Below are 57,671 nucleotides of genomic sequence, written 5' to 3' on the forward strand. Positions count from 1 at the left end.
GTGTGCGATGGATGTAAACTACTTAAGCAAGGTTCTCAGAGCCCTTGAATAACGGGGATGTTCATGCGATTTCCGTGCAATGCGTTACAACCCACGTTGGCGAATGTGGTTTTGTCACGCCAAAAAATCACCTGCTCATTCTTAGAGTTCGGCGTGTCTAGATACGAGCGAAGCAAGAATCAGCAGTATCGGACCTGTGATGCAATGGAATCCGTAAAGGGAATCAGTCGGATGCGTTATAGATTTACCTCAAACTTATTTAATAACACAGTTGGCTATCATGAATAATGCATATTTATTTGTATTTATTTTGTCGTTCGTTCTACTTTTTGTTATGCGCAAGGTTGCTAAGCGCGTAGGTCTAGTAGATAAACCCAATGCAAGAAAGCTTCACCAAGGAGTAGTACCCCTTGTAGGAGGCATCTCCATTTTCTCGACTATACTGGTCGGGTTCCTTCTGTTCCTACCAATGAATGACAACCTATCACTCTACTTATCTTGTTCGGCTGTGCTTATAGTGCTCGGCGCATTAGATGACTACTACGATGTAAGTTTCAAAATTCGTCTTATTATCCAAGCCGGAATATCTCTTGCGATGATTTACATCGGAGGCCACAGCTTACACGATTTAGGCTACTTAATGGGGAGCGAAACCATTGCCCTTAATGAAGTCACTGGCGCAGTGATCACCGTTATTGCAGTAATAGGCGCCATTAACGCATTTAATATGGTTGATGGTATAGACGGCTTGCTGGGCGGGTTAGCCTCGGTCACCTTTACAGCATTAGGTATTGTGTTTGCCTACAACGGAAACGAATACTTAGCCACGATCTGTTTATTGATCGTGACTGCGATGCTTCCTTACATCTTCCTGAACTTAGGTTTCCCACTTGGTCGTCGCTTTAAGATCTTCATGGGCGATGCAGGCAGTATGTTTATCGGCTTTACCGTGGTCTGGATGCTAATTCGTGGCACGCAAGAACCAGGAGCGGTAGCCTTCAAGCCTGTCACTGCTCTGTGGTTGATAGCTTTACCCTTGATGGACATGGCAACCATTATGATCCGTCGTATTCGTAAAGGTCAGTCACCATTCCAACCAGACAGAGAACATCTACACCATATTTGTCAGCGTATTGGGCTTTCTCCAGGTGCAACGTTAATTTTCATCTGTTCGATGGCATCAATTTGTGCCGCTATCGGTTTGTGGGCTGACTTTACTGGCATTAGTGAATCGATTATGTTTGTCGCTTTCCTGATTCTTTTTGTGTGCTACTTTGGGGTAATTAGCCATATTTGGCGTATTTCGTCCTGGTTCAATAAGCTATTTCATACTTTAGGGCTTCAGTTTACGTCCAAGTAGAAGATAAATTTAAGCCTATTGGGGCGGTTTCTGTAAAAGTAGTAAAACCAAGGTTTTATAAGGGATTGTTCGCAATGGACTGTCTCAAAATGAATAAAAAGTGTCTCAATACTAATAAGAAAGGCTATACAGGGTGAGATCGTGAACGTTTTTTGAACAAAATCACGACCGATTTGACGATCACAATTAGCTGTGATCATATACTCCCTTTTTAGGGATAACATCATGCACATTGACCACTTCAAAGAACATTTTCAAACGATTATCGACCAACGCCAAGGTGCAAAGGTCACTTATTGCCTGTTTGAAGTCCTTTTTGGCTCGCTATGTGCGGTGATTGCAGGTGCCAGGGCAAGATCATGAAAACCCCTTATGGAATAAGGGATGACGTGAAGTCATATTTTAACTAATTAGATACTGAAGTCACAATAATCTCAATACATCCAAGATCGATTTGATGATCAGATTTAGGTGTGATCATATACTGTTTTTTAACAGCAGATATTTAGCCTAATGAGCGGATTAAGCCTTTTGGACCATATTTCAGTTATTCGAGACCCTCGCCAAGCCTGGAAAATAGAGCACACGCTAACCGACATTATCTTCTTAACAATTGCAGCAGTGATTGCTGGTGCTGAAGGTTGGGAAGATATTGAAGATTTTGGTGAAGATAACTTGGAATGGCTTAGACAGTATGGTGATTTCAAACAAGGCATACCAGTACACGATACCATTGCCCGAGTTATCAATCTTATTTCCGCCAAGCAACTGCAACGATGCTTTACTGCGTGGATGAAAGACTGTCATGAGGTGACTGAGGGTGAAGTGATTGCTATCGACGGCAAAACTCTCAGAGGCACATACAACAAAGACAAGCGTTGTGGTGCAATCCATATGGTTAGTGCGTTTAGTGCTGCAAATCAAGTTGTGTTAGGGCAGGTTAAAACAGCAGATAAAAGCAATGAAATCAAAGCGATCCCCGAACTGCTTGAAATGCTTTCCTTACGAGGTTGCTTAGTGACGATTGATGCTATGGGATGCCAGAAGGATATAGCTGAAAAGATAGTCGGCCAAGATGCAGATTACCTCTTAGCGGTAAAAGGTAATCAAAAACGATTGGAGCAAGCGATTAGCCAAGTCTTTAATTCTAGTATGCTCAATAGTTTTGAAGGTGATAAATACGTCACTCAAGAGAAAGGACATGGTCGTACAGAAACGCGTTTGAGTATGGTTGTTCACAATACAGATTTCTTAGGCGATATAGCGCTTGATTGGGCGGGACTCTCCACCATTGGTATGGTCGTTTCAATTCGTCAAGAAGGTGATAAGCCAGCAGAAACAATGCAAATCAAGCACTACATAAGCTCAGCAAAACTGACGGCTAAAGCTTTACTAGAGAGCACGCGAGCACATTGGAGCATTGAAAATCAGATGCACTGGCGATTAGACGTAGGTTTTAAAGAAGATGAATGTCGGATTCGTCGAGAGCAAGCTGGTGAGAATTTAGCAGTTATAAGACATATAGCTTTAAATCTGCTGACGGAAGAAACCAGCTTCAAAGCAGGGATCAAAAGAAAGCAGAAAAAAGCAAACCGTAGCAATAGCTACCTTTCGCAAGTCCTTGCAGTACAAGGGGCTTCGTAATCTTGCCCTGTTGCAGGTGCGAAAGGCTGGTTTGATATTCGTGAATATATTCGCGGTCATCATGATTGGTTTAAGCGTAATAACTTGTTTTTGAATGGTATTCCTGCGGATGACACCATTGCTCGCATCATCTCTACGATTGAGCCTGAACAGTTTCATGAGTGCTTCGTTAACTGGATGTCGTCAATACACACTCTTACCGATGGGCAAGTGATTGCGATTGATGGCAAAACGCTTCGCGGCTCATATAATCGTGAAGACAGGACGAGCACTATTCATATGATTAGTGCTTATGCGTCGTCCAACAAGCTCGTACTAGGACAGCTGAAAACCGAACAAAAAAGCAATGAAATTACAGCGATCCCTGAGCTGATAAAGATGCTCGACATCAAGGGAGCTCTAGTAACCATTGATGCTATGGCCTGTCAAACTAAGATTGCTAAAGCCATTGTAGATCAAGGTGGAGACTATCTGCTTGCAGTAAAGAGCAACCAAGGAAAACTCCGACAAGCAATAGAAAAGGCATTCTCTTCTCAGCGAGCCAATGTGACAAATAACATCTCTCTTGAGCAAGGACATGGCCGTATCGAGTCTCGCCAATGCTATGTTTTTGACAGTACTAAACTTGAAGGTAACTTCTCTCGCTGGAAAGGCTTAAAGAGCGTTGTAATGGTTGAAAATTTTCGCCTTGAGAAAGGAAAATCTGTCGACCTAGAGTACCGTTATTACATCAGCTCCAAAGCGCTTAGTGCAGAACAAGCTGCTATGGCAGTCAGAGAACATTGGGGCATAGAGTCAATGCACTGGGTGCTTGATGTCACAATGAATGAAGATGCTTGCCAGATATACAAAGATCATGGTGCTGAGAATTTATCATGCTTGCGCCACATGAGCTTGAACATGCTCCGTGAAGAACCAACCAAGCTAAGCATAGTGGGGAAGCAAAAGCGATGTATGATGAATACGTCTATGCTAGAGGCAGTATTAAGTGCTGGTTTTAGTCAGATGGCGAAAAACTAGGCACTCATGCGGTCGCCCTGAAAGGCTATATTGTAACTCCATGCTTAATTGGATATTATTTTAGTGTATACCCGTGATCATTGAAGATGCTTGATTTCTGATGAAATCAGGATCATGCTACGCACCATGAAAATTACTCTGACTCCTCAACAGAAACAACAGCTCGAAGAGATGCACGATTCAACTCGTGATGGTCGAGTGCGTGACCGCATCAAAGCAGTTTTACTTGCCTCTGAAGGTTGGAGTCAGATGATGATTTCTCAAGCTCTTCGTATTCACGAATCGACCGTCGCTCGTCATCTCAGTGATTATGTTCTCTCTGAAAAACTCAAGCCTGAAAATGGCGGTAGTCAAAGCCGACTTTCTGCTGGGCAAACCGTGCAGCTTATCGAACATCTGGCTGAAAACACGTACTTTCATACCCATCAAATTGTCGCTTATGTACAAGCAGAGTTTGGTATCCGTTATACCGTTGCTGGAATGAACAAGTGGTTACATCATCACGGTTTCTCATATAAGAAGCCGAAAGGTGTACCGCACAAGTTTAATCCAGAGATGCAGCAAGCCTTTATCGAATACTATAACGAGACGCTAAAAAGCAGCGAAGACCCTGTGCTGTTCATGGATGCCGTTCATCCTACGCAGTCAACAAAACTCAGTTATGGATGGATACGAAAAGGGCAAGACAAAGTGATTGAGACAACAGGCAGTCGAACTCGTCTTAATATTATCGGTGCGTTACCGCTTCAAAATATTGGCGCAACGGTGACAGAAACGTATGAGACGATAAACAGCGAGAGCATCGTTCGCTTCTTCTGGAAGCTCAAAAAGGAGCATTACCCGTTGGAGCAAAAAGTTCACCTAGTTCTTGATGGCGCCGCCTATCATCAGTCAGAGCTGGTGAGAAATGCGGCAAAAGTGCTCAATATTGAGCTTCATTACTTACCACCTTACAGTCCAAATTTAAATCCAATCGAGCGGCTTTGGAAAGTGATGAATGAACATGTGAGGAACAATATTTACTTCTCCTCCAAGTCAGAATTTACTTCAGCCATCAAGGAGTTTTTCGATGTAACGCTACCAGAAGTTGCAGGCTCATTGTCATCCAGAATTACGGATAATTTTCAGATATTGAAACCTGCATCTTCAAGTTGAACGGGTATAAATGATAGCCGTAGAAATAGTATTTACCTAGCAACCTATTTTAATATATGTACTGTTAGTATAATTTTGACTAATAGCTATATGATCTATTATATTGTTTCAATGACATTCTTATTGTTAATTGAGTGTTTCCCATCGATACTCGAAAAAGAGCATTATCTAAGCTAAGAAAAAATAATTCATATATCACGCTCCTATACTTATGCTAATTATAAATATGATAAGTGTGATTTTATTAGGTTCAGGATTTATAACAATTATTGCAATTGTTTATCTTATTATGGTGGTAAAATATATGGTAGATAATGTGGCTATATTTAAGGTGTTAAGAGTTTGAGGGGATATACCAAGCAATGAAAATTAAAAGTGATATAAGTATTGGGAAAATATTGCATAATGGCAGTTTCGTTGCTGTGCGATTTCTTATTTACACTATATCGGGTTTTGTATTTGTCCCTTTTCTAATCAGTGAGTTCGGTAGCTCTGAGTATGGGCTCATAGCTTTAGCTGGTTTCTTAACTCAATATATAGGAATGATATCGGACTGTATAGGAAGTGCAGTTTCTAGATATCTTAATCTTGCATTAAACAGAGGTGATTCATTTGAATCTAATGAAATATATAATACAGCATTAATGTCTAACTGTTTGATAGTACTAATAAATATACCTATATTTTATTATTGCCTTGTGAATCTTGATTTTTTCTTTGAATTTAACCCCGTAAAAGAGCATGATTTTTTAATTCTGGTAACGTGTAATGTATTGGTTTTTTTTATTGCTCTACTTACAGGTGTATTCAAAACCGCCATACAAGCATCTAATAGAATAGATATATCAGCAAAGATAGACATTACTAAAATATTAATAAGATTAATAGTGATATTTCTTGGGATTAAAACTATCGGAGCTTACCTATGGATAATTGGGGTCGTTGATTTAGTTTTAGCAATGGCTACTTTTGTTATATACGTGAGTATAAGTAAAAAACTAGCTCCGCAACTTAAAGTTGATAGAAGTTATGTTTCAAAGAAGTGGATAAAACCCGTTTTAAATATGTCATCTTGGTCACTTGTTGCAGTCTTGGGGTTTTCGTTGATAACGCAAACAGACACGTGGATTCTTAATAGGTTTGTAGATGCGGGAGTGGCAGGTGTATTTGCAGCGTTACTTGTTTGGCCAAATTTTGTTAAGCAAATTACTAAACAGATTGAAAGCGTAATAGCGCCTGTTCTCTTGATCGACTATGCAAGAGGCAATGAGGTACGTTTTACTGAAATGCTCTCGCATAGTTCAAGATTTCTTTCTAGTCTCGGTGGAATCATAACTGGGGGATTACTCGTAGTATCTCCTCTTATAATTAATTATTGGCTGCCAGAAAGTGAAGAAAGATACATTTTATTACTTCAAGTTATGATTTTTTATTTGGCCTACACATTACCAGAATCAATACTATGGCGTTATTTTCTAATTACTAACCAGATGAGTTTGAATGGGATAATTAGTATAACAGCAGGTATTCTTAATATTTTATTATCCGTAGCATTTATAAAGTTAGGTTATGGTTTCTTGGGCGTCGCGTTAGCCACGTCAATCTCTTTAATTGTAAAAGATGCAATATTAGTTCCTTTTATTATAGCGCGTAAAACAACAATAAAGTATTCCAAGTTTGTGGTGGATACTATTATTTCATCTATTATGATTGGAATTTCATTTTTAATGTTTAACTATATTTTTAATAACCATTACGATAACATTTCTATGTTAATACTGCTGTTACTTCTGGCAGGATTATTTTTGTCATCTTTAATTATTATTTTTAACAAAAGAATATTTAATGTCTTGATTAAAAAGATTACCTGAGGTGAATATTGAAAATATTAATTCTTACAATTCCATTCTATCCTTCTAAAGGAGGAGTGGAAACTGTAACCCACTTACTTTCAAAAGCATTTAACGAACTCGGTTGTAACACTACTGTTTTTACACCACAACCTGATAATGGCACAGTAGAGAACTTATCATATGAAGTTGTAAGGACAGAATCGAAAATAAAATTAATTAAGAGTTTAGTTTCATCTGACGTAGTAATAGCCCAGGGGGAATGTTATAAGCTTATGTGGCCATTACTGTTCTTGAAGAAAAAGACGATGATGGTTCTCCATACTAAGCCAAGAGAAAGGAAAGGAATCTGGCGATTGTTTGATCGGTTCTTTTACGATAAATGTGACGTATTTGCTGTGAGCAACTATGTGAAAAGTACTTCGAGAAAACCGATTAAGGGGGTTATTCCTAATCCCTATGATGAAATACTTTTTAGCCCAGATCCCTCCATTTCCAACGAAAATAGAAAAGGAATCTTGAGTGTGGGTATAACCGAGGGGAAAGGCGTTATGGACCTTTTGTTCGCATTAGATATGTTGCATCGAAGCATAGATATTCCTGAAGTGACTTTGGTTGGTACTGGTGGATGTTGTGAAGAAATAACTAGCTTTGCTAAAACGAGAAGTTGGGGTCATAAGATAAAATTAGTGGGTTCCCTTAGTGCATTAGCCTTATCTAAGTCTATGAATAAACACAAAATTCTTGTTGTACCTTCAAAGTGTAATGAAGCGTTTGGAATCGTTGCATTAGAAGGCTTAAGCTCAAATTGTAAGCTAGTTTGCTCGAACGACGGTGGTTTACCAGAGGCTGCAGGCCCTCATGCCACTATATTCGAGAAAGGCGATATAAAAGGACTCAGAGATGCTTTGGCGGATGTACTTGACTCACCTAAGTTAGCGAATATTTCTCCTGAATCTAGTTTGGATTTTCACTTAAAAAAACACTATCAGTTAAATGTGGCTAAAAAATATTTATTGGAATTAGATAAAATAAAAACTTAGAGGTCTAAGTGGAAGTAATCTCATTAGCAATATACGGTATGATAAACCTGTTAATGCTTATTAGTTGCCTTATAAAGAAAGGTGATATATTCAAACCTACTTTTTGGTTTTCTTTAATTTCTTTAGGATGGTTTTTCCCACAAGCGTTGGGTTCCTTAGAAAAAAGTCATGTCTATCCAGATAATGGATACATTTATGGCTTGCTTTTTGCGTCATTGTGTTCATTGGCGTTTTACTTTGGATGGATCTTTTCACATAAAAAAAGTCTAAAAGAAAGCTCTATGTATTTTATGGAGTTCGATGAAGAACGTCTTTATAAAGTGGCGGTTTTTCTAATTATGTTTGGGTTGTATTTTCAAGCCAAATTATGGTCTCTACCAGAAGATATTTTGTCTAACTCAACTTGGACCGGTATACCGGTAATGTTGCTTTTTTTTAGTCATACATTCAGATTTGGCTTCCTTATATTATGGATCCAATACTTAAAAAGTGGAAAGATCTTAAGTACGAAGTATCTAATCTTTCTTGTGCCTTGTGTAATCTTATTCATTGATATTGCATTCTTAAAAGGTCGAAGAGCAGAGATGATGAATATTGTTAGTTATTTATTTATAGGGCTATGGTTTGTAAAAAGAATCATTCCATCTAGGGTGGTTATAATTACAGCACTTATTTTCGGTTTGATTTTTATTAACACAATAGGGGCATATCGCTCTATCATCAAGGATGATTATCTTTCGACTGGAGAAAAAATTGAGAAAGCTTTAGATGTTAATTATTTAGCTTTAGTAGAAGATCAGAGCAAAAATGCCACATACGAGTTTGATAATTACACTTATGCTCGTTCAGCAATCGGAAAGACAACAAGTTTCGATTATGGTGTATATCATTGGAATACACTTGTTTTTAATTATATTCCTGCTCAAATAGTGGGTAATGAATTCAAGGATTTCTTTTATTTTTCCGGAGTTGATGTCCAAAAATTAAGTATGGATAACTATTACCACTCATTTAATGGGGGCTCTACGGTAACTGGTTATTTGGATTCTTTTATATCTTTTGGTTGGTTAGGTTTTATAAAATTCGTTATTATTGGAATCTTGATTGGCTATTTATACAGGTATTCAATGGCTGGAGGAGTGATATCACAAATATTATATCTGTATCTTCTTAATCACTTTATGCTTTCTGTTACGCATAATACAAATGAATTTCTAACTCGGCATTGGGTTTATTTTTTTTGTTTTATCTTTCCGTTATTAATTTGGGCTAGGTGTAAGGAATAACTTTTGAATAAACTAGAAAAAAAAATAAGAATTATTGTATGCCAACATGGTGCAAGGCATCGATATCTTGTGCCAAGAATCCTCGATCACGAAGGTATGTTGGCAAAATTTTATACAGACTCAAGTAATTTTAGTCCTCTGGGTAAGCTTGCTAAGTTGCTTGGCAATCGGGCTCCAAATGCCTTTAAGCGCTTGTCTAACCGCATCGTTAAAAATGTGTCTCAGCATAAAATTAATTCATCTGACGCTAATACTATCTTAGAGTTGATGCAACGTTTACTTAACCGTAACAAGAGTGGGATTGATCTATTCGTACAAAGGCATCAAATTTTGTCCAAAAGAATGATTTCTTGGGGGTGCGAAAATATCGATTATGTTTATTCCATGTATCATGAAAATTTAGATTTTCTTAAGTATGCAAAGAAATTAAACACTCGATGTATAATAGACGTTTATATTAGCCCTATCACCGATGAAATAATGGCCAAAGAGTATGATTTAATACCAGAATGGGCTAATGTCAAATCTAAAACTACTTTAGAGAAGGAGTTAGCGCTCTGGAAAGAAAGCGTCGAGTTATCTGACATGCTCATTTGTCCTTCTGAATGGGTCGCAGAAGGGGTTTTAAAACTGTCGCCCAATTCTTCTGAAAAAATTAGAGTTGTCCCATATGGTTGTTCAATTGACTATAAGGACGAAATCAATATTCCAATAGTTGGAAGAGTGCTTTTTGCCGGTGGTGACCCTCTAAGAAAGGGGCTGCATTATCTTGCTGAGACTACAAATGAGTTGGGCAAAGAACTAGAAGAACTAGATGTTAGAATCGCAGGAGATTTACCAGACTCCGTAACACAACACCCTTTATGCACGAACATGAATTTCCTAGGTAAATTATCATCTCAAGAGCTTAAAAAGGAGTTCCTTAGTGCAGATGTATTTGTTTTACCTGCATTATCAGAAGGGTTCGCGGGTGTGATTGCCGAAGCTATAAGTGCTGGCTGCCCTGTTATAATCACAAAAGAATCCGGGGCCCCTATAATTAGTGGTAGAGAAGGTATAGTTATTCCAAGTAGAAATAGCAATGAGTTATCTAAGGCAATTAAACGAATGGTGTTGGATCGTAAGTTTAGAAATGAATGTTCGAAAAACTGTATAAAACAAAGGCCATTCTATTCAGAAGAGGCATGGGGTGAAAGACTGATAGAGTGTATAGAGAATTTTCATCAAAACAAAGGAATATCCAATGAAAGTTAATGTTTTCGGTGATTATTATTGTAATGAGAAAATTAATATATGTCCGAAATTTAGTAGTGTGCTATGCAATTCAGATCTAAATATTATAAATTTCGAAGCACCCATAGTAAAAGATATAACATGTGCAATTGAAAAAGTTGGTGCTAATCTTTCTCACAATATAGAGACGATAACTAACCTAAAAGAACTGAATATTACAGATGTATGTGTAGCAAATAACCATTATTTTGATTTCGGAGAGTTAAATGCTGAATATTCTAATGGAGCTTTGAAAGATGAATCAATACGTGTACATGGATATAATACGAGTGATAAACCCGGAAGAATACATTATATAACAGACAATTGGGTCATTATTAACGTAGCTGAGTCAGAATATGGAGTTAAAAGTCAAGAATTTAAAAGCGGTTTTTTGTCTATATCCGATCCAAGACTTTTTGTAATACTTAAGAAATTTAAGGATAAAGGCACAAATATCATCCTTATCGTACATGCTGGTTTGGAAGATGTACTGACTCCACTCGATAGTTGGAAAGATTATTTTAGGGCGTTTATAGATTTTGGCGTTGAGATTGTTATTGGTCATCATCCACACGTGCCGCAGAGTCATGAAGTGTACAATGGTAAGTACATTTACTACAGTCTAGGCAACTTCATCTTTCAAAATTCCGACAAGAGCGACTGGCATAAAATAGGGCAATTCGTATCACTAGAGATCTCTGGAGATGAGCTAAAAGTCAGTCATGGATACACTCGTAATACAAGCGGTTATATTTCATTAATAGAGGATGAGTCCTCTATTGATGAACAATTAGAAAAATATTTTAGTTATCCATTATCTTTGGCGGATAATTATAGAAAACTAATGATGATGGATTTGAAGAGAATAATTTTAAGTGTTTTTTATCCTAAGATACTTAACTTTGTTCCATATTTTAATAAAAGAAAAAGTAGAGCTTTGGACTTTTGTATTCATAACCTAAGGTTTGAAACTCACAGATTTTCCCAAATTGAATATATTAACAAGGAAAAAGCTAGAAAATGAAGAAGAAAGTCAAAAATTTATTAAGGATAATATTGCCCACAGTTGCTTATGACACATTAGCTTTTGTTACTATTTTTAAAAGATTCCCATTTTCCAATGAACCAAAATACTTTAACCAAAAAGTATTTATGCGGAAATATTTTGATAGAAATTACCTATATTCACTTTGTTCCGACAAGTACAGGGTTAGGGAGTATATTGAAAGGAAGATAGGAAAGGTTTATCTGATTGAATTAATTTCTTCTTTTAAAGGTGTGCCAGAAGTTTCAGACTTTATTAGACTCAAACGATTCGTAGCTAAATCTAACCATGGTGCTGGCATGGTTCACCTTGTAGATTCACCTTTGTCCGATGAACAAGCTAAAGAACTAGTTAACGAATTTGAAAGTTGGATGACTATTGACTATGGGAAAGATTCTAGTGAGAGTCAATACAGAAAAATCCCTAAGATGATAGTTCTTGAAGAGTCTTTATGTGTAGATGGCAAGGTTCCGAGAGATTACAAATTCCACTGTTTTAATCAAATGGATGGTACTTATAAGTATGTTTTACAAGTTGTTGATGGTCGCTTTGCTGACGAATCGCGTGGTTATTATTTAAATAATTTAGAAGATTGTGTTCATAGTTTTGGTAACGGTAACCACGTTATCCCATCTACAGATTTAGATGCTTTAAAAGAGATTGTCCACCTTAATGGAGAACTAATAAAGGATTTTGACTATGTTCGTATTGATTGGTACGTCTCAGAAGGGAGGCCTTATTTTGGTGAATTAACATTTACGCCTGGTGGTGGGCTAAGTAGTGAGTTTAATGACGAACTAGAGTTAACTATGGGTGAATATTGGTTATGAAAGTAATAGTTCAACAACCAGCTCTGCCTAAATATAGGTTGCCTTTATTTAGTAAAATATCAGAAAATAGCGAAATCAACCTGAAAATTCTTTATTCTACGGATGATTCTCTTCCATCCTTTAAAGGAGAAGGTTTTTCGTCAAGGGTTGTTAAAAATTATAGTCTCCCTTTTTTAGGCTTAATGTGGTGCCCATCTCAATTGGAATCTGCTAAGAAAAGTAGATGTGACGTATTGATTTTACCTTGGAATATTCATTACCTAAGCTTATTACCAACTCTATTAAGAGCAAGATTGAATGGGGTTAAAGTAATATTATGGGGGCACGGATATTCGAAAAGAGAGTCGCTTGTGAAGAAAACGCTAAGAGATTTCATCGGTAAAATGGCAACATCTGTGCTTTTTTACGACAAAGTCACAGCAAAGAGGTACGTAGATTCTGGTTGGAACAAAGAACGTGTTAACGTAGCATTAAACACTTTAGATACGTCACCGGTGAACCGTGCGTTTGATTATTGGAATAATAATGCTCGGTTGACTAAATTTAAAAGGGAACACGATTTGTTGGAATGTAGTACGATCTTATATGTTGGAAGATTGTACCCTGAGAATAATGTCGAGGTGCTCTTTAATGCATTAGCTTTTTTGAAGCAAGAATCTCTAAATATTAAATTAGTGATTATTGGAAAACAGAATAACTACGCAGATGAACTGAAACAGTTAGCACATGATTTAGGGATAAAAAAATCAGTTCAATTTGTTGGAGAGATTTATGAAGAGGAAGAGTTAGCCCCATACTTTTTATCTTCAGATTTGTTCTGTTACCCCGCCAATATAGGTTTAAGCATTATTCATGCGATGGCTTATGGTTTGCCAGTACTTACTGGCGATAAAATAAGCGCACATAACCCTGAAATACACGCTTTGAAAAACGGTGAAAATGGATTTTTATTTAATGACAACGATTCTTTAGCTTTAAAAGACAAGATCTTGGAAATTTTGCATAATGACGAACATCTTACCTCAGTTCGAAAAAACGCTCGACTTACTATAGAGCAAGATTATTCAATTAATAGAATGGCTGAAGGTTATATAAAAGCAATAAAACAAACTATGGTTAGTTAGATGAAAGTGGTAAAACTTGGTGGTGTGACCAAACATTCAGGCGGACTTTATTTTGCGGTTAAGGAACTTGCAAATTCCTTAGTAAAATTAGGCTCAAATATAACAGTTTTTGGTTGGAAAGAGAAAGATTATAAGAGCGATATAGATTCTTGGCGGCCAGTTAAAGTCGTTACGTATAAAGCAGTTAGCAAATTCAAATTTTCGTTTGAATTGTTACCTCTAATTTCAAATAAAAATCCAGACATAATTCATCTTCACGGTCTATGGAATTTTAACCAGTTGATTAGTTTGTTGTATTCGCTTAGAACTAATAAAAAACTAATTATATCACCACATGGTATGATGGATGAATGGGCTATCCAACAGTCTGTGTTAAAAAAGAAACTTATTAGTTTCTTATACGGAAATGCGACTATTAGGAGAAGTCATTGTATACATGCTTTGTGTAAGTCGGAGTATGAATCGATTCGTAAACTTGGTTTTAAAAATCCGATAGCAATTATACCTAATGGCATTGATCTACCAGATTTGGCTGACCAGTATTTTTCCAGTAAGAAAATGTCTTTTTCTATTAGAAGAAAGAAACTTGTTTTCTTGGGTAGAATGCATAAAAAGAAGGGATTGTTAGAGCTTTTAGATGCCTGGAGAATTCTTTGTCAATCACAGGGCGACGAGTTAGATTGGGAATTAGTGATTGCTGGTTGGGATGACGATAATCTATCTAAACAAATAGTAAAAAACACGACTGAATTCGACAGTATTACATATATTGGTTCCGTTTTTGGAAGCGATAAAGATCATCTTTTACGCTCTGCGGATGCTTTTATACTACCTTCATTTTCAGAAGGACTCCCAATGTCTGTGCTTGAAGCATGGTCTTACGGACTACCCGTTATTATGACTGAGCACTGTAATTTGCATGAGGGGTTTGTTCATAATGCAGCTATCAAAGTTGAACCTACTAAAGAATCAATATATGAGCAATTATTGAAAATAATAGCGTGTACACCAGAAGCGCTATTATCTATTGGAGTAAACGGTAGGAACCTGGTCGAATCTAAATTTACTTGGGACAAAGTTGGTCGTGACATGATTTCTGTATATGAATGGTGTTTAGATGAGAATCGTCAGATACCTGATTGTATTCAACTATACTCAAACAGGGATTAATTTTGGTAAGATTAGACGAATATGAATTGAATAATTATTCTTTCAAACATAAGTTTCTTGTTTCAATATGGACATTAGTCAGAGCTTTTTTCTTTCTCACGTCCTTTCCATTCCCAAATAAAATAAAAGTATCTATTTTAAAATTGTTTGGAGCAAAGATAGGCGAAGGAGTTGTAATTAAGCCTAATGTAAATATCAAGTTTCCTTGGAGGTTAGTTGTCGGAGATCATACTTGGATTGGAGAAAATGTATGGATAGATAACTTAGAAAATGTGTGTATAAGCGATCACTGTTGCTTGTCTCAAGGTAGTTTTCTACTAACTGGTAATCACAATTACAAAAGCAGAACTTTTGATCTATTAACCTCTCAAATTAATATATGTCAAGGTGCTTGGATTGGGGCAAAATCTGTTGTTTGTCCTGGTGTGGTTATTGGTGAACATGCTGTATTAACCGTAGGTTCAATTGCGAAATGCGATCTTCAACCTAACGGGATTTACTCGGGTAGTCCAGCTGTCTTTGTTCGGAGTAGATTTGAAAATGACCGGTGCTAAGATTAACAGAAACTCGTTAATTGATAAAACTAAACTAGTGATGGCATTTTTGGTTATCGGAATCCATTCTAGCCTTCTAATAGATATATCATCATTTAGTTATTTCGTTCTGGTTAATGGTATATTTAGAATTTCGGTTCCTTTCTTTTTTCTTGTCAGTGGATACTATTTTTTTAATTCTCAGTCAACAGGGATGACATTGGTATGGTTTAAGCGAGTATTTATACTTTACGTATTTTGGATGCTGATATACTCACCTTTTTGGTTGGACTATGCTGATTTTAACTTGTTTAATGTTATCAAAGCTTTTAAAACAGTTATATTTGGCTATCATCATCTTTGGTTCTTGTCTGCGCTTATTGGGGCTGGTTTGTTAGTTTGGCTGATGATTAGATATGGGATTGATTTGAAGTTTCCATCAATTATCTTATTCTTGATCGGTGTGTGTATTCAGTATTTATTAAATTACAACTTTAATGCATTCCCCTTTGCTAATGATTTTAACCAAGGCAGCTTGCTTTTTTTGTTTAGGAACTTCATTTTTTTTGGGTTTCCGTTTTTTAGTCTGGGATTTCTCATAGCGTCAAAAGAAATTAAAATCGCATTAGAGCCCAAATGGCTAATAGGTATTGGGTTGCTATTATTAATAGTAGAGTCTATGTTTAATTTTTTTCTTTTAGGATATCAATATGGATTTGACACTTACATGTCTCTTCCGTTATCTGTGTTAGGGTTGTTTCTTTTCTGCACAAAAACCGAAGCTAAAGTAACAACAAATAGCAGAAAGATAAATTACTCATTATATTCTACTGCTTTGTATTTTATTCACCCTTTGGTACTTTATTTTCTATCACAGTTAGGGGTAGTTGGTTCGAGTTTAGTCAAGTTTACATATTGTGTAGTTTTGACGACTATTCTGGGGTCATTTGTAATGTTGGCTAGATTCAGATTTAAATTTATTTTATAGGTTTGTAGAGATATTTTATGAAAAAAGCGTTTATAACTGGTATTACAGGTCAAGATGGTTCTTATCTTGCTGAGTTTCTTGTAGAAAAAGGGTATGAAGTACACGGCTTAATCCGTCGCAGTTCTTCATTTAACACTGAGCGTATTGATCACGTAATTGGAAACAGTGATCATATCCACCTTCACTACGGTGATTTGACGGACTCTTCAAACCTTATCCGTCTTATTCAAGAAATTCAACCAGATGAAATCTATAACTTGGGCGCAATGTCTCACGTAGCGGTATCGTTTGAATCTCCGGAATACGCAGCTGACGTTGATGCGATGGGTACCATCCGTCTTCTTGAGGCAATCCGCATTAACGGTCTTGAGAAGAAAACCCGTTTCTACCAAGCTTCTACTTCTGAGTTGTATGGTGAGGTTCGTGAAACTCCTCAGCGTGAAACGACGCCATTCTATCCCCGCTCTCCGTACGCTGTAGCTAAAATGTACGCGTACTGGATTACGGTAAATTATCGTGAGTCTTACGGTATGTACGCATGTAATGGTATTTTGTTCAACCACGAGTCTCCACGCCGTGGTGAAACCTTTGTAACACGCAAAATTACTCGTTCTATCGCCAATATCTCTCAAGGCCTAGAGTCAGTCCTGGAGTTGGGTAATATGGATGCGCTTCGAGACTGGGGTCACGCCAAAGATTACGTTCGTATGCAGTGGATGATGTTGCAACAAGAAGTTGCAGATGATTTCGTAATTGCAACGGGCAAGCAAATCTCTGTACGTGAGTTTGTTCGTATGTCTGCTAAAGAAGCCGGTATTGAGCTAGAGTTTACTGGTAAAGGTGTGGATGAGATAGCGACTGTTACTGATGTTGATTCTGAAAAAGCGCCTGCAGTAAGTATTGGTGATGTCATTGTTAAGGTGAATCCTAAATTTTTCCGCCCTGCAGAAGTAGAAACATTACTGGGTGACCCAACGAAAGCAAAAGAAAAGTTAGGCTGGGTTCCTGAGATTACCGTTGAAGAGATGTGTTCTGAAATGGTTCAAGCAGATGTAGCAAAAGCAAAACAACACGTTATCTTGAAACAACACGGTTTTGACGTGTCTATTTCAGTGGAAAGCTAATCACTATGACTCAAGTAACTAAGAAACGTGTATTTGTTGCTGGTCATCGTGGGATGGTGGGCTCAGCGATTGTTCGCCAACTAGAAGCGCGCGATGATATTGAATTGGTGACTCGTACTTCAAGTGAGTTGGATTTAACCAATCAAGCAGCGGTAGATGCGTTCTTTAAATCAGAGCACATCGATGAAGTGTATTTAGCAGCAGCCAAGGTGGGTGGCATTCATGCTAATAACACTTACCCTGCTGAGTTTATTTATCAGAACTTGATGATTGAGAGCAATATTATTCATGCTGCGCACAGTAACGATGTACAGCATCTACTGTTCCTAGGGTCGTCGTGCATCTATCCAAAGTTTGCAGAGCAGCCAATGACAGAAAAAGCGTTGCTTACGGGTATTCTAGAAGAAACTAACGAGCCATACGCGATTGCAAAGATTGCAGGTATTAAACTGTGTGAGTCATACAATCGTCAATACGGTCGTGACTACCGAAGCGTGATGCCGACTAACCTGTATGGGTTAAATGATAATTTCCATCCACAGAACTCTCATGTTATTCCGGCGATTATGCGCCGCTTTCATGAAGCAAAGCTTAACGGTGATAAAGAAGTGGTCGTTTGGGGTACAGGCACGCCAATGCGTGAGTTCTTATATGTGGATGATATGGCAGCGGCCAGCATTCATGTAATGGAGCTGGATAAGACCACTTACGAAGCGAACACTGAACCAATGCTTTCGCACATCAATGTCGGTACAGGCATAGATTGTACTATTCGTGAGATGGCAGAGACGATGGCGAAGGTTGTAGGTTTTGAGGGTGAAATTACCTTTGATACAACGAAGCCAGATGGTACGCCTCGCAAGCTGATGGATGTGTCACGATTGGCGAGGCTTGGTTGGAATTACGGTGTTAGCCTAGAGCAAGGTCTTACTACAACGTATGAGTGGTTCTTGGAGAATCAAGAGAGTTGTCGAGGATAGGTTTAGGACCTAGACACTAGGTCCTAGATAATTAAGTACAGTCGTTGTTTTTTAGATGCCCGATAAAAGAACTCGGGCATAATGACGGGCTGCATAATTTGGTAGTCGATAAAGGAACTCGGGCAAGACGGACTACACAATTTTGCAGTCGATAAAAGAGCTCGGGTATGACGCACTATATAATTTGAGGCTCGATAATAGAACTCAGAAAATAGTTAACATTGTCCCGAGTGCTGGCCAATCGCTTCGGAGATGATGCACTTCATTGTAAAAACTTGTTAAATGACTTGGGCATCATTGTCTAAACCGTCGCATTGCATTAATCACCCTTCTTAATAGCAAAACGAAAAATTATAATATTAGCTAGGATCAATCATATGCTTTTACCTGTAATCATGGCTGGCGGCTCGGGTAGCCGTTTGTGGCCTCTTTCTCGAACGTTATACCCAAAGCAATTCATTAGTTTGACTAGTGATAATACTATGCTTCAAGACACCATTAATCGATTGGAAGGTATTGAGCATAAATCGCCTTTCATAATTTGTAATGAAGAACACCGATTTATTGTTGCAGAGCAACTTCGTCAGCAAAACCTTGCACATAGTGGTATCGCATTAGAACCAGTGGGTCGTAATACCGCGCCTGCTATTGCATTGGCGGCGCTGCAAAGTAAGAAAGAAGGTGATGATCCACTGTTTTTAGTATTGGCTGCCGATCACGTGATTCAAGATCAAGAAGCCTTTGTTGAGGCAGTAGAAATTGCGAAGAAACGAGCTATTGAGAATAAATTAGTCACTTTTGGCATAGTTCCGACTGGTCCTGAAACTGGTTATGGGTACATTAAGCAAGGCAAATCCGATAGCGCAGATTCATATCAAGTAGAGCGCTTTGTTGAAAAGCCCGATTTAGCAACGGCCAAAGAATATATTTCAAGCAATGAATATCTTTGGAATAGCGGTATGTTCTTATTCAAAGCCTCTCGTTACTTAGAAGAACTTAAGAAGCATAGACCCGATATCTTGACTGCATGTGAAAAAGCGATAGCGGGTTCAGTTAACGATCTTGATTTTATCCGCCTTGATGAAGAAGCGTTCTTATCTTGCCCTGATGACTCTATAGACTATGCCGTTATGGAAAAGACCGAGGATGCAGTTGTCGTGCCGCTTGACGCTAGCTGGAGCGATGTGGGTTCGTTTAGCTCTCTTTGGGAGGTAGCAGAGAAAGATGTAGCAGGGAATGTGACCCATGGTGACGTGATAACCCAAGGGACACAAAATAGCTTTATTTATTCACAAAGTAAGTTAGTTTCCACTGTTGGAGTAGATGACCTAGTTGTTGTTGAAACTAAAGATGCAGTACTTGTGGCACACAAAGACAAAGTGCAAGACGTAAAGAGCATTGTAAATCAGTTAAAAGCACAAAAACGCAATGAATACCTTCAGCATCGTGAAGTCTACCGCCCTTGGGGATCGCATGATGAAATCGCAAAGGGTGAACGCTTTCATGTGAAGCACCTTGTGGTTAAACCAGGTGAAGCAACGGCCACTCAGTTGCATTATCACCGCGCTGAGCACTGGGTAGTTGTTGAAGGTACTGCGAAAGTACTTAACGGTGAAAAGTCGTATATCTTGAGTGAAAACGAGTCTACTTATGTAGCTATCGGATCGCCACATAAGATAGAGAACCCGGGCAAGATAGATCTTCATTTGATAGAAGTCCGTTCAGGCAATTACTTGGAAGAAGACGATATAGTGCGGTTGGAAGAGTACGGAGTAGGGTATTAAGTGAAAGTATCCATTATTACTGCGACTTATAATAGTGCCAATACCATAGCCGATACACTTCGTTCTTTAGAGGAACAAACCTATCAAGATATTGAGTACATTATTGTCGATGGCGCATCAAAAGACTCTACGTTAGAGGTCATTCAATCTAACGCAACGCGAATCACTAAACTTATCTCAGAGCCAGATAAGGGCATTTATGATGCATTGAATAAAGGTATACAGGCCGCAACAGGTGACATTGTAGGTTTCCTTCATTCTGATGATATGCTGGCTTACCCTGATGCAATCAAGGACTTGGTCAGTACACTGGAGTCTAACAATACTCAAGCTGTATATGCGGACCTAGAGTACGTATCAAAAGATGACACGTCTAAAGTGATCCGCAAGTGGATCTCAGGCTCGTATGCACGAAATAACATCCGTGCAGGGTGGATGCCACCTCACCCGACATTTTTTATGAAGCGAGAATGCTACCTACAATTTGGCCAGTTTGACTTAAGTTTAAAGATAGCGGCGGATTATGATTCAATTTTACGCTACTTGTGGACTCACAACGTTACCGCGTCTTACCTGCCTAAAGTAGTCACAAAAATGCGCGTGGGCGGGGCAAGTAACCGCAGTTTGGCAAATATTATTGAAAAAACGAAAGAAGATATCCAAGCTTTGAAGAACAATCACCTTTTTTGGCCTTCAGCATTGCTGGTTAAAAACGTTTCAAAATTTCCACAGTTTTTTAAGAGGTAAGCATGCTCGTTTCAAAAAATGTTATTGCAGAGTCCGGTATTCAGTTTGGTACAAGCGGAGCGCGTGGTTTAGTAGAGCAATTTACCCCTGAAGCTTGTGCGGCATTTGCTAATGCGTTCATCTCTGGTACTCAAGCTCAATTTGATTTTAAAACGGTAGCGGTGGCTATCGATAATCGCCCTAGTAGCCCTGCTATGGCGCGAGCGACCATTGCTGCGATTGAGGCTATGGGACTCAACGCTATTTACTATGGGGTGATTCCTACGCCTGCGCTAGCGTACTGTGCAATGCAAGACGACATTCCTTGCATCATGATCACAGGCAGTCACATTCCCTTTGATCGCAACGGTATTAAGTTCTATCGCCCAGATGGTGAAATCACCAAGGCTGATGAGCAAGCAATATTAAACGCAGAAGTTGAGTTTGAAGTGCCTGTCGTCAAGCCTCTTCAAACTTCAAGCAGAGCGGCTAAGCAATATGTAAGTCGTTACACTGATTTGTTTGCTGCTAATTTATTGTCAGGTAAACGTATTGGTATTTTTGAGCACTCAAGTGCCGGTCGTGACTTGTACCAAGGCTTGTTCGAAGCACTAGGCGCTGAAGTTATCTCGCTAGAAAGAACAGACGAATTTGTTCCTATTGATACTGAAGCTGTTGCTGAGGCGGATAAGAAGAAAGCAAAATTTTGGTCTGCTGAGCACAATCTAGACTTCATTTTCTCTACCGATGGTGACGGTGACAGACCTTTGGTTTCTGATGAAAACGGCGAATGGCTTCGCGGTGATATTTTAGGCATGCTTTGTGCCAAAGAGATGGGCATTGAAGCATTAGCGATTCCCGTAAGCTGCAACACCATTATTGCGCAGTCAAAGGCATTTAAAACGGTATCTCAAACGAAAATTGGCTCTCCTTATGTGATTGCAGAGTTTGCTGCGCTTTCAAAAGACTATTCTCGCATTGCGGGCTTTGAGGCGAACGGCGGATTTTTGCTGGGTAGTGATATTGAGGTCAATGGTCAAACGTTAAAAGCACTGCCAACGCGTGATGCTGTTTTACCTGCTTTGATGTTGTTATCAGCTGCCAAAGATACGAGTATCACTCATTTAGTCAACGAGTTGCCACAACGTTTTAGCCATAGTGACCGAATTCAAAACTTTGCCACTGAAAAAAGCTTAGGAATTTTGGAAAAAGGTAACGCAAATCCGCAACACTTGATTGAGCAACTCGGTTTTAAAGAGACGGTAATCTCGGTAAATATTACCGACGGTTTACGAATGACCCTTAGCAGTGGTGACATCGTTCACTTACGTCCGTCAGGCAATGCGCCTGAGCTACGTTGTTATGCAGAAGCGGATAACATGGTTCACGCACAATCTATTGTCGATTCGGTATTAAACAAAGTTCAGTCGTTATAATTTTTTAAATTACGATAATAAAAACAATGATATATAAATTAAATAACGTCGTTCAAAATTATGCTTGGGGAAGCATGAGCTCCCTCAATCACTTATTTGGGATCGAGAATCCAAAAGATGAGCCCCAAGCTGAGCTCTGGATGGGCGCTCACCCGAACGGCTGTTCCATGATAGAGGGGCTGAATTTATCGTTGGCTGACTATCTAAAGTTGCACGGCACTCACGCGTTGGGCAGTTATACGGTGAACCGTTATGGCGAGCTGCCCTATTTGTTCAAGGTGCTAGCTGCACAAACCCCACTTTCTATTCAAGTTCATCCAAACAAGCGTAACTCCGAGATAGGATTTGCGCGTGAGAACCAGTCAAATATTGAGCTAACAGCCGCAAACCGCAATTACAAAGACTCTAATCATAAACCAGAGCTTGTGTATGCGATTACGTTGTACAAAGCTATGAATGGTTTTAGACCCATTGAAGAGATCATAGCGCTTTTCAAAGAGGTTAACATTACAGCACTTGCCGATGATGTAGCTGCGTTTGAGCATTCTCCCAATGCGCAAGGGCTAAAGGTATTCTTTAGAACACTATTAACGCTTTCTGGAGATAAACAGGTTGAAACGCATAATGCGCTCAGCCAATGCTACGATCTAGAGTCCGTTTCTGATAGTGCGAAGCAGGCCCTTCAGTACAGTCAAAATTTTGCTGAGCACTATTTAGGTGACAATGGGCTGCTTGCGCCTTTGTTCTTGAATATTGTTGAGCTTAAACCCGGCGAGGCGATGTTCTTGCACGCTGAAACGCCTCATGCCTATGTGCAAGGGACAGCGCTCGAGATCATGGCAAGTTCGGATAACGTTTTACGAGCAGGACTTACGCCTAAACACATTGCTGTGGATGAATTAGTGGCGAATACCCGCTTTGAATCTATCTCACCAGAGGCAATATTGACAACGCCTCTTCAGCGAGAGGGGCACCTTCATTTTCCGGTGCCAGTCGATGATTTCAGCTTCGATGTGATAACCGCGTCGAATGAAGAAAAAACGGTATTTACAAGAAGCGCAGAGATAGTTTTTTGTATTGAAGGCAATATTGAAGTCTCAACCGTTGAAACGACCATCACTCTTGCTGCTGGGCAATCGGCTTTCATACCGTATGACTCTAAACGTTACAGCATACTAGGGCAGGGACGTTTGGCAAGAGCCTGCAATTAAAGAAGAAAGCTATGCCATTGGATCATTGAATTCAATGATCCAATGGCACTGCAAATTTTAATTTGTATCTGCTGTGTGGCATTAGTCAATGTCACTACCAATTGTTTAAAGGCAATGTTCTCATGAAATTAGCATTAGAAACGTTTAAAACCGTGGTGGCCTCTGCGCCCCTAGTCTCTATCGACCTCATTATTAAAAATACGCATGGGGAGGTACTTCTTGGTGAGCGCACTAATCGCCCAGCACAAGGTTACTGGTTTGTGCCAGGAGGCCGTATTCTTAAAGATGAAAGTTTTGAAACTGCGTTTGCGCGTTTAACCTCAGTTGAACTAGGGCAGGAATATGAACTTCAAGCCGCGAGGTTTTTAGGCCCATACCAACACTTTTACAACGATAATTTCTCTGGCAAGGACTTTAGCACCCATTACGTGGTTTTAGGGTATGAGCTTGTCGTCGACATTGATATCAAAGATTTACCGGATGACCAACACGGTGCGTATCAATGGTGGAGTGTAAATGATCTCCTTGACACCGACAGGGTTCATCAGCACACCAAAGACTATTTTCTCTGATTGAGTGGTATATACATCTGCATAGTTAGGCCTATTGGGGAGATCTTTTTTGATCCTTTTTTCTTCTGTGAAAATAATCAGTTAAGAAGCAGACTGTCTCAGGGTGAGACGGTGCTGATCCTTAAACTGACACAAAAAGGCTCTCCAATGGGTGTTTTACGGTGTTAAAACGGCGCTTATTTTTAGCATCAAAATATCTTTGTGAGTTGATGCGGAAGCACGTCATGGAGTGAGGTGCTGATGCTTTTGGCTAAGTAGACAAGCAGGGCGAGGCGTTTGAGGGATCTTTGTAACACTCGCAGCCCATGACGGTTTTTTGCATGATACAGGGTGAACTTTTTTGTCGGGATGTTTGTCAGAAGTGCGTCAAATTGCCTTTAAAAACTGAACGTCTAACGCTCAAAGAAGCCGGCTTCTCAGCGGTCACTATTTTCAACCCTCGTAACGACACCTTAACGCCACATTCTTAATCCCCCAAATGGGGGCATAAATAAATTTTAAAATTACAACAATTCGCTAGGTAACATCACTTATGATCAAACATTGTTTATTTCCTGCCGCAGGCTATGGCACGCGTTTTCTACCGGCTACTAAATCCATGCCAAAAGAAATGATGCCCATCGTCAATAAACCCTTGATTGAATATGGCGTTGATGAGGCTATCCAAGCAGGCATGACCAGCATGGCTGTGGTCACAGGACGTGGCAAAAGCTCACTGATGGATCATTTTGATATGAACTATGAGTTGGAGCATCAAATTGAAGGGACCAATAAAGAGCCTTTGCTGGATGACATTCGCTCGCTGATAGACTCCGCTCAGTACTCCTTTATTCGCCAGCGTGAAATGAAGGGCTTAGGTCATGCGATTTACACTGGTAAAGAGCTGATTGGGGATAACCCATTTGCTGTGGTCCTTGCTGACGATTTGTGTATTAACGCCGATAAAGGCGTGCTTGCACAGATGGCGGCATTGTATCGTCAGTTCCGCTGTTCGATTGTGGCGGTGGAAGAAGTACCCGAAAGTGAAACCCACAAATACGGCGTTATTGCCGGTGAGCATTTAAGCGATGATTTGATTCGCATTACCGATATGGTCGAAAAGCCAGAGCAGGGCACAGCGCCAAGCAATCTTGCTATCATTGGTCGTTATATCTTAACGCCGGATATCTTTGAAATTTTGGAAGGCACTGAGCCTGGTAAAGGTGGTGAAATTCAAATTACCGATGCCCTGCTTGAACAAGCGAAAAGCGGCTGCGTGATTGCCTACAAATTCAAAGGCAAGCGTTTTGATTGTGGTAGTGTCGATGGTTATATTGAAGCTACGAACTACTGCTATAAAAACGTGTATTTGAAAGGCGAGAAAGCGGAAATGGATAAGGATTCGACTGAGAAGTTGTAATTCGACATATGGCTGTAATGGTCGAGGGTTATACTGGTTGGTTTGGTAGATCCCCGATAGAAGCGCTCGGGGATGACTGTGTTACGAAGCATTTGGGGATGACGATGTTACGAAACACTCGGCGAATGTTTCTTAAGCACTCGGTGATGACGGAGTTGGTCATGGTGACGGGGTGTTTGGGGTAGCGGAGTCTACTTTGGATGATCAGTTGGTTCGTAGACACTCCAATTTCAAATAACAAATATTATTTATAATCGGTTGGCTAGGCCGATAAGTAAATGCTCTTTCAGGCTCAAAGCTCAAAGCTCAAATAATTATCATTATTTTATAGGCTCAAATCATGTCAGTGTTTGACTACTTTATTGAACTGTCGATGTTCTTCTTTTTATCGTTGGCGGTATTGTACTGCATGCGAAAAGTGGGTTACGCGGTAGGGTTGGTGGATAAACCTAATGCACGTAAATTGCATCAAGGCAGTGTCCCTCTGGTCGGCGGTATATCGATCTGTATTACGGTGTTGTATTTCATCTATGTAAATTCTGACGATATGATGCATTCCGAATGGTTTGCGGCGTGTCTGACGATTTTGGTTTTAATCGGTATTGCTGATGATCGTTTTGATATCAGTTATAAATTGCGAATGGGCGTTCAGGCTGTACTGACGCTTGTCATGATTTATCAGACGGGCTTGACCCTCAGCCATATAGGTAACGCGCTTGGCTTTGGCGTGTGGGCTTTCCCCCCTTATGTCGACATTATCGTCACGCTGTTTGCGGTGATTGGTGCAATCAATGCATTTAATATGGTCGATGGCATTGATGGCTTGCTCGGTGGCTTAACCATGGTGGTGTTTACCTCGCTGGGCGTGGTGTTTTATGCACACGATATTACTCGCTCAGCCTATTTTTGTGCTGTGTTTGTCGTCATCATAATTCCTTTTGTTTTATTCAATCTGGGTTACTTTGGCAAAGTTAGAAAAGTGTTCATGGGTGATGCTGGCAGTATGATGATTGGGTTTGTGGTCATCTGGATATTGATTGGTGGCACGCAAGGCCTTCACGATCACTTCGTTATAAGGCCTGTGACTGCGCTATGGATAATTGCCGTTCCACTGATTGATATGATGACCATTATGGTTCGCCGTATTCGTAAAGGGCATTCCCCTTTCCAGCCTGATCGTGAACACTTTCATCATATTATGCAACGTATTGGCTTCAGCCCAAGGCAGTCGCTTGTGGTGATTTGCAGTGTACAAATGCTCTACTCAACGGTGGGTTTGCTTGGCGAATATTTCGCAATCCCTGAATATATTATGTTCTACACCATTGTTGCTTGTTTCTTGTTCCATACGTATTGGATGACGCATTCATTTAAGATGGCAAAAGCCGTGCGTAAGTGGAAGAAGCAAAGTGAAACTGCGGTTGAAGTGCAGTCTTAATTTTACTCATCGTTTTGGTTAAAAAAGCTCAGTACAACGTTTACATATCGATGTGACTTGTTGTCTGAAGTAATTATAAAATTCTAAATATTAAAGTTGGATTAATTATGAAAATTGCTATAGCAGGAACTGGCTATGTCGGCCTGTCTAATGCAGTGCTTCTATCACAGCACCATGAAGTTGTTGCGGTGGATATTATTGAAGAAAAAGTTAACCTTCTCAATAATAAACAGTCTCCAATTGTAGACGCAGAAATTGAAAGTTTTCTAGCAACTAAAGAACTTAATTTTACAGCGACATTGGACAAAGAGTTGGCTTATGCTGACGCAGAGTACGTCATTATTGCTACTCCGACCGATTATGACGTTGAAACCAACTACTTCAATACATCGTCAGTGGAGGCGGTGATCAAAGACGTCATGTGCATTAACCCAAATGCAGTGATGGTGATCAAATCAACGGTCCCAGTTGGCTACACTGCTCGTATTAAAGAAGAGTTTGGTTGTGAAAATCTAATGTTCTCACCAGAGTTTTTACGTGAAGGCCGTGCTCTATATGATAACTTGCATCCATCTCGTATCATCGTGGGTGAGTGTTCAGAGCGTGCCAAGATATTCGCCAACTTGCTTGTTGAAGGTGCGGTCAAAGAAGACATTGATGTGCTGTTTACCGACTCTACAGAAGCGGAAGCGGTTAAGCTGTTCTCTAATACTTACCTGGCACTTCGCGTGGCGTATTTCAATGAGTTAGATTCTTATGCAGAGGCCCATGGACTAGATGCTCGCCAAATCATACAAGGGGTGGGGTTAGACCCTCGTATAGGCAACCACTATAACAACCCATCGTTTGGCTATGGCGGTTACTGCTTACCAAAAGATACTAAACAGCTTCGAGCAAACTACGCCGATGTGCCGAATAACATCATCGGCGCAATCGTTGATGCCAACACAACTCGTAAAGACTTTATTGCAGATTCAATCCTTAAGCGTAACCCAGAGCGTGTCGGTATCTACCGTCTGATCATGAAATCAGGTTCAGATAACTTCCGCGCGTCTTCTATACAAGGGATCATGAAACGACTGAAAGCTAAGGGTATAGAGGTTGTCGTGTACGAACCAGTTCTTGATGAGCCTGAGTTCTTTCATTCAGCAGTCATCAAAGACCTTAGTGAGTTCAAGGCAATGTCTGATGTTATTGTGTCAAACCGTATGGTTGAAGAGCTTGCAGACGTAGAGAGCAAGGTATACACACGCGATTTATTCGGTTCAGATTAAGAGATAAATATGAAGTATTTAGTAACTGGTGCCGCCGGCTTTATTGGTAGTGCTGTTGTTGAGCAACTTACCACAAAAGGTCACACCGTTGTTGGTATAGACAACATTAATGACTATTACGATGTAAACCTTAAGCTAGCGCGCTTAGAGCGAATTAAGCACCCTGGCTTTAAATTAATTGAGCTTGATATCGCTGACCGCGAGTCTATTGCTGAATTGTTTGAAACAGAGCAATTTGATCAAGTCATTCACCTTGCAGCCCAAGCCGGTGTGCGTTACTCGATTCAAAATCCTCATGCGTATGCAGATTCTAACCTAGTTGGGCATTTGAACATTCTTGAAGGCTGTCGCCACAACAAGGTTCAGCACTTAGTGTACGCGTCATCAAGCAGTGTGTATGGCCTGAATGCGAAAACGCCTTTTGCAACGTCTGATTCAGTGGATCACCCAGTCTCACTGTACGCCGCAACTAAGAAGTCTAATGAGCTAATGGCCCACAGCTATTCGCATCTTTATGACATCCCTACAACGGGTCTTCGTTTCTTCACCGTGTATGGTTCATGGGGCCGCCCTGATATGGCTCCTTTCATCTTCACCAAGAAGATTTTGGACGGTGATACTATCGATATTAACAACAATGGCGACATGTGGCGTGACTTTACCCACGTAGACGATATTGTTGAAGGGATAGTGCGTATTGCAGATGTGGTCCCTACTCGTGATAACGAATGGACGGTAGAAGCAGGATCACCTGCCACCAGCTCTGCACCTTACTCGGTGTATAATATTGGCCACGGTTCACCGATCAAGCTGATGGATTTTGTGAAGGCCATTGAAGACGAGCTAGGCGTTGAAGCGAAGAAAAACTTCCGTGAAATGCAGCCTGGTGATGTTTACCAAACTTATGCTGACACACAAGACTTGTTTGCAGCTACGGGCTACACACCAAAAGTAACGGTTAAAGAAGGCGTCGCTGAATTTATTCAATGGTACCGCGAGTTTTACAATAAGTAAATTTCTATAGGGGCGTACTGAAAGTGCGCCTCTAGGAAATACCTGCATTTATAAAAATAACAAATTCTTATATCTATAGTGTCTTATTTCAATTTTGATATTGAGACACTTTGTTTTGGTATTTTCAATACTATCCGCAATATTTTATATACGTCAGTAAGAAATACATAAGAACTAAAATAATGATTAAACACTGCTTATTCCCCGCAGCCGGTTATGGCACTCGCTTTTTACCCGCAACTAAATCCATGCCAAAAGAAATGATGCCTATCGTTAACATATAAACAGGACACCCATATATTTGACACTCTCGCAATCCCCAACTAGGCTTACTTTATCTGTTTAGATTTTGTTCACCTTGGTGGTTAGGATGACTCAAGCTCGCTCAACTCAAGTATCCCTTCAAGACACGGCGCATTATCACTGTATTTCACGGTGTGTGCGCCGTGCTTTTTTGTGTGGTGAAGACCATTATTCAGGGCAAAACTTTGAGCACCGCCGAGTTTGGTTGGTCGAACGCATGCGCTTGCTAAGTCAGGTGTTTGCCATTGATGTGTGCGCGTATGCCATTATGTCCAATCATTACCACTTAGTGCTGCATGTGAATACGGCTACCGCCGAGTCTTGGAGTCACCAAGAGGTTGCGCAGCGTTGGACGACGTTATACAAAGCACCTTTGTTGGTCAGCCGTTGGCTTGATGGTGATTTAAAATCTAAGGCAGAAATCAACAACACTCTGGCGCTTATTGACGAATGGCGTGAGCGCTTAACCAATATCTCTTGGTTTATGCGTAACCTCAATGAGTATGTTGCCCGTGAAGCCAATAAAGAAGAGGGCTGCAAAGGTCGCTTCTGGGAAGGGCGGTTTAAATCTCAAGCCTTACTCGATGAAAAGGCTCTACTTAGCTGTATGGCATATGTGGATTTAAATCCCGTTCGGGCTGACATGGCTCAATCGCTTGAAGCTTCCGAGTTTACTTCTATCTATGAACGTATTCATTCAGTAGCGAGTCGGCAAGATAAAGGCAATGGTGAGATTGCCTCTTTGCCAGCAAAAGGCTTGGCTGGTTTTTTAGGAAATGAACGACAAATGCAGCCATCGGCTTGTTCCCAAATAGGTGGAATAGAGTTTTCGTTGTTGGATTATTTAGCGCTAGTAGAAGCATTAGGCCAAGTGGTTCGGCCAAACAAGCGTGGTTATATTCCGCCCTGTGATAATACGATTCTTGAACGGCTCAATATGAATGCCGAAGAGTGGCTGAAGCTTTCAGAAAGCTTTGGGGGCAAATTTCGCTGTGCTGTTGGGTCTGCTAAAGAACTGGAAAGTTATGCGCTACACACCAAAAGGGCTTGGGTATCAGGTAAAGCGTCAATGAGTGCCTGTAATTTCTAGAGTGTTCAGTGGTTGTATTTTTATACCAGGGCAAGATCATGAAAACCCCTTGTAGAATAAGGCTTGACCGAGAGCACGATTTCTACCAATTTCTACATTGAAGCCACATAAATTGCAATAAAATATCGATCGATTTGACGATCAATATTAGCTGTGATCATATACTGACTTTTACTGAATCGAAGTCAGAACAATGAACGGATTAAGCCTTTTGGATCATATTTCAGTTATCAAAGACCCACGTCAATCATGGAAAGTAGAACATAAGCTTACTGATATTGTTTTTCTTACCGTAGCGGCAGTCATAGCAGGTTCGGAAGGTTGGGAAAGCATCCAAGATTTTGGAGAGGATAACCTTGATTGGCTTAAACAATATGGTGACTTTGAAAACGGAATTCCTGTCCATGATACGATAGCGAGAGTCATCAATTTGATCACACCAAAGCGCCTACAGTCCTGCTTTTCTGCATGGATGAAAGACTGTCATGATGTGACTCAAGGTGATGTGATAGCGATTGATGGTAAGACGTTGCGAGGCACTTATGACAAGGATAAACGTAAAGCAGCGATCCACATGGTCAGTGCGTTTAGTGCTGCGAATCAACTAGTACTGGGTCAGGTGAAAACTGCTGAAAAATCTAATGAGAGTGTGCCGTGGGCACTGAACCCTGTTTACTAAGGAAGGCAAACAGGAGGATGAGCGTAAGCTCATGAAGAGATGGAGGTAGGCCCTCCAGAGTCTGCTGTCGGAAGCCGGCTCTAAACCACTTTCAAGTGGCTGTTATTAAGAGTAATGGTCAGAAGCGTTGAAAGAAAATCAGAATAAGAATTCTGGCGAGGTAGGGTGCAAGGAGATGAGTAAACCCGAACCCATGTGGACGCGTCGTTAATTTAAAGTAGCATCAAAACTGAAATCGTCTTGTTATTTCAGGATAAGTACACCGGTGAATTCCGAATGCTGGGTGTGCGATGCTCGGCGTAAAGTGGGCATGACCTTGTACTAGGCTCTTTGTGGGAACCACGGGAACCAGTCATCACGATGTTAAGGAAGAAATATAAATGACAAAATTCATGAATATGAGAGTACCGATGCGTGATACTGGGGCGGAGCAATTCGTAGTAGTTTTGAAGGGCTTGTAATGAGCGTGGAGCGAAGGGATTGCGTCAAGTCGGTTGAAACGACGACTCAACTGCCGACAGGCAGGAGGAGGTCGCACGGACAACCAAAACCTTTTGAAATATCCAAATGGGATGTAAAGACGGCTTTCGAAAAGGTAAAAGCTAATAAAGGCGGAGCCGGAGTCGATGGAGTAACGATAGAGGATTTTGAAAAAGACCTTAAAAACAACCTTTACAAGATATGGAACAGAATGTCATCGGGAGCCTACTTTCCCCCGCCCGTTGCTGCGGTAAGTATACCGAAGAAGTCAGGTGGTGAAAGAATACTAGGCATCCCAACGGTCAGTGACCGTGTGGCACAGACGGTGGTAAGAGACAAGCTTGAAATTATGCTCGAGCATCACTTCCTAGAGGATTCTTATGGCTATCGAGTGGGTAAATCTGCTCATGATGCGATAGAGGTGACGAGAAGACGGTGCTGGCAGTACGATTGGGTACTGGAGTTTGATATCAAAGGTCTCTTTGACAACATACGTCATGATTTGTTGATGAAAGCGGTTAGGAAGCATATTCAGCTTGCTGAAGAAAGTCAGGGCCGAGATTATCAATGGATGATTTTGTACATAGAAAGGTGGTTAGTTGCACCGTTGCAGAAAGCTGATGGGACGAAAACGAACAGAGAAATAGGCACGCCACAAGGTGGTGTAGTGAGTCCAGTACTTGCTAACTTATTCCTTCACTATGTTTTCGATAAATGGCTGGAAAAGAATTATCCAGACAACCCATGGTGTCGCTACGCAGATGATGGACTTGTTCACGCAAGAACAAGGCTGAAAGCAGAGAAGTTGAGAGATGACCTAGCGAAACGCTTTAAGGAGTGTGGACTGGAAATGCACCCAATCAAGACGAAGATTGTTTATTGCAAAGATGATATCAGACGAGGGTCAGGTCATCATATAGAGCATACGAAATTTGATTTTCTTGGGTATACGTTCAGAGCCAGAACAAATAAGTGTAAACGGACGGGGGGACTCTACAACCGGTTTTTGCCTGCTGTCAGTATGACAGCTAAGAAAGCCATGCGTAGGAAAGTTAAAGAGCTAAAAGTACGTCAGAAATCACAGTACAGTTTAGAGCAACTCAGCAGGTGGCTAAGTCCGATGCTAAATGGTTGGATAAACTATTACGGGAAGTTCAGGCGAAGTGAATTAGACTCGGTATTCAGACACTTCAATAAGACTTTAGTACGTTGGGCGAGAAGGAAATTCAAATCGCTTAAATGTCATAAAGGAAGAGCGATAGCTTTCTTTGATAGGCTATCGGTTCAATGTCCTAGATTGTTTCCACACTGGAAATTTGGATCATCAAGAAGTTTTGCTTGATGGGAGCCGTATGAGCTGAGAGGTTCACGTACGGTTCTGCGAGAGGCTATCGGGGAGGTTCCGGTGGCCTACTCACCTCAAAGCTATCCCAGAGTTATTAAAACTCCTCGAAATCCGTGGATGCCTTGTTACCATTGATGCGATGGGGTGTCAGAGAGAGATTGCAAAGCAAATCGTAAAAAAAGATGCAGACTATCTTCTTGCGGTTAAAGGCAATCAGGAGCGGCTGGAACAAGCCATAAGCCAAACGTTCAACTCAGGCATGATAAACGACTATGACGGCGATAAATACTGCATTCAAGAGCAAGGACACGGTCGAACAGAGACACGTTTGGCCATGGTCAGCCATGATACGGGTCTACTGGGGGATATTGCCTTTGATTGGCCTAAACTAAAAACTATCGGTATGGTAGCGTCAATTAGGCAAGAGGGTGACAAACCTGCGGAGTCATTGAGCATTCGTTACTATATCAGTTCAGCAGAATTAGATTCTAAAGAGTTGCTGGAAAAGTCTCGAGCGCACTGGAGTATTGAAGTTCAAATGCACTGGCGGTTGGATGTCGGTATGAATGAAGATAAGTGCCGAATTCAGCGAGAGTTTGCAGGTGAGAATTTGGCAGTGATCCGCCATATGGCATTAAACATGCTGACAAATGAAAAAACGTTTAAGGCAGGGCTAGAAAGAAAGCAGCGAAAGGCCAACCGAAATTCGAGCTATTTATCGTTAGTCCTTGCAGGGCAAGGGCTTTCGTAATCTTGCCCTGATTTTTATACATTGTGAAATGAAGCACTTATTACATCATCATTTGACGGTATGATTTTATTATTTTTCGGTTAGCTTCTTTTTATTAAAGCGAATGGGAGTTCGTTATCGAGCATAGTATTATTTCTATCTCCAAGCTTCATTGCTTTCCTCTAGTGCCAAATAACGCACGTCTACACAAGCGGCTGTACTACCTTGCCGAGCAGGCTTCCTCTCCGTTTATTCCTTTATTATTGGATAGCCTGATACCGATAAAAACCATTCGGTGTAGAAAAAAGCTCTATCCTATTGAATGGGTTGATGAAATTATGTGGCTACAGGAGTGCTGCCCGGAGTTGGACGTTGATGTTATCATCCTTCAATCGACGAACAACGTTGACGTTGTCAAAAAGGCGCTCCATCAACGGCGATATCTGCGATACCTTGATGATGTCTCATCCAAAGATTTGTATGGGCTTGAACAAATCTGGCAATCGACGTCTTCTTATTCCCCTTTGCTTTCCCAAAAAGATTATACAGCCATGCTTGGCTGCAATCGTTCTTCACTAAATCGCCACTATTCCTCGTTACTCTCCTCTCAAGAGACATCGCCAAAACAATGTACTGTCTCTATACCCGATAGTACAAACCGCCATTTTTCATGGGAACAACACACCGAGCATATCCCTTCTGTTCAATCGTCTGATATTAGCAGCGATGACTAGGGGGTGTTATGTGGTTTTTAAGTGATTCACTTTCCCTAGCTCCTGAAGATGTTCTTGAATGCGGGATTTATGCGTTCTTACTTGGCGATGAGCCTACTCAAATTTTCACTAATGATCCCGTCTCCGAGCCGTCTTTTTTTGACTTATCTTTGCCTCAGCGACAACAAACTTGTCGCCATTTATGGCAACTCTGCGCTTTGCCCCCTGACATTGTTTATCCACAATCAACCATCCACATATTGCAGCAATGGCTTGAGGTTCACCAAGCGTTAACCGCGCCTGTTAATCAATGGCAACGCAATGCGTTGAATCATCTAGAGTTAGCCATCAAGGCGATCGCTCTCAATGCATCGCAAAGCGATGAGCTGCGGATCCCTGAGGAGTTGGATCGCTTCAAGCTTCGTTCAATGCTGACTTTTTATCCCACCTATGTCACGCTGCTTTTTATTGAATCGATAGTCGATAAGATACACGCTAATCACTGGCTGTGGTTTTTTGCACGACTGCAAGAGGCGGTGGGGACGCTAACGTATGAGGTTTGCTTGAGCTTTGACCGAGTCCGGCGTGACTATGGACATTGCCCAATTTGCTTGACGACTTTAAAAGATGCCACGCTGACGGAGCTCTATCTTTTATGCCAGCAGCAGGTTGGTTTGGCCCCTCTCGCCCCTTATTTCAGTTCGGCAAAAAGAGCTCAGAGATCTTCACGGCTGAAGACCTACCCGTTTAAAAGTGATAATGCACACCAGGAGACGATGTTTATTGGTGATGAGTTGAAGGTCAACCTTATCACGCCGACGGATCGTGAAGGTGAAACGCAGTCTTCTTTTATGGAAGCCTTTATGCCGGTGCTTGAAGCCGATAATGTCGTTGAGCCGTTACTCACCTCAAACGAAGAGCGTCCCCGCGCCGATCAGCCCGATTCCACATACGGTTTGCTTCGTCAGCCTGAGCTCACTCATCAGCAGGCTCGGCAAAAATTTTTACGGCAAAAAGTCGGTATGTCTCAAGCCATTGCTAGGGCCAATCGAGCGCATCCAATGAGTAACGACGTCTTATCGCCTTCTGAGCTTGCGATCTGGTTCCAGTTCCATTGTCCGGCTCTAGCAGAGCAAGATTTATTGGGCATCCCCGCGAAGGAGCGGAGCCATTGGTTTTTACTGTTTTTGCGAATGTTTTGTGGCACCCTTAATCTTCAGCAGCCTCTGCTTAACCTCGGTAGTCGCAGGGCAAAATCGCCGCCCGCTCCGTGTCTTGTGTATGAGCTCGATCGCCGAGATGCATGCCATGCAACGTTGATATTAGATACGGATTTATTTGAAGGAGCAAAACCTCCACAGGGAAGTAAGCAGTACTTCACCTCACAAAAAAGCACTGAAGTGACGCTTCCTTGGCCAATGCAGTCACTTTTGAATCTCATTTTAAGAGCGGTGCCTGCGCATCAGCGTCATTTGGTGAGTCTTGAACAAGGTCTGCTTCTTACTTCTCGCGAGCATCAAACGTGGCTAACAGAGAAAATCGCGCAAAGTCGTCATCATTTTTCTTTCAAAGTGACACCCGCGCGATTAACGCAGGTATTTCATCGTTACAGCTCGCAGCGAATGCCGTCGGTGAGTGCCGATTTCCTTGCAGGTAAAGGCAGCGTGCAGATGCACTATGCGAATTTAGAAGGCGCCGCGATGACGGCATCAACACACCAACATTGGAATGCCTTTTTATCGGCGATGAATATCCAACCTCAGCAAGGTTGGTATAGCGAAACCACGAGTGCGTCCATCAGTGGGGAAACTTATCATGAGCAATGTGGCAGTGCCATTACGTTAAGAGAGTCACTATTGCCAGGCGCCTTTGAGGCGCTATTAAAGCCTTTATTTCACCAAGATATCGGTCTGGCTGCTTCTTTATCTGTTGAAAGCAGTGAGCGTTTAGCGCTTTACCTGCATATACGAACGGCTGTTGAGTTGGGGTTGCGGCCCGTGTCTTCGCCTTATCCAGCCGATCAAGATTGTGCGTGGGAAGCGGGAGTTTGGTCGCTGCAAGACAAGCGCGTTCATCATAAAGAAGCGCGCAGATTGGTGACACCGTCTTATGAGTTAGCGTCATTATTACAGCGCTATCAAGCTTATGCCTGCACCATGAGCCCGCAATATTTTGTTCAATCGAGACCTGTATTAAGTGTATTTGATGGCCAAGATTGGCAGCCCTTATCGCCAGCGATGATTAAAGATTTACTGGCGCGCTACCTAGACCGATTGGAAGTCGGCTGTTTTCGTCATAACGCTGCGCACCAAGTGTTGCTTGAGGCTTTTAAAGCCCATCCTAGCTTTGTTCAAAGTGAGTTAAATATGCGGATGAATCACTTTAAACGGGGGCAGAACCCACTGTCGCAGTATGCCTTATGCTCTATCCGTCAGATGGCTGAGGTTCAACAATCGCTTCAAGAAAGGATTGCTCAGTCGGCTTATCATCCTTCTATGTCATCGCTTTGGCGATCGATTGCGCATTGGGATGCGAAAGTTGAAACGCTGCTTCAATCATGGTCGTTAAAAGGAGTGGGGCAATGACTAAAACGCTTGATGACTGGATAGTTGAGTGTGAACAGCGGCTTGCACTCCAACCCAAGGCGATCCGAGAGGCGATAGAGCCGGTGTTTTTTCGTCTCCAAACGGAGGTGCCAGCGCTGCTTGGCTCATCCAAGCTCAGCTCCAAAAACGCGATCAGTAAAGCGGTCAAACCCATTTCGTTGTTGGCGCAAACCCAAGCGGAGCTTACTGTCACCGCGAGCGCTTTTGAGCTGATTTATGACTACCATTACGATCTCAATTCTGAGCTGATTGCCCCAACGTCTATTTTGCCTCTGCAGCCAGAGCGGCCATTGATCGATGATGCGACGCCTTCGTTAGGTATTATTGAGTCTTTACGGTGTGGCCTCTATGCGGCTTGTCCTTATAGTCAAGGGACCAAGCACGAGACGGATGCACGGTATCTGGCCGCGATAGGTCAGGCCGTCTTACTGATAGGGTTTCGTGCGGGGTTAACTCGTATGACAGAGCTGCTGGCGCTATTGAATGTAGACGAAAGCGAGTGGGTGACGCTGTCGTGTGAGAGTCACTCATTTGAAGAGGCGCCTGTTCAATATGGTTCATTTCAACGTTGTACATCCACCGATAGCCGACCTTCTGATGAATTTTGGGTGACTGCTTATTTACCGGCGCTGCATCGCCGCGTGTATCTGAGGCAGGAGGCGATACTGGCTCTGCATCGAGCTCGGGCGCAAGTGCAAGCGTGGCCACCTCGCCAGCGTCAAAAGCAGGTAAGGTTGGCCGTGTTGGCGTGGCGAGATCATTGGAGCACTGAAGTGAGTGGTCATCTGCGTCAGGCCATTGCCTCATTGTCTGCTTCCGAGCTGCTGCGATATATCGGTTTTTTGGATAATAGCGTAGGCGTTGAACACTTATGGTCACAAAATAGCGCCCTCGATCATGCGACGTTTATACGAAGCTTTATTGGCACTTGCATCGATTCAGGCACCCCCGTCTCTGCGCGAAATCGCACCGCCAAAAATGGGCAGTCCATTGTGTGGCAATCGAATACGCAATCTGTAGAGACGATACAACAAGCAAAGGCGGTATCGCGTTATGTCAGGCAGATCTTATCTCATTACCAATTAGAAGATAAAAAAGAGCATCGCTCCGGCTGCGCCTATCAGCAGGCTAAGCATGCATTTGACATGATACTGCAAGAGCCGACTGCGTGGGCCGTGGCATTGTGCAACCAGTGGATTGCCTCTCTTTTTATCTATGGCTCCGCTTGGAAAGAGAAATTAGCCGTGGGGACGCTGCTGACGTATCACTCGACTGTGCAGCGTTTTGTTGCCGCGGCGTGGCAGGGTATCGATATTATGACCGTGTCAGAGCATGAATTTGAAGCGTGCTGCCAGGTGGGGTTGGATCAATTTGAGAATGCTGAGGAGCAATATACGGTTGCGCGATTTTTGCGATTTTGTCAGCAGTACTCCCATTTTCCTTTGATAGACTTAGATATCTTTGATGTAGTGTCTTCACAAGGTGTGGTGCGAGCGCATTATGTCCCACCCGCGATGTTTGATGAGATTTGTGAGAAGTTTGGTGAGCAAGGGGGCGCTTATGAGCGGAAAATTATCGTGTTTATGCAGCTTTGCTATTACATGGGACTGCGTGAAGATGAAGCGCTGTCACTGAAGCTGCGCGATATCGATTTTAATACCGGCTTTTTGTATATCACCAACGACAAAAAGCGCAAGACAGCCCATGCGGTGCGAAAAATTCCTCTGACGTTGGTGCCGACATTCATCGTCACGCAGTGGGTAGGGTACATTGATGAGCAGCACGCCTTATTGGGGGGTACCGCCTATGAGCAACGGCCGCTGTTTTCTCATTGGGCATTTTCAGCCCTAGAGTCACAGTTTATTGACTTTGCTCGACGCTACTTAAAAGACGGTGCCATCGTGACTCACTCCTTTCGTCACTGCGCCGCGAACAATTGGGTCTGTTTGCTTGCGATGTTAGCCTTCCGAGGTAGGGCGTGGCCTGCGGTGTATTTTATGCAGCACGTGTTATTTTCGAAAGCTCAGTTAGAGGCACTCAGCGCTGCGTTCGATTTACATGGTCAGCATCTGACACCGCACTTTTTTATTTTAGATTGGGTCGCAGAAAAGCTTGGTCATGCTTCGCCTGCGACTGCGTGGAGCACCTATTGGCATTGGGTCGACTGGGTGTCATTGATAGTGACTTATCATTCTTATGAGGTAAAAAAATCACAGGTTCGATTTTGGACATCGGAGTCCAACTATGGTTTTGAGCGTCAAAAGCAGCTTTTTCAAAAGCCCAATGACCGCTCGCAAGCCGGGAGCTTAGCTACTTGGGCGCTGCGCGACTGGATCATTCGTGACTGGAAACTCGCTCAGCATCATCATGTTGACACCCAGAATCGCAAACGCTCTCGCCTCGATGAAGACAAATCGGCGGTGGACTTGTCACCTCTCAGCTTTTCGCGTTTTGTGGTTGAGCTAGAAAAATTGATGGTAGGAGGGGGGGAGACGTTATGCTCTGCCGAGTTGGTTCAGTGGCTAGCGCAATCGAAAGCGGCGCCTTTGCGTTTTCGTATCGAGCCAAATCAAGAGCATGCCTGGCTTAGATTATGCTTGCAGGCTGATAAGTGGCGCACGTATCCTCGTAAAAGGTTGCGTAGAATGCATGCGCACTTGAAAAAAGCACAGGCGTTACTGACACGTAAAAGCATCACTCGTTATCGTGACTTGCAATGCCTATTGTCTGTGTATGGTTATTTTAACTTGCAGCCTCTAACGATAAAGGTTCAAGCACGTGACGACTCGAGCAGTGCAGCGCATTGGCAACAGCTGATTGAGCGAACCGGTGCGCACTGTGTGAGAGAAGCAAGTATGAGTAAAACAGAGGCTTTCACTAGGCCTTACCGCTTACAGTGGACGTTGTGGTCACAAATTGGGTCGATTATCGCGCTTTTGAGCGATTATTTGGACTGGTATCAGTGGGCAGAGTCACAAGCCGCGGATTGTGCATCAAAGATGGATAGTGAATGAGCGATAAGAGATTTAAGAGTGTGTTACTTGAGGCGAATGTTCGACTGAACTTTCTTCAATTTATCGTCAAGGTTGGGATCGCGAGTGATCATGAGCACAGTGATTTTTTGGTGGATATCGATATTGCGACGAAGCGGTTGACGATTCGGAGTCATGTCGCGGCCCATAGCGGTATCGTTGCCTATTATGAGTGGCCAATTCGCCATACGAACCTGACGGCTCCTTGTTGCCTCACATTACCCGCGCAGGGGTTGGTGAATATATTAATGCGTTTCGACCGTCATGATCCGGTTTGGCTTGTCATTGAAAGTGATAGAGAAGTGCACTGGGCGGCGTATCAAGAAGAGGCTACACCGCAACTTGAGTTTTTTGACGATGCACACAGTGAGCCGATGTTTGAGCGATCCCATGAGATCACGTATGGCATGCAAGTGAAAGCGGATGCGCCTTTCTCGCAATACCATCTTCCTGCTGTGGCGCCGATCATCTCTTTTCAGGTGGTGGCGATAGAGCTGGCACAATTGTTTAAGCTCATAAATCAACTGACTCAGGAGAACAATGCGAACGCTTCCAAAGAGGTGATCCTGATCCTTGAGCTTCGAGAGTCGGCGCCGCCCGTTTTGACCGTGTACGCGATGAAGCATACGTGGTCTTGCGCCCTTGAAGTGCCTGTGTTGATCGAACGCCCTGAACCGGTCGGTTTTTACGAAGCACGACTGAGTATCCGTCATGCCAGTCACCTTGCTGGCTTATTGAGTGTGATTGCCGAGCAGGTGATCGTGACGCTGACCCATACTCACCTCATTTTTCAAAAGCGTGGTTGGCAATGCTCGTTCACTCTCGCGGCTTCACCCTCATGGGATGGACAAACGTTTATGTCGAACTGGTTAAATTTACCCAAAGCGCAATGCTACCCACTCAAAACAGAGAAGCTGTCTCGATTGGTTCGTCAGCTTAATATTGCGAATGATGAAAAGCGCGCGCGCCTAGTTGTGGCAAGGCAACCTAATGAGTCTGGGTATCATTTTAGTGTTAACCAAGATCGCGTTTCAGCGGATCTGGATTTGGAATTGGATACGTCTTTTTATCCCTTATCTTTCCCGATGTCATTAAGCTTATGGAGTTTTAATACGCTGCTTGAGTCTCTAGGTGATGAAGTCTATTGGTATGTGTGTCCAGAGAGAATGGCAGTATTGATCGCTGATCTTCAGTGCCGGCGACATGTGGTGCTGCTGGCTAAGTCTGAAGGTGAGCCACTTCGATGACGGTTTCATCGCCAGCCTGTCACAGCCATCCTTTTGTCATATTTTGGGACAGAATATTTTAGAAATGCTGCCTGAATTTTTCAGCAATCAAGCCCAAATTATGCATGATGGTTCTATTGCGAGCTTGCTCATGAGCATCAGGTGCCAAAATCGCGATTAACAGGAAACAGTTAGGTTCATTCCAGCCTTGGCAATACACTAAGTGCTTATCACTTGTTTGGTAAAATTGGATAGAACTTAAGAATGGAGCATCATTAGCAGCCAAGTGAATGTGCTTTACTTCTTCTGACTTTAGGATTGGTAATGTATTGGGATGATCATAAGCTTCATCACGACCAAAGAAATCTGGCTTTTCACCCGTCTCCTTATAGCACCTAAAATCTTTAGTCAAAGAATGAAGCTCACTTTCAGTCAGTGCATCAATTAAGATCTTATGCTTAAAAACTCGAATATCTAATGACGTTCTCACTCTTGAAACTCACCCAAAGTCTTCTCATCAAGTTCTGTTAACGCTTGAGCGTTCAGGTGAGTAATGACCTCTAAGCGAGCACTCATTGGTCTAAATGATGAAACAGAGCCAGCATTCTTATCCTCTAAAGCTTTTATCAGCCCTTCAAAAAAAGAGGCGCTCATCATATAACCAGCCGGTTCATTGTTCGACAAAATCACGACAGGATCCCCAGATAAGCAATCTTTAAAGTGCTTTCTAGCTTCGCTTGATGACACGGCTTTTTCAGCATAAATGGTACTTGTTTTCATAATACCCTCGAGTACTTAATTATGTACTTAATATTGTATGTCTGTATTGTGTGTTTGTACAGAATCTAGTGGAGTGAAATGTATCTGTCTGAACATGATGCTTGCGCAATCTCGCTCCTTTCGTTGTGAATCGTTCACATCATAGGACTACAAGATGCGATTAAAGAGGATCTTGAATCGTTAATGAAGGGGTAAAGCCACTGGGTTGCTTCAGGCCGCTAGAGGGATATCTAGCGGCTTTTTTTCATAGGTCAATGAATGAAGTATGGCAAGTTAACCGACATGGTTCACCACATTCGACCAAGGAAATGCGCCTACTTCACAATGTAAGGTGCCACAATTAAATTCAAACTCAGTGGCGGTGTCAGTGTAGTAGTGAGATTGATTGAGCTTGGGATCGTAGAGGCTGAGTTCAAGCTGATTGTAGGCAATGCAGGCTTGAGGACAATGTTGTTTCCAATATAAGGCAAAACACAGGGTTTGGCAGCGTGCTAGGTGACGCGACCATAAGATGTCCACATCATACGCCTCATCGAGTGTGGCCTGATACCATTTGAGGAGTGGTAAAATGGCGTAGTGTTCATGATGAGTGACGTCATTGAGTTGACGAGTGTCATCACTGAGCAAGTGGGCTTGATAATCCTCAAGCGTCTTTGTTATGCCAGGCTTAGATCGGTGCTGCTCGAACAAGGTGTGGGCTATCCACGTTAACTGTTCGAGGCTCGCTGTTTGACTGATTTGCACAGCGTCTAATTGAGTTAGTACGGCATGAACGCTTGGGTGTGCTGCGCCTAACGCAAACGCCGCCAGTTGGCGTTGGTCACCTGTCGCGACGAAAAAGTCCTCAGGCTGACGGAAGGTGAAAATATTCATAATAGATTCTCCTTCATGAGTGCGTTAAAGGCGTTGCCATCTTGGCGTGAAGCATTGGCTACATAAGGCGCATAGACTTCAAATAATAACTTGGTCGTGCTGTGGCCGAGCATGTGAGAGATATAAAGCGGATTTTCATGCGCCGCGATGTGCAAGACCGCGGCAGTATGTCGCGTTTCATAGGGACGACGGCGAGATAATTGGGCTTTTTCTAACGTCGGGTACCAGAGTTTTTTGCTCACGTAATGTGTATCGAGCGGCGCGCCATTTGGGTTGGTAAACACAAAGGGTGTATTGATGGTCTTACGAGCGACGGTTCGTTTTAGCGCCTCAAATACCGCTTCATTCATTTTCAGATCGCGTCTTGAGCCTGTGGTTTTGAGATCCCCTAACTCGCCATTGACGTAGTTCTGTCTGACTCGTATTAGACGGTGCTCAAAATCCAAGTGTTCATCGTGAAGGCCATGCAGTTCACAGCTGCGTAAGCCTGTGTAAAATCGCACCAAGAAGTAGTCGTGCCAGTCGGGATCGAGTGCCTGAAAAAACCGTTTGAGCTCTTCGGCGCTCAGTGGGTTGGAATCGGCTCGTGTTTCTCGAAGGGCTTTATAGCGGCGTAGCGGATAATTGAATTCATACTCGTCCGCGCCAAGGCTTAGGATCGCCACCAGTGGCCATAAGATGTTGTTGATGCGGTGATTCGATAGCTTACGCTGACCATCGGGCTTGGTTTGTTCGATAAGACGGTTTCGATAGTGTTCGACGTCCGCTAATGTCAGCTCACCAATGAGCGTATTGCCAAACTCGGGGAGCAAATAGCGCTTGAGGTTAAGCCATACGGTCTGTTGGTAGCTGGATTTCCATTTGGCTTTTTGGCGTTCAAACCACTCATTGGCATACTCGTTGAAAAAAGGGTAGCGGTGATCGGGATGCTGCTCACGTTCGAGTGCTTCAAAAACGGGGACTTTTTTGCTGTGGGGAAAGTGCTGGCGATATTGAAAGGTGCCTAAGGTGATCTCAGCGTTGATTTTTGCCAGTTTTGCTTTGGCTTGTTTGAGGTTTTTCGGGGTGGCTTCAAGCTTGGTGCCCTCGCGAAAGCGCTGGCCGTAAAGGTGAAGATCGAACTGGATGCGTCCATTGGGACGGATGCGAATATGAGCCATAGTATGGCCTCCATCGGTTCTCAGATCGTAAATAGATCTGTCCCTGACCGATGAAATTCGCTAGAATCTTGTCATCGGCTGGGTCTGCTTAAACTCGGTGCAGCCGGTACGGGGTAGGAAGGGTGCAACCTTCCTATCCCAACTGCGTATTGTCTTTCGCCAATAGGCTTGAAAAGCTTACCTATTGGTCAAAATATCCTCTACTACTATAGTGAATACTGATCACTTGTCCAGTGTTTGCGCAATTATTTTCCATTTTTTTCTCTTTCCACTTGGCTAGCCGAGAGGGTCCCTTTCGCATCGATGATTTGCTGGTAGAATTGCTGTGGTTGGATGGTTATTAAATGCGGTGATTCGATAGTTTGGGCTGATCCGTTGGGCTGACTCTGGTCAATAGGGCGGTTTTGAAAGCGCACGGACTTAACCAAGCGTTGAGTCAGATCATCGCGGCGCAGTCGGTTTTTTGGCTACGATTGTTCTTTGTTTTTGCTGAAAACTCGACAAAATTCTCGTTGAAAATGATGCAAAAATGCATCATTCGAACTCAGGTTTTTGAGTGTCATGCGTCGCGATTGGTTATTTTTAAAGCGGATTTTTATCTGTCAGCATGGACGTCCAGACGGCTTTTTTTGGGTGTTTTCCCAATAGTCAAGACCCTTGGTAATGATCGTTGGTGATCCTTTTTTGTCTTTGTGTAATAGAGCGTTAGCGTAGCGTCCGTCTCACCCGTGAGACGGAAGTGAGACACTTTTTTGTTGCTTTGAGTCCCCAATAGGTTGGGCTATATGAACCTATTGGGGACTCAAGCACGGAAATCGCATGAACATCGTAAGCGCTTAATTATCGACATCATTCCCAATTAAACCCAAGCCCCCGATCATGACAACAGTCATGACTTATGGAGGCTGTTATGTCATCTCTACAGAAAACTTGGCTGTGATCATATGTTGTTTTTGCAAAAGGAATGACAGCACAATGAACGGTTTAAGATTAAGCCTTTCGCTTTGGCCTAATTTAGCGACACCAAATCCTCCAGGCTCATTCCCCGATAGCTCACTTCATACCCTTTGAACTTGCTCAGTAGCTTTTGTGACTTGGCGATAAGCTGGGTCTTGCTGTAGCGTTTGATGTTCCTTTTCACTTCAATAAACACCACTTGCTTGTTGGAATCGTTCACCGCCACAATATCAATCTCGTTCTGGTTACCTTTCTCCCAATAGGTGCCAATTTGGTTATACTCGCCTGATTCTGCAAGTATGGACTTGAAAAGTCGCTCTAACCAGGCCCCACTGTATTGCTCAAAGTCGCGTTCGATAACTTGCTGAACATAAAGCAGGTTGCCCACCTCGACACTGCTTTGGTTTTTGTGGATGTAGCGAAACCAGAAATTGAGAAACGCATCTTTGATTTGGTATTTAACCATGCGGCCGCCAGGCTTGCTCAATATCGGGACAATCCGCTCAATGATATCAAATTCCTCCTCCAGCTTTTTCAGCTGTGGCCCAACCGAGTACTGCAGCATCGACTCGATATCACTTCGGCTGGTTTTACCTGATGCAATGGCGGATAAAATGGAAAAGTAGTTGCTTTGTTCGCGACCAAACTCCTCCGCCAGCCGGTATTTACCTTCCTCTAACGTTAGTGAGAACTCATCAATTAACTGTGGCCATAAACTTTGCTTTGGGTCACATTGCACCAGCCACTCCAGATACTTAGGGATCCCCCCACTAAAGCAATACCATTCAAGCAAAGTCTCAGGGCTAAAACAGCCATGATCACTCATCATGGCCTTAATGAAGGTTGGTTTGAGTGGTTGAAGGTTGATCCGATGATCTGCACGGCCAAACAGTGGCTGCTTACTGTTTTGAAATAGGTGCGTCATCATTGAATAGAGTGAACCACAGCAAACCAGGTGCATGCGAGAGTCGAGGCGATGGCTGTCCCAGAGGTTTTGCATGTCAGAGAAAAAACTGGCGTTAACCTTCTGGATGTCTTGAAATTCATCCATGATCACGGTGATCGGGTTGGATTTGGCGTAAGTAAGTAGGATCTCCAGGATAGCTTTGAGCGAATCTGGCTGGCCATAAATGGGGAGATCCAACTGCGCCTTGATTTGCTCGGTAAACTCCTCGGCAAGCAGTGGCTCTGCCTTTCTGGAAACAAACAGATATACGACATTTTTCCCTTCAAACGCTTGTTTTAGCAAGGTGGTTTTACCCACGCGTCGACGACCTACCATCATAGTTAGCTGGCTGTATTGATGGTGGGCCGTGTCGGTCCATCGTTGTAAATTTTTCAGTTCAGATTGGCGGTTGTAAAATCTCATAGCTATACCTTAAATTAATTACTGTAAATTTTAGTACAGTAATTAACCTTTGTTAAGGTGTTTTTTGGTAAACGTCCGTCAGTTGGTACTTAACTAATGAATTACAGGTCAAAGATATTAGGATAAGGTTGACGAAGGGTCACGGCCTTACCGTTCCTGATATCACCTGACCATCGAGCAGGGTTTAGCTTGGGCTTATGAATGTCCAACCAAAGAGGCCTAGCTGTTCAACCCTGTTAACACCAAAGATTTGCGCGAGGCGTTCAATCAGGCGCTGCTCGCGGATGCCTCACATCAACCGGTACCAGGTGCGATTCTTACCGAGGTGCTTGAGGCGTTTCGTAAAGAGCGAGTTGATGCGGCGCGTTTTCATCAACAGTTGATGAGTATTGATCCCTTCGATTTTTTGCTGCTGAAGACGATTGGTTTTAGCCCAACTGAGCCCGTTGGGTCAATCTTGCTTGGACTTTTCGCATCGACTCTCCTTTCAGATTATTCCTGTGTGCGTTGTGTGAGGCAAAATCGTCTTGTTATTAGGTCCTTTGAATTAATTTACTGTAATTTTTATTACAGTAAATATTTTGCAATATCGTCTTGATCGTTGCCTGAACTCTGGATATGCGCCAGATACTCAGCAAAATAAAGGGATAGAACAATGTGGGTCTTTTCCATGGACCCAGAGCTTTTATACTCAAACCTTGTGCCTTGAACTCCTGATAATGGCTGCCTGACATATGATTGAGCAGCCCTACGGCAAATAAACACAACTTATCTGTTATCGCCGATTTCAAATTGCCCCACCAGGGGAATCAATATCCTGACCCTGATTTTATCGCGCTATTATTACAAAAGCGGTCCTTCTGAAGGTAGTTGGCGCTGTCGTGCTCCAGTTTTATTCAGAGCACCGATTGGCTGGTCGGTGCTCCCTCTCTGTCTCTTTCCTATCTATTGTTATTTATCGGAGTTCTTTCGTTTTTATTGTTTGGTTACCTCAATGTGGTTAGGGATAGCAACAATGCCAAAATTGAAGCCCCAATGCCTTGAAGGGCAAGAACGGTTTCTCACTGCAAAACACCACCCACCGAGTTTCAACATCCACGACGATGACCATTCGTTCGCTGTATCCGACGAGATTATCAGGACTATAAGACTGTTGCTCCATCGCGAGGCACATGGCCTGGGTCAAGCTAAGGTGTTGTAGCCACAAGTCTCCCTGATTGACGGGATATGCTCGGCAGCAACATGACGCCGACGCGAGCCAAAATTTAATTAACGGCAAATCGGGATAGCGTTGGTGTAACTCAAGATCAAAATAACAATGGCTCTGAGAGTCAAAGCATGCGGTCACGTGGTCATTGAGCGCATGAAACAAAGTGGTATCGTTTCGGTATTGCTGCCAGCCGCGCTGAGCATAAAGCGACAGGCTGTCTTGTAAAAGCGCCGAAGGGTGCAAATCAAAGGGCGCTTCGGACTGCCACCAAAGCCGTTGTACATCTTGAGATAACCCGCCTAATGCGATGATGGTCAGCGTATTGTCATGCGCGTGTTGAAAATCAAGCAAGGCATGAAGCTTATCCCATTGCGCTTCAAATGAGAGAGTATCATTCATCATAGTCCCTCCTGTTTCATCAGCTCATTAAACGCACTGCCATCGCTTCTTGATGCATTGGCCACATACGGGGCATAGACTTTGAACAATAAGCTCGTATCACTGTGCCCAAGCATGTGCGAGATATAAAGCGGGTTTTCGTGTGCGGCGATATGAAGGACGGCGGCGGTATGTCTGGTTTCATAGGGGCGTCGGCGTTTAAGGCCCGCTTTTTCAAGCGTTGGATACCACAGTTTTTTGCTGACAAAGTGGGTGTCGAGTGGCTTTCCTTGGTGGGTAAACACAAAAGGCGAGTCATCTGTTTTTTGTTCTTTTAGACGGGTAAACACCGCTAGCAGGGTGTCACACATTTTGAGCTCTCGGCGTGATTTGGGGGTTTTCACGTCCCCCAGTTCGCCATTAACCATATTCTGACGAACACAAATGAGGCGGTGCTCAAAGTCGATGTGCTCCCAATGTAGGCCATGAATTTCACAACTGCGGATCCCGGTCCAGAATCGGACGATAAAATAGTCACGCCATTGGGCAGGTACTGTCTCCAGAAAACGCTGAACCTCCTGTATGGTCATCGGATGAGAGTCGGCTTTTTCTTCTTTGAGCGTTTTATAGCGGCGAAGCGGATAGGTAAACTGGTGCTCATCTGCGGCGAGGCCTAAAATGGAGACCAGCGGCCAAAAGATGCCGTTGATACGTTTGTTGGAGAGCTTACGATGGCCCTTGTCGTCCCGTTGGTTGATGAGTGTTTCTCGAAAGAATTCCACATTGGCGAGCGTCACTTCATTAATGAGCGTGTTGCCAAAGTTGGGGATCAGATAACGGTCTAAGGTGTTACGCACTGTTTGTTGATAGCTGCTTTTCCATTTGCCTTTTTGGCGGTCAAACCACTCGTTGGCGAAATCATCAAAAAACGGATAAAGACGGTCGGGGTGCTTTGTTCGCTGCAGCGCCTCAAAAATCCGGACCTTTTTGCTTTCGGGAAAGTAGTCGCGATATTGGAAGGTGTTCAAAGCGATCTCAGCATTCATTTGCTTGAGAAGGGCTTTGGCTTGACTGAGGTTTTTCGGGGTCGCCATTTGCTTTGTGCCTTCACGAAAGCGGCGACCGTACAAATGAAGATCGAATTGAATGCGCCCGTTTGGGCGAATACGAATGTGCGCCATGCTGGCCTCCATCAGTATGAGATCCGTAAATAGATCTGTCCCTGACCGATGGAATTCGTTAGAATCGAGCCATCGGCTGGGGTGGGTTAAACGTCGTCGCAGCCGGTACGGGGTAGGGAGGTTGCCGCCTTCCTATCCCAACTGCTTATCTGATTTTCAAAGAGTGCGCTTTTAGCCGCTATTGGTGAAAATCTCATCAATTACCATATCAGGTGCTGGATATTTGTCCAGTGCTTTTTTCGGCAAATGTTAAATGTCATCATAGCTAACCATGTCAATCTGAGCTGTTTCATCATCCACTTTGCCTTCGAGCTTCGCCTCGAGTTTGTTTTTGGCGTCTAGGACCAGTGAGAGCTTATCGGGCGCGGGGGCGACATCGTCGACATACGCGTAAGGGTGCTCGCCTTTCACATCATTATAAAAGCCAAGCTTATACACGCCTTCACTCGCATTTTTGAGTAGCGCAAGTTTGATCTGCTTAGCTGACGTGATGTCCGTTATCGGCCCTTTCGCCAGCTCACTTAAATTGATGCGATGCACCATGTCGTGTTTGTGTTTGATGTCTTTGACATTGAGAAAGGCATTTTCGCCGGTCTCCAGCGTCAGGCCGGCGAGCATCACACGATCTCGACTCACCAGAAGCAGCGCTTCATTGGCTTGTTTCACTAAAGCCATGACACAGGGGGATACCTTGGCGCTATGGCTTACATCAGTCGGCTGTCAGAGGTGCCAGTTACGCAAAAAGAACTGTGGTTGCTCAAAGCGGTGAAAAGGCTAGGTTTTAAGAAGGCCTGCATCGCACTAGCGAACAAGACCGTAAACGGCTTAGATGTGTTGAGCCTGTTTTTGTCAACATCACGATCAATAAACAGATGAATAGGTGCACGCTTAGAGGAAAAGAGAAAGTGAACGCCCAGTGGGCGATGTTCAGCAGGCTCCACAACATAGAAAAGCTGCGAAATCACATTAAATAGAAGGAAAAACCTCCAAAAGCAGCTCAAAATCCCGCCAAGCTCTCCTTTCTACTCTACACCCTCCGCTGTCATGGTAAGCACCAATATCACAGCGCAGTATTTAAGCTGATCTAGACAGCGCAACTAACCCTAAAATCGGATGAAATTGGCTAAAAATAGAGAAATTCTACAGCCATGTAGCCGCATTAAGGTGAGCGGCGCTTGGCTATACTTGAGCGAAGCGAAACTGGCAAGCGTTGCGAATCACTCTTAAATGGTTGTGATCTTAAACTCGATGCTCAGAGACGGTGTAATGTGGGATAACAATAGCGCCAAAAATTAACGATTGACGCCATAGTTGTTATATGTCTAGTTCATGCCTATAATTGATGCGCATATAACACACGCATGAGTTGATACTATGAGAAACGTATTTAATACACAAGCCCCAAAGAAAGCTGCCAACTTAAGTTTGAATAGCGAGCTGCTAGCAGAGGCGAAACGTCTAAAGATTAACTTGTCAGCGACAATGGAAAAAGCACTGGAGAAAGAAGTAAGTCAACGCCTTAAAGCTGAATGGCAAGAGCAAAATGCTGAAGCTATCAATGCTTGTAACGAGCTCACTGAAAAACATGGTCTATTTTCTGATTCTTACCGAGTATTCTAATGTCACAATTTGCGCTATACCAAAACAACGATAAGAGCACTGCAACTGCTTACCCTTACTTTGTAGACGTTCAGAGCGAATTGCTCGATACACTGAATACTCGATTAGTCATCCCACTAACGCCTGTTGAGATGTTAGAAAAGAAAGTACCTAGTCACCTATGCCCTGTGATACACCTTGATGAAGGTGACTTCGTTATTTTGACCCACCAAATGGCAAGTGTACCAACTAAAATTCTATGTGAACCTGTCAATGAGCTAAGCACTTTTAGAGACGAAATTATTGCCGCTATCGACTTTCTGATTACTGGCATATAACGAAACTCCACGCAGCCGGTACGGGATAGGGAGGTGGCCGCCTTCCTATCCCAACTGCTTGTTTGATTTCCGCCTAATGCCGTTTGGGGCACTATTGGTGAAAACCTCATCAATGAGCACATTAAATGCTGGTTATTTGTCCAGTGCTTTTATCTTTCCTCTTCTTTCCACTTGTGTTTTTAATCATCATCGTCAAAGGTAAACAGATCGCCTTGTTGCTCTGACACGGTGGTTGGGGTCTCTCCCTGTTTTGTCTCAATGCTCTCTATCATCGCGAGCACTTTTTTCAGTTGACGTTCGTCTTTTTCGATGGCAATGATGTCATACGGCAGTTTCTCTTTCAGGGAATAGTACACCCCCAGCTTTAGCTCGCCGTGTGAAGTTTCAAAGATGTCGATTCGGGTCTTTTTGGCGTCTAACGAGTTTTTGATCTTGATGCTCTCTAAATCACGTGGTGAGAAACGAAACAGTGAGCCGGCATGAGGTTTGCTTTGACCGACTTCAAACACATGAATGGGATGCACAAACTCATAAGGGGCGGTCAGCACCGCAATCGCTGCTTGGTTTTCGCCTAAGTAAAGCAGGGCGTCATTGGCTTTTTTGATCCGCCCGTAATTCTTAAAGCAATGCTCGAGCTCTTTTTTAAATGCGAACAGATTCAGAGCGACATATTTTAATGTGCGTATCGGATCGGGTTTTTTCTGGTAGAACGCTTCGACCCCCGCTATCGAGCAGGTTAAGGTGCACTCTGGCGCTTTGAAGGTGACCGTCTCGCCCTGCTGAGCGATCTCAATCTCATTACCACTGGTGAGGCGACACAGTTTGGTCATGTGTTTTGTTGTCTCGGGCGTTAACACCAGTGACACTGGCAGCGTTAAGCCTTGGGGCAGCGATTTATCTTCGATTTCACCTTGACGCTGTACTCGCAGGCACTGTTTTTCCTTATTCAGCTCTAGAAACTCAAAGGGAACATTGTCTTGCGCTTCGTGCACGATACGCTCGATGGTGGCTTTCGATGCGGTGGAGGTGGGGCGATGTTGATTATCCGTTAAGTACTGTAAATGATCGTCGGATGCATCCCCGCACTGACAGCGGCGCAGCGCCGCCGCTTGATAATCATCAGTCCTAAGCGCGGTCGTATCGACCAGCTCCACAAACATCGTTCCAGAAGCGCTCATGTCGAATTTCAGTTCGATATCTTGCTCTTCGACAAAATAATGAATGAGTTGTTTCGCGAAGCTGCCATCTATAGAAAACTGTTTGTTCTTTAAACCAGTGGAGCGCTTATCCAGGATCAACAGATATTCGGAGCAAAAAGGGGACTGTCCACAGACAAACGTGATGGTGCGGTCGGCTTTGTCCGTTAGCACGGTCACGGCACTGTCGACATAATGCGTATCGATACGCTCTGACAAGGTTTGAAGAAGCGGGCGTTTACTGGCTGGAATGATGATGTTCATGGTGTGACCTTCTGCAGTGACATGGATTCAATAAATTGTTGTGTGAAAGTGAGGGCCGGTTTGGAAAGTGGCAACTTGGGCGTCAGAACGATAGTGAGCGACGTTTGGCCTAACGGGTGCTGAGTGACGCGAACGGTTTCTTTGCCTTGGACATAATGCTGCTCAAGCAGAGCCATTTGCCGAGCTGGGTTGAGTTTTCGATTCACCGCAAGCTCGAAGTGACAAGTTAACCATCGCCACTCTTTGTGCCGAAAAGCCGCCGCAAAAGCGCGCGCATTTTTTAGGTTGCAGGCCATCGTCATTTGCAGTGCGCACCCATCGGCCGATAATTCAATTGGAGGGAGCTGACGAAAGGCGGTGCGCGCCTTTTTATTGATGGGGTGAATGTCATGTTGACAGCCCAAGCCCCAGATTTGACTGAGCGCGGCGAGATCGAGCGATTTATTGATCATCATGGTTTTAAAGAGAAAACCAAGTAATGTGTCGTGGCTGGTGTGGATTGAGTGCTGCCAATCTCGAAAATGATCGCGCGGTGGCCTTTCTTCGGTCTCGGGCGGTGTGCCGAACATCGTGGCGCGCAGCTGGGCATCGGTGAGTGCAATGGTTTGGCTACGTTTCTCGCCCAGCGTTTTCTGTGCGTAATTGGGGCTCAGCCGTATCAGGCGTCTGGATAAATCATTGGACTGCGGGGACAGTCCCATCAGATATCGGAGCTCTGAGTGCGTATAGTCTTTGGCAATGTACGGTTGATGCGCCTGACTGAGGATAGGGAGGAGCCAGTCAATGTCGTGTAAGTAAGACCATCGGGTCGTTGCATAATGAGTGTGACCAATTTGCTCGCAGACCTTATCAAGGACAAGGCCATCGTTCACCTCATGGATATTTCGTCCTTCCAGCCAATAGTCAAAGCGGGTAGCAACAACGCTATCTGACATGACGTCCTTTTCCAGAAGTGTCTCCCCTCGCGCTGGCGCCGGGGTGCAACTGACAAAATGCAGCACCTGGAGCATCAAAAGGTGCACGCCGGAATGACGAAGATGATGAAACTTCATGTGCGTGCCGAAGTGCATTTTTAAGGCACGAGTGATGGGGACAAAGTAATAAAGTTGCCGGGAATGGTATTTCTCGCCTTCAAACCCTAGCAGTGGACTGTTGGGTGACGCGTCTTTTTTGATGGTTAAGAGCACTCGAAATAGGGTGCGATACCGCTCGGGGAAGACAGTATACACGGTGCGAGACTGCCCACTTTTGGTCCGCCCTTCTTCCGTGTTTGTGATGGTTAAGGTCAGCAAGCCCGTTTTGGGGACAAACTGCACGTCTTGGCAACGAAGGCGCAACACCTCCCCCCGACGAAGCATGCCGAAAAAGCCCAGCAGAGTGGCCATGACCGCAAAGAGACTTCGAAACGGGTGCGTGGTATTGGTGGCGATCAGCGTTTGAATCATCGTATCTAACTGCGCCAGCGTCAAACGAGCCGGACTCACAGAAGGTGGCGTGGTGGGGGGCGAAAATCTTGTCAGATCAATGTTGTCGGTTTGTTCCTGGACGCTGAGAAAACGAAGAAAATATAAGAAAAGGTGTTGGTTTGACTCGGTGGTGAGTGAGTCGTAGACGGTTTGTGCCCAGGCGTTGATTGCATCTTCGTTAATGGCGTCAGAATAGGATAACGGATAGGCTTCCAGGTGACTGGCCAGGCCGGTGTATTTTGTGATGGTGCTGGCCGCTAGCCGCGTTTTTTTCACACCGCCGGAGGTGATCAGTTGCCGGGTATAGTCGTACAGTAAACGCGGTAAAAGGTTATTGACGTCCCGCACGGGTGCCGGTGGTATCGGCGTTGACATCGGTTTTGAAGGCGAATAGGCCTTAATCAAATCACTATGAGGCCAGCGTACTTTGCGGCTTGATGGGCTTAAATGCTCAAACCAGTTGATGTCCCAGTCAATGGCATAAATATCGGCGTCTTTGAGCGGCGAGGTTTGGTGTTCGCTTGTCAGACTGACATGCCGTTCTGGGATCGCGAGATCTTTGACGAATACCGGGGGCAAGCGATGGCGGGCATACCAACTGATCTGAAACCGTCGTGACCATTTGAAACGGTCCGTGGCTGGCAATGCATTTGATTGTAACCATCGCGTCAGTTGCTGGTGAAGGTGGTGTTCGTTTTGAGGCTCGGGGGAGCGCGCATAGTAATCACTGAGTAACCGATAGCTCATCAGTGGGAGGTGGTAATGCGTAGAATAAGGTACCTCTTTGTCAGATGAGCGGTGATGCACTCGAAGACGGGGCATGGCGTTTTCCGAGCTCACCGACGTGGGATCGCTTAACAACTGAGAAATGTGATGCAATGACAAGGGGGCAACCTCAAAGCCAATCATGAGAGCGATGAACGCTGGAGAAAGTTCGCCTCGAGTGAGCAAGTACTGCGCTTTTTGTTGCTGATAGCGGCTAAATACCTGCTTGGCGAGTTGTGACTCGCCGGCAATGGACTCAAACCACGCATACTCCGTGTCTCGAATGCCAGGCTGATGTTCTTCTGGCAGTGTCCAATGGCAGGCATCCTGAAGATAAAACAAGATATCGTTAAGGGCTTGCTGGTAGTGTCTTTGTTTGCCGGTAGGGACAACTTTTATCTGCTTTTTAATTGGCTCAATATCGGTTTTACTGAGTGAACGAGTTTTATGGTCAATAATGTGCCAGTGATTCAGCACCCAGACCAACTCTTCCAGTACTGAGCATGCTTGTCCGGATTGTGCAAAGTGATAGTGTATGGACTCTGCAAGGGCTTGAATGAACTTAGACATACGCAAACTTCTGCATTCTCAGCCTTTCAGCGTACTGGTTGAGATAGACTTTCATCGCATCAAAAGTCTCCGGAAAGATCATATCGCTACCCAAATGTTCGCCGAGCTTTTCGTGCCCCATCAGACGGTCGATGTCCTGGTCGAGCAATCGAGTCGAGGAGACATTATTAACCGCACTCTGGGCAAAGAAATGGCGAAGCTGGTAGGGCACAATACCAGGCCAGTGTTGATGCATAAACCGACGTAACGATCGATTGGATAAGCGGTAAGGCAGTCCATGGTCGTCAAGGCAGAACCACATCTCGTCTAAATCTGGTCGGATTCCCCACTTAGAGAGGACTGCTGACTGAAGTGTTTGGTAGTGCTGGATTTCACGCTGGAGATAGTCACAAAGGATGATTTGTCGCAGTCGACCTTTGTCTTTGATAAACACTATGTCGCCTCCCGAATAGTGTGGCGACAAAATACTGATCCCATGTGTTGGGCGCGTCCCCGTCAGAACAATGAACAGTAACGCCAAGCGATACGTCACGCCATTGTAATACGCTACCCATTGTTTTTTATTCCCAGACTTACCCGGTTTGAGGGCGCGGACATGGACAAACAGGTCGTTAAAGAAACCAATGACGGCATTTTCCTCCAGGTGGCGTTGACTGCCTAATGGAGTGGCGGTACTGCGGATTCTTTGCTGAGTTCCATTGGTGGTATCTAAGACAGTTTGAGCGATCCGCCCCGGTTGCGAGAGATATTGAGCGATTTTGGGATGCTCTGCGATCAGATTGATGGTGTGCTGACCGCTAAGGACGTCAAAGTGTGGCGATAGCTTGGCATTGCGGGCCGCTCGCACGAGTCGCCACAGATAGCGGTTGTAGGCATCAAACAGCTTGTACCGAACCCGATCACTGTTGCTGCGCTGATAAGTCTCGGCATGTTTATGATGTTTTCGGTTAGGAGACACAATCTGAGCGCGAGGGATAGGGGTCAGGGTATTGTCAACCAGAGCGCAATCAATCAGATATTGATGAAAAGTGTCTTTTCGTACTCGCGGAGAATCCTTCAGTGACTCCGGCGTTCGCCATTTTTGCTTCATGATGTGAAACAGGCGAACTTTCGTTTTTGGCCTCAGGAACGGGGTTTCATAACTCTGCGCGCTGATGAACGGCTGGAACAACGCATTGAGGTAGGTCGGGAATGGCTGCCATAAATAATGCGTCTTCTTTCCATCACGATACCTGTGTACGTATTCCGCCCATGAGAGCGCGCCATCTTTGTAGGTACGAAAGGCATGTTCTCGGCATGGCGTCGCCCCGGAGATTTTAACAAAGTCAGGGATGTCTTTGGGGGAATGAATATCCGGCCAGGCTTGAGTCAGCCAAAGAAACAAGGCAACCACTGTCATCGCTGGACGGTCTTTGGGATCTTCCCGAGCCAGTCTGCGCAGCATAATGGCCAGTGTCGTCGCATGGGCAAGCGCATCGGGATAACATCCGCCGGCGTTTTTTTGACGGTTTTCGCGAGCTAACTGCTGAAAAGTCTTCATCACAGCTTTCTCCATTATTCATCGAAATGCCGATGGAGAGCACTTCGCGAGCGCGATCGCAATCGTTCAATGAAAGGGTGCGGCATGAGACATTGGTACGACTCTTTCGTTGGATGGTGCGAGACGGAAAGTGGCTGGCAATCGAGCAGAGGCTGCAGGTGCGGCATCGAGATAAAGTCGAGCGATTGGGTTTGGGTTAATTGAAAGCGATCATTTTGCGTTAATGAATGGAGTAAAGGATTCCGCTCAAGATTAAGAGATGGCAGTGCCACTTTCTTTATTTTTGGTCTCATTCTGTTGCTCGCTTTCTTTGTCAGTGAAATACGATGTGTCTACATGTTGGGCGTGTCGAAATGGTTTGATCGACATATGGTGTGTCTGTGTGTTTTTTCATCATAATCATTTTTTTTAGGTAATGGGAATGCCTTGCTGAAGCAAAGTCTCATTTGTTGTGAGAAATTTGAAGTTAGATCTCAAAAACAATACGTGGACAGGGAGAGTGATTTAAGTACTTGAAGAGAAAGAAGTAATGATAGATTT

General features: G+C 43.4%; 44 protein-coding genes and 5 pseudogenes. 38 read left to right on the top strand and 11 right to left on the bottom strand.

The annotated features are described in order from the left end of the window. Nucleotides 1–280: 280 nt before the first annotated feature. The 34 genes and pseudogenes from wecA (R8N49_RS09790) to R8N49_RS09960 all read left to right on the top strand — a co-directional run bounded on the left by wecA (R8N49_RS09790) (nt 281) and on the right by R8N49_RS09960 (nt 41,506). Nucleotides 281–1,360 carry a UDP-N-acetylglucosamine--undecaprenyl-phosphate N-acetylglucosaminephosphotransferase gene (gene wecA, locus R8N49_RS09790; protein ID WP_258489628.1) on the top strand — a complete coding sequence of 360 codons (1,080 nt, stop codon included), beginning with the start codon at nt 281–283 and terminating at the stop codon, nt 1,358–1,360. A 513-nt stretch (nt 1,361–1,873) separates the two neighbouring features. Then, a complete protein-coding gene (locus R8N49_RS09800; protein WP_237310154.1) occupies nt 1,874–3,004 on the top strand; it encodes an ISAs1 family transposase in 1,131 nt (376 codons plus the stop codon). 9 nt (nt 3,005–3,013) lie between these two features. Then, a pseudogene (locus tag R8N49_RS09805) lies at nt 3,014–4,024 on the top strand (ISAs1 family transposase); the annotation flags it as partial. A 126-nt stretch (nt 4,025–4,150) separates the two neighbouring features. After that, nucleotides 4,151–5,179, top strand: a complete 1,029-nt coding sequence (locus R8N49_RS09810; protein WP_269984591.1) for an IS630 family transposase — start codon at nt 4,151–4,153, stop codon at nt 5,177–5,179. A gap of 362 nt (nt 5,180–5,541) precedes the next feature. Next, nucleotides 5,542–7,050, top strand: coding sequence for a hypothetical protein (locus tag R8N49_RS09815; protein ID WP_318189932.1), 1,509 nt, complete (start codon nt 5,542–5,544; stop codon nt 7,048–7,050). Nucleotides 7,051–7,106: 56 nt separating this feature from the next. Continuing rightward, nucleotides 7,107–8,072 carry a glycosyltransferase family 4 protein gene (locus R8N49_RS09820; protein WP_318189933.1) on the top strand — a complete coding sequence of 322 codons (966 nt, stop codon included), beginning with the start codon at nt 7,107–7,109 and terminating at the stop codon, nt 8,070–8,072. A gap of 8 nt (nt 8,073–8,080) precedes the next feature. After that, complete coding sequence (locus R8N49_RS09825) at nt 8,081–9,358, top strand: O-antigen polymerase (protein WP_318189934.1); 1,278 nt, start codon at nt 8,081–8,083, stop codon at nt 9,356–9,358. A gap of 3 nt (nt 9,359–9,361) precedes the next feature. Beyond that, the gene (locus tag R8N49_RS09830) at nt 9,362–10,612 is read left to right on the top strand and encodes a glycosyltransferase family 4 protein (RefSeq protein ID WP_318189935.1); all 1,251 of its coding nucleotides are present in this window, start codon (nt 9,362–9,364) and stop codon (nt 10,610–10,612) included. Beyond that, the gene (locus R8N49_RS09835; RefSeq protein WP_318189936.1) at nt 10,602–11,657 is read left to right on the top strand and encodes a CapA family protein; all 1,056 of its coding nucleotides are present in this window, start codon (nt 10,602–10,604) and stop codon (nt 11,655–11,657) included. Before R8N49_RS09830 ends, R8N49_RS09835 begins: the two co-directional genes overlap by 11 nt. After that, nucleotides 11,654–12,508: an ATP-grasp fold amidoligase family protein gene (locus R8N49_RS09840; RefSeq protein ID WP_318189937.1), complete on the top strand. Its 855-nt coding sequence runs from the start codon at nt 11,654–11,656 to the stop codon at nt 12,506–12,508. The genes R8N49_RS09835 and R8N49_RS09840 overlap by 4 nt, the downstream gene beginning before the upstream one ends. Continuing rightward, nucleotides 12,505–13,632: a glycosyltransferase family 4 protein gene (locus tag R8N49_RS09845; RefSeq protein WP_318189938.1), complete on the top strand. Its 1,128-nt coding sequence runs from the start codon at nt 12,505–12,507 to the stop codon at nt 13,630–13,632. Before R8N49_RS09840 ends, R8N49_RS09845 begins: the two co-directional genes overlap by 4 nt. After that, complete coding sequence (locus R8N49_RS09850) at nt 13,633–14,802, top strand: glycosyltransferase (RefSeq protein WP_318189939.1); 1,170 nt, start codon at nt 13,633–13,635, stop codon at nt 14,800–14,802. A 2-nt stretch (nt 14,803–14,804) separates the two neighbouring features. Beyond that, complete coding sequence (locus R8N49_RS09855) at nt 14,805–15,356, top strand: WcaF family extracellular polysaccharide biosynthesis acetyltransferase (protein WP_318189940.1); 552 nt, start codon at nt 14,805–14,807, stop codon at nt 15,354–15,356. Beyond that, nucleotides 15,343–16,323 (top strand): acyltransferase family protein, encoded by a 981-nt coding sequence (locus tag R8N49_RS09860; protein ID WP_318189972.1) that lies wholly within the window; start codon nt 15,343–15,345, stop codon nt 16,321–16,323. Before R8N49_RS09855 ends, R8N49_RS09860 begins: the two co-directional genes overlap by 14 nt. A gap of 17 nt (nt 16,324–16,340) precedes the next feature. Next, the gene (gene gmd / locus R8N49_RS09865; protein ID WP_318189941.1) at nt 16,341–17,447 is read left to right on the top strand and encodes a GDP-mannose 4,6-dehydratase; all 1,107 of its coding nucleotides are present in this window, start codon (nt 16,341–16,343) and stop codon (nt 17,445–17,447) included. 5 nt (nt 17,448–17,452) lie between these two features. Continuing rightward, the gene (gene fcl / locus R8N49_RS09870; protein ID WP_318189942.1) at nt 17,453–18,427 is read left to right on the top strand and encodes a GDP-L-fucose synthase; all 975 of its coding nucleotides are present in this window, start codon (nt 17,453–17,455) and stop codon (nt 18,425–18,427) included. A gap of 377 nt (nt 18,428–18,804) precedes the next feature. Then, nucleotides 18,805–20,211 carry a mannose-1-phosphate guanylyltransferase/mannose-6-phosphate isomerase gene (locus tag R8N49_RS09875; protein WP_318189943.1) on the top strand — a complete coding sequence of 469 codons (1,407 nt, stop codon included), beginning with the start codon at nt 18,805–18,807 and terminating at the stop codon, nt 20,209–20,211. After that, nucleotides 20,212–20,958 carry a glycosyltransferase family 2 protein gene (locus R8N49_RS09880; RefSeq protein ID WP_318189944.1) on the top strand — a complete coding sequence of 249 codons (747 nt, stop codon included), beginning with the start codon at nt 20,212–20,214 and terminating at the stop codon, nt 20,956–20,958. Between the two features lie 2 nt (nt 20,959–20,960). Then, complete coding sequence (locus R8N49_RS09885) at nt 20,961–22,373, top strand: phosphomannomutase (protein ID WP_318189945.1); 1,413 nt, start codon at nt 20,961–20,963, stop codon at nt 22,371–22,373. 26 nt (nt 22,374–22,399) lie between these two features. Next, nucleotides 22,400–23,584 (top strand): mannose-6-phosphate isomerase, class I, encoded by a 1,185-nt coding sequence (gene manA, locus R8N49_RS09890; RefSeq protein ID WP_318189946.1) that lies wholly within the window; start codon nt 22,400–22,402, stop codon nt 23,582–23,584. Nucleotides 23,585–23,706: 122 nt separating this feature from the next. Continuing rightward, on the top strand, nt 23,707–24,156 hold the full coding sequence (locus R8N49_RS09895) for a GDP-mannose mannosyl hydrolase (RefSeq protein WP_318189947.1): 450 nt from the start codon (nt 23,707–23,709) through the stop codon (nt 24,154–24,156). Nucleotides 24,157–24,688: 532 nt separating this feature from the next. After that, complete coding sequence (gene galU, locus R8N49_RS09900) at nt 24,689–25,555, top strand: UTP--glucose-1-phosphate uridylyltransferase GalU (protein WP_318189948.1); 867 nt, start codon at nt 24,689–24,691, stop codon at nt 25,553–25,555. A gap of 340 nt (nt 25,556–25,895) precedes the next feature. Next, nucleotides 25,896–26,993 (top strand): UDP-N-acetylglucosamine--undecaprenyl-phosphate N-acetylglucosaminephosphotransferase, encoded by a 1,098-nt coding sequence (wecA, locus tag R8N49_RS09905; RefSeq protein WP_318189949.1) that lies wholly within the window; start codon nt 25,896–25,898, stop codon nt 26,991–26,993. 107 nt (nt 26,994–27,100) lie between these two features. Next, the gene (locus R8N49_RS09910) at nt 27,101–28,267 is read left to right on the top strand and encodes a nucleotide sugar dehydrogenase (protein WP_318189950.1); all 1,167 of its coding nucleotides are present in this window, start codon (nt 27,101–27,103) and stop codon (nt 28,265–28,267) included. 9 nt (nt 28,268–28,276) lie between these two features. After that, complete coding sequence (locus tag R8N49_RS09915; RefSeq protein ID WP_318189951.1) at nt 28,277–29,281, top strand: NAD-dependent epimerase; 1,005 nt, start codon at nt 28,277–28,279, stop codon at nt 29,279–29,281. Nucleotides 29,282–29,463: 182 nt separating this feature from the next. Further along, nucleotides 29,464–29,559: pseudogene (locus tag R8N49_RS09920) on the top strand (UTP--glucose-1-phosphate uridylyltransferase); the annotation flags it as partial. Nucleotides 29,560–29,651: 92 nt separating this feature from the next. After that, nucleotides 29,652–30,674 (top strand): transposase, encoded by a 1,023-nt coding sequence (locus R8N49_RS09925; protein ID WP_248426947.1) that lies wholly within the window; start codon nt 29,652–29,654, stop codon nt 30,672–30,674. A 193-nt stretch (nt 30,675–30,867) separates the two neighbouring features. Further along, nucleotides 30,868–31,341 (top strand): annotated as a pseudogene (locus R8N49_RS09930) (ISAs1 family transposase); the annotation flags it as partial. A 472-nt stretch (nt 31,342–31,813) separates the two neighbouring features. Next, nucleotides 31,814–33,175 carry a group II intron reverse transcriptase/maturase gene (ltrA, locus tag R8N49_RS09935; RefSeq protein WP_318189952.1) on the top strand — a complete coding sequence of 454 codons (1,362 nt, stop codon included), beginning with the start codon at nt 31,814–31,816 and terminating at the stop codon, nt 33,173–33,175. A gap of 76 nt (nt 33,176–33,251) precedes the next feature. Then, nucleotides 33,252–33,929: pseudogene (locus R8N49_RS09940) on the top strand (ISAs1 family transposase); the annotation flags it as partial. A 164-nt stretch (nt 33,930–34,093) separates the two neighbouring features. Continuing rightward, a complete protein-coding gene (locus R8N49_RS09945; RefSeq protein WP_318189953.1) occupies nt 34,094–34,642 on the top strand; it encodes a hypothetical protein in 549 nt (182 codons plus the stop codon). 8 nt (nt 34,643–34,650) lie between these two features. Beyond that, nucleotides 34,651–37,206, top strand: a complete 2,556-nt coding sequence (locus R8N49_RS09950) for a hypothetical protein (protein ID WP_318189954.1) — start codon at nt 34,651–34,653, stop codon at nt 37,204–37,206. Further along, a complete protein-coding gene (locus R8N49_RS09955; RefSeq protein WP_318189955.1) occupies nt 37,203–40,241 on the top strand; it encodes a site-specific integrase in 3,039 nt (1,012 codons plus the stop codon). Before R8N49_RS09950 ends, R8N49_RS09955 begins: the two co-directional genes overlap by 4 nt. Next, nucleotides 40,238–41,506 carry a hypothetical protein gene (locus R8N49_RS09960; protein WP_237309416.1) on the top strand — a complete coding sequence of 423 codons (1,269 nt, stop codon included), beginning with the start codon at nt 40,238–40,240 and terminating at the stop codon, nt 41,504–41,506. The genes R8N49_RS09955 and R8N49_RS09960 overlap by 4 nt, the downstream gene beginning before the upstream one ends. 58 nt (nt 41,507–41,564) lie before the next feature. Here the strand turns inward: R8N49_RS09960 and R8N49_RS09965 are convergent, their stop codons facing one another. From R8N49_RS09965 to R8N49_RS10000, 8 genes are all read right to left on the bottom strand, one after another. Further along, nucleotides 41,565–41,975 carry a type II toxin-antitoxin system YafO family toxin gene (locus R8N49_RS09965; protein ID WP_237309414.1) on the bottom strand — a complete coding sequence of 137 codons (411 nt, stop codon included), beginning with the start codon at nt 41,973–41,975 and terminating at the stop codon, nt 41,565–41,567. Continuing rightward, nucleotides 41,972–42,265, bottom strand: coding sequence for a hypothetical protein (locus R8N49_RS09970; protein ID WP_237309413.1), 294 nt, complete (start codon nt 42,263–42,265; stop codon nt 41,972–41,974). The genes R8N49_RS09965 and R8N49_RS09970 overlap by 4 nt, the downstream gene beginning before the upstream one ends. 273 nt (nt 42,266–42,538) lie before the next feature. Then, nucleotides 42,539–43,138: a hypothetical protein gene (locus tag R8N49_RS09975; RefSeq protein ID WP_318189956.1), complete on the bottom strand. Its 600-nt coding sequence runs from the start codon at nt 43,136–43,138 to the stop codon at nt 42,539–42,541. Further along, nucleotides 43,135–44,298 carry an Arm DNA-binding domain-containing protein gene (locus tag R8N49_RS09980; protein ID WP_318189957.1) on the bottom strand — a complete coding sequence of 388 codons (1,164 nt, stop codon included), beginning with the start codon at nt 44,296–44,298 and terminating at the stop codon, nt 43,135–43,137. The genes R8N49_RS09975 and R8N49_RS09980 overlap by 4 nt, the downstream gene beginning before the upstream one ends. 1,009 nt (nt 44,299–45,307) lie before the next feature. Further along, nucleotides 45,308–46,624 carry an ATP-binding protein gene (locus R8N49_RS09985; RefSeq protein ID WP_318189958.1) on the bottom strand — a complete coding sequence of 439 codons (1,317 nt, stop codon included), beginning with the start codon at nt 46,622–46,624 and terminating at the stop codon, nt 45,308–45,310. Between the two features lie 1,000 nt (nt 46,625–47,624). Beyond that, nucleotides 47,625–48,236 carry a hypothetical protein gene (locus tag R8N49_RS09990; protein ID WP_318189959.1) on the bottom strand — a complete coding sequence of 204 codons (612 nt, stop codon included), beginning with the start codon at nt 48,234–48,236 and terminating at the stop codon, nt 47,625–47,627. After that, a complete protein-coding gene (locus tag R8N49_RS09995) occupies nt 48,233–49,393 on the bottom strand; it encodes a tyrosine-type recombinase/integrase (RefSeq protein ID WP_213896849.1) in 1,161 nt (386 codons plus the stop codon). The genes R8N49_RS09990 and R8N49_RS09995 overlap by 4 nt, the downstream gene beginning before the upstream one ends. A gap of 249 nt (nt 49,394–49,642) precedes the next feature. Continuing rightward, nucleotides 49,643–50,068, bottom strand: a complete 426-nt coding sequence (locus tag R8N49_RS10000) for a hypothetical protein (RefSeq protein WP_213896850.1) — start codon at nt 50,066–50,068, stop codon at nt 49,643–49,645. Between the two features lie 12 nt (nt 50,069–50,080). Here R8N49_RS10000 and R8N49_RS10005 point away from each other — a divergent pair. From R8N49_RS10005 to R8N49_RS10025, 4 genes and pseudogenes are all read left to right on the top strand, one after another. After that, a pseudogene (locus R8N49_RS10005) lies at nt 50,081–50,269 on the top strand (hypothetical protein); the annotation flags it as partial. Then, nucleotides 50,254–50,367, top strand: coding sequence for a transposase (locus tag R8N49_RS10010; RefSeq protein ID WP_318189973.1), 114 nt, complete (start codon nt 50,254–50,256; stop codon nt 50,365–50,367). The pseudogene R8N49_RS10005 and the gene R8N49_RS10010, both read left to right, overlap by 16 nt. 400 nt (nt 50,368–50,767) lie before the next feature. Beyond that, nucleotides 50,768–51,013, top strand: coding sequence for a type II toxin-antitoxin system CcdA family antitoxin (locus R8N49_RS10020; RefSeq protein WP_318134472.1), 246 nt, complete (start codon nt 50,768–50,770; stop codon nt 51,011–51,013). Further along, nucleotides 51,013–51,330, top strand: a complete 318-nt coding sequence (locus R8N49_RS10025; RefSeq protein ID WP_318134471.1) for a CcdB family protein — start codon at nt 51,013–51,015, stop codon at nt 51,328–51,330. Before R8N49_RS10020 ends, R8N49_RS10025 begins: the two co-directional genes overlap by 1 nt. A gap of 179 nt (nt 51,331–51,509) precedes the next feature. On the opposite strand, the gene R8N49_RS10030 is transcribed toward R8N49_RS10025, so the two are convergent. From R8N49_RS10030 to R8N49_RS10040, 3 genes are read right to left on the bottom strand one after another with little or no spacing between them, the layout of a single operon-like run. After that, the gene (locus R8N49_RS10030; protein WP_318134469.1) at nt 51,510–52,790 is read right to left on the bottom strand and encodes a hypothetical protein; all 1,281 of its coding nucleotides are present in this window, start codon (nt 52,788–52,790) and stop codon (nt 51,510–51,512) included. After that, nucleotides 52,787–55,591 carry a site-specific integrase gene (locus tag R8N49_RS10035; RefSeq protein ID WP_318189960.1) on the bottom strand — a complete coding sequence of 935 codons (2,805 nt, stop codon included), beginning with the start codon at nt 55,589–55,591 and terminating at the stop codon, nt 52,787–52,789. The genes R8N49_RS10030 and R8N49_RS10035 overlap by 4 nt, the downstream gene beginning before the upstream one ends. Then, complete coding sequence (locus R8N49_RS10040) at nt 55,584–57,131, bottom strand: hypothetical protein (RefSeq protein WP_318189974.1); 1,548 nt, start codon at nt 57,129–57,131, stop codon at nt 55,584–55,586. The genes R8N49_RS10035 and R8N49_RS10040 overlap by 8 nt, the downstream gene beginning before the upstream one ends. Nucleotides 57,132–57,671 lie beyond the last annotated feature (540 nt).

This window comes from Vibrio sp. 1978, assembly GCF_033344345.1.

Coding starts and splice junctions, on each gene's coding strand:
- wecA (WP_258489628.1), top strand. CDS start 281: ATGAATAATGCATATTTATTTGTATTTATTTTGTCGTTCGTTCTACTT.
- R8N49_RS09800 (WP_237310154.1), top strand. CDS start 1,874: ATGAGCGGATTAAGCCTTTTGGACCATATTTCAGTTATTCGAGACCCT.
- R8N49_RS09810 (WP_269984591.1), top strand. CDS start 4,151: ATGAAAATTACTCTGACTCCTCAACAGAAACAACAGCTCGAAGAGATG.
- R8N49_RS09815 (WP_318189932.1), top strand. CDS start 5,542: ATGAAAATTAAAAGTGATATAAGTATTGGGAAAATATTGCATAATGGC.
- R8N49_RS09835 (WP_318189936.1), top strand. CDS start 10,602: ATGAAAGTTAATGTTTTCGGTGATTATTATTGTAATGAGAAAATTAAT.
- R8N49_RS09840 (WP_318189937.1), top strand. CDS start 11,654: ATGAAGAAGAAAGTCAAAAATTTATTAAGGATAATATTGCCCACAGTT.
- R8N49_RS09845 (WP_318189938.1), top strand. CDS start 12,505: ATGAAAGTAATAGTTCAACAACCAGCTCTGCCTAAATATAGGTTGCCT.
- R8N49_RS09850 (WP_318189939.1), top strand. CDS start 13,633: ATGAAAGTGGTAAAACTTGGTGGTGTGACCAAACATTCAGGCGGACTT.
- R8N49_RS09860 (WP_318189972.1), top strand. CDS start 15,343: ATGACCGGTGCTAAGATTAACAGAAACTCGTTAATTGATAAAACTAAA.
- gmd (WP_318189941.1), top strand. CDS start 16,341: ATGAAAAAAGCGTTTATAACTGGTATTACAGGTCAAGATGGTTCTTAT.
- fcl (WP_318189942.1), top strand. CDS start 17,453: ATGACTCAAGTAACTAAGAAACGTGTATTTGTTGCTGGTCATCGTGGG.
- R8N49_RS09875 (WP_318189943.1), top strand. CDS start 18,805: ATGCTTTTACCTGTAATCATGGCTGGCGGCTCGGGTAGCCGTTTGTGG.
- R8N49_RS09885 (WP_318189945.1), top strand. CDS start 20,961: ATGCTCGTTTCAAAAAATGTTATTGCAGAGTCCGGTATTCAGTTTGGT.
- manA (WP_318189946.1), top strand. CDS start 22,400: ATGATATATAAATTAAATAACGTCGTTCAAAATTATGCTTGGGGAAGC.
- R8N49_RS09895 (WP_318189947.1), top strand. CDS start 23,707: ATGAAATTAGCATTAGAAACGTTTAAAACCGTGGTGGCCTCTGCGCCC.
- galU (WP_318189948.1), top strand. CDS start 24,689: ATGATCAAACATTGTTTATTTCCTGCCGCAGGCTATGGCACGCGTTTT.
- wecA (WP_318189949.1), top strand. CDS start 25,896: ATGTCAGTGTTTGACTACTTTATTGAACTGTCGATGTTCTTCTTTTTA.
- R8N49_RS09910 (WP_318189950.1), top strand. CDS start 27,101: ATGAAAATTGCTATAGCAGGAACTGGCTATGTCGGCCTGTCTAATGCA.
- R8N49_RS09915 (WP_318189951.1), top strand. CDS start 28,277: ATGAAGTATTTAGTAACTGGTGCCGCCGGCTTTATTGGTAGTGCTGTT.
- R8N49_RS09925 (WP_248426947.1), top strand. CDS start 29,652: ATGACTCAAGCTCGCTCAACTCAAGTATCCCTTCAAGACACGGCGCAT.
- ltrA (WP_318189952.1), top strand. CDS start 31,814: ATGAGCGTGGAGCGAAGGGATTGCGTCAAGTCGGTTGAAACGACGACT.
- R8N49_RS09950 (WP_318189954.1), top strand. CDS start 34,651: ATGTGGTTTTTAAGTGATTCACTTTCCCTAGCTCCTGAAGATGTTCTT.
- R8N49_RS09955 (WP_318189955.1), top strand. CDS start 37,203: ATGACTAAAACGCTTGATGACTGGATAGTTGAGTGTGAACAGCGGCTT.
- R8N49_RS09960 (WP_237309416.1), top strand. CDS start 40,238: ATGAGCGATAAGAGATTTAAGAGTGTGTTACTTGAGGCGAATGTTCGA.
- R8N49_RS09970 (WP_237309413.1), bottom strand. CDS start 42,265: ATGAAAACAAGTACCATTTATGCTGAAAAAGCCGTGTCATCAAGCGAA.
- R8N49_RS09975 (WP_318189956.1), bottom strand. CDS start 43,138: ATGAATATTTTCACCTTCCGTCAGCCTGAGGACTTTTTCGTCGCGACA.
- R8N49_RS09980 (WP_318189957.1), bottom strand. CDS start 44,298: ATGGCTCATATTCGCATCCGTCCCAATGGACGCATCCAGTTCGATCTT.
- R8N49_RS09985 (WP_318189958.1), bottom strand. CDS start 46,624: ATGAGATTTTACAACCGCCAATCTGAACTGAAAAATTTACAACGATGG.
- R8N49_RS09990 (WP_318189959.1), bottom strand. CDS start 48,236: ATGATGAATGATACTCTCTCATTTGAAGCGCAATGGGATAAGCTTCAT.
- R8N49_RS09995 (WP_213896849.1), bottom strand. CDS start 49,393: ATGGCGCACATTCGTATTCGCCCAAACGGGCGCATTCAATTCGATCTT.
- R8N49_RS10000 (WP_213896850.1), bottom strand. CDS start 50,068: ATGGCTTTAGTGAAACAAGCCAATGAAGCGCTGCTTCTGGTGAGTCGA.
- R8N49_RS10020 (WP_318134472.1), top strand. CDS start 50,768: ATGAGAAACGTATTTAATACACAAGCCCCAAAGAAAGCTGCCAACTTA.
- R8N49_RS10025 (WP_318134471.1), top strand. CDS start 51,013: ATGTCACAATTTGCGCTATACCAAAACAACGATAAGAGCACTGCAACT.
- R8N49_RS10030 (WP_318134469.1), bottom strand. CDS start 52,790: ATGAACATCATCATTCCAGCCAGTAAACGCCCGCTTCTTCAAACCTTG.
- R8N49_RS10035 (WP_318189960.1), bottom strand. CDS start 55,591: ATGTCTAAGTTCATTCAAGCCCTTGCAGAGTCCATACACTATCACTTT.
- R8N49_RS10040 (WP_318189974.1), bottom strand. CDS start 57,131: ATGAAGACTTTTCAGCAGTTAGCTCGCGAAAACCGTCAAAAAAACGCC.